The 54,096-nt window shown below is 47.7% G+C and carries 74 protein-coding genes (2 of these 74 cut by a window edge); 45 read left to right on the top strand and 29 right to left on the bottom strand.

Features of this window, described 5'->3' with window-relative positions:
- The 21 genes from ACTJJS_RS05180 to ACTJJS_RS05080 form a co-directional block, all read right to left on the bottom strand.
- Positions 1 to 208 carry the start of a hypothetical protein gene (locus ACTJJS_RS05180; protein ID WP_440662734.1) on the bottom strand. 215 nt of this gene lie to the left of the window's left edge, so the window shows 208 of its 423 coding nt (coding positions 1-208); the start codon lies at positions 206 to 208; the stop codon falls past the left edge of the window.
- 2 nt (positions 209 to 210) lie between these two features.
- Positions 211 to 1,734, bottom strand: coding sequence for a DUF2586 family protein (locus ACTJJS_RS05175; RefSeq protein ID WP_440662733.1), 1,524 nt, complete (start codon positions 1,732 to 1,734; stop codon positions 211 to 213).
- A 5-nt stretch (positions 1,735 to 1,739) separates the two neighbouring features.
- Positions 1,740 to 1,982: a hypothetical protein gene (locus ACTJJS_RS05170; protein WP_440662732.1), complete on the bottom strand. Its 243-nt coding sequence runs from the start codon at positions 1,980 to 1,982 to the stop codon at positions 1,740 to 1,742.
- Positions 1,983 to 1,992: 10 nt separating this feature from the next.
- Positions 1,993 to 2,421, bottom strand: a complete 429-nt coding sequence (locus tag ACTJJS_RS05165; protein WP_440662731.1) for a hypothetical protein — start codon at positions 2,419 to 2,421, stop codon at positions 1,993 to 1,995.
- 33 nt (positions 2,422 to 2,454) lie between these two features.
- Complete coding sequence (locus ACTJJS_RS05160; protein WP_440662730.1) at positions 2,455 to 3,468, bottom strand: hypothetical protein; 1,014 nt, start codon at positions 3,466 to 3,468, stop codon at positions 2,455 to 2,457.
- Between the two features lie 32 nt (positions 3,469 to 3,500).
- Entirely contained in the window at positions 3,501 to 4,724 is a 1,224-nt protein-coding gene (locus ACTJJS_RS05155) for an ATP-dependent Clp protease proteolytic subunit (RefSeq protein ID WP_440662729.1), read from the bottom strand.
- A gap of 268 nt (positions 4,725 to 4,992) precedes the next feature.
- Entirely contained in the window at positions 4,993 to 5,832 is an 840-nt protein-coding gene (locus tag ACTJJS_RS05150) for a hypothetical protein (protein ID WP_440662728.1), read from the bottom strand.
- 65 nt (positions 5,833 to 5,897) lie between these two features.
- Positions 5,898 to 6,572: a hypothetical protein gene (locus ACTJJS_RS05145; RefSeq protein WP_440662727.1), complete on the bottom strand. Its 675-nt coding sequence runs from the start codon at positions 6,570 to 6,572 to the stop codon at positions 5,898 to 5,900.
- The gene (locus ACTJJS_RS05140) at positions 6,569 to 7,414 is read right to left on the bottom strand and encodes a hypothetical protein (RefSeq protein ID WP_440662726.1); all 846 of its coding nucleotides are present in this window, start codon (positions 7,412 to 7,414) and stop codon (positions 6,569 to 6,571) included. The genes ACTJJS_RS05145 and ACTJJS_RS05140 overlap by 4 nt, the downstream gene beginning before the upstream one ends.
- 84 nt (positions 7,415 to 7,498) lie before the next feature.
- Positions 7,499 to 8,035 (bottom strand): hypothetical protein, encoded by a 537-nt coding sequence (locus ACTJJS_RS05135; protein WP_440662725.1) that lies wholly within the window; start codon positions 8,033 to 8,035, stop codon positions 7,499 to 7,501.
- 5 nt (positions 8,036 to 8,040) lie between these two features.
- Positions 8,041 to 8,499, bottom strand: a complete 459-nt coding sequence (locus ACTJJS_RS05130; RefSeq protein ID WP_440662724.1) for a phage virion morphogenesis protein — start codon at positions 8,497 to 8,499, stop codon at positions 8,041 to 8,043.
- Positions 8,500 to 8,522: 23 nt separating this feature from the next.
- Positions 8,523 to 9,260 carry a phage head morphogenesis protein gene (locus ACTJJS_RS05125; protein ID WP_440662723.1) on the bottom strand — a complete coding sequence of 246 codons (738 nt, stop codon included), beginning with the start codon at positions 9,258 to 9,260 and terminating at the stop codon, positions 8,523 to 8,525.
- On the bottom strand, positions 9,257 to 10,675 hold the full coding sequence (locus ACTJJS_RS05120; RefSeq protein WP_440662722.1) for a phage portal protein family protein: 1,419 nt from the start codon (positions 10,673 to 10,675) through the stop codon (positions 9,257 to 9,259). The genes ACTJJS_RS05125 and ACTJJS_RS05120 overlap by 4 nt, the downstream gene beginning before the upstream one ends.
- Entirely contained in the window at positions 10,672 to 10,878 is a 207-nt protein-coding gene (locus tag ACTJJS_RS05115) for a hypothetical protein (protein ID WP_440662721.1), read from the bottom strand. The genes ACTJJS_RS05120 and ACTJJS_RS05115 overlap by 4 nt, the downstream gene beginning before the upstream one ends.
- Positions 10,879 to 10,880: 2 nt before the next feature.
- Positions 10,881 to 11,762, bottom strand: coding sequence for a phage protein Gp36 family protein (locus ACTJJS_RS05110; protein WP_440662720.1), 882 nt, complete (start codon positions 11,760 to 11,762; stop codon positions 10,881 to 10,883).
- Positions 11,762 to 11,974 (bottom strand): hypothetical protein, encoded by a 213-nt coding sequence (locus ACTJJS_RS05105; RefSeq protein ID WP_440662719.1) that lies wholly within the window; start codon positions 11,972 to 11,974, stop codon positions 11,762 to 11,764. Before ACTJJS_RS05105 ends, ACTJJS_RS05110 begins: the two co-directional genes overlap by 1 nt.
- 1 nt (position 11,975) lies before the next feature.
- The gene (locus tag ACTJJS_RS05100) at positions 11,976 to 13,409 is read right to left on the bottom strand and encodes a PBSX family phage terminase large subunit (RefSeq protein ID WP_440662718.1); all 1,434 of its coding nucleotides are present in this window, start codon (positions 13,407 to 13,409) and stop codon (positions 11,976 to 11,978) included.
- Positions 13,406 to 13,927, bottom strand: coding sequence for a terminase small subunit (locus ACTJJS_RS05095; protein WP_440662717.1), 522 nt, complete (start codon positions 13,925 to 13,927; stop codon positions 13,406 to 13,408). The genes ACTJJS_RS05100 and ACTJJS_RS05095 overlap by 4 nt, the downstream gene beginning before the upstream one ends.
- 148 nt (positions 13,928 to 14,075) lie before the next feature.
- Complete coding sequence (locus ACTJJS_RS05090) at positions 14,076 to 14,513, bottom strand: hypothetical protein (RefSeq protein WP_440662716.1); 438 nt, start codon at positions 14,511 to 14,513, stop codon at positions 14,076 to 14,078.
- Positions 14,514 to 14,522: 9 nt separating this feature from the next.
- On the bottom strand, positions 14,523 to 15,362 hold the full coding sequence (locus tag ACTJJS_RS05085; protein ID WP_440662715.1) for a hypothetical protein: 840 nt from the start codon (positions 15,360 to 15,362) through the stop codon (positions 14,523 to 14,525).
- A gap of 475 nt (positions 15,363 to 15,837) precedes the next feature.
- Positions 15,838 to 16,233 carry a hypothetical protein gene (locus ACTJJS_RS05080; RefSeq protein ID WP_440662714.1) on the bottom strand — a complete coding sequence of 132 codons (396 nt, stop codon included), beginning with the start codon at positions 16,231 to 16,233 and terminating at the stop codon, positions 15,838 to 15,840.
- Between the two features lie 179 nt (positions 16,234 to 16,412).
- Here ACTJJS_RS05080 and ACTJJS_RS05075 point away from each other — a divergent pair, with 179 nt between their 5' ends.
- From ACTJJS_RS05075 to ACTJJS_RS04955, 25 genes are all read left to right on the top strand, one after another.
- On the top strand, positions 16,413 to 16,646 hold the full coding sequence (locus ACTJJS_RS05075; protein ID WP_440662713.1) for a hypothetical protein: 234 nt from the start codon (positions 16,413 to 16,415) through the stop codon (positions 16,644 to 16,646).
- 23 nt (positions 16,647 to 16,669) lie between these two features.
- Positions 16,670 to 17,035, top strand: a complete 366-nt coding sequence (locus ACTJJS_RS05070) for a hypothetical protein (protein WP_440662712.1) — start codon at positions 16,670 to 16,672, stop codon at positions 17,033 to 17,035.
- A gap of 10 nt (positions 17,036 to 17,045) precedes the next feature.
- On the top strand, positions 17,046 to 17,291 hold the full coding sequence (locus ACTJJS_RS05065; RefSeq protein WP_440662711.1) for a hypothetical protein: 246 nt from the start codon (positions 17,046 to 17,048) through the stop codon (positions 17,289 to 17,291).
- Between the two features lie 43 nt (positions 17,292 to 17,334).
- Complete coding sequence (locus ACTJJS_RS05060; protein ID WP_440662710.1) at positions 17,335 to 17,703, top strand: hypothetical protein; 369 nt, start codon at positions 17,335 to 17,337, stop codon at positions 17,701 to 17,703.
- Between the two features lie 74 nt (positions 17,704 to 17,777).
- On the top strand, positions 17,778 to 18,086 hold the full coding sequence (locus tag ACTJJS_RS05055) for a hypothetical protein (RefSeq protein WP_440662709.1): 309 nt from the start codon (positions 17,778 to 17,780) through the stop codon (positions 18,084 to 18,086).
- Between the two features lie 2 nt (positions 18,087 to 18,088).
- Entirely contained in the window at positions 18,089 to 18,253 is a 165-nt protein-coding gene (locus ACTJJS_RS05050) for a hypothetical protein (protein WP_440662708.1), read from the top strand.
- Between the two features lie 4 nt (positions 18,254 to 18,257).
- On the top strand, positions 18,258 to 18,500 hold the full coding sequence (locus ACTJJS_RS05045) for a hypothetical protein (protein ID WP_440662707.1): 243 nt from the start codon (positions 18,258 to 18,260) through the stop codon (positions 18,498 to 18,500).
- An 84-nt stretch (positions 18,501 to 18,584) separates the two neighbouring features.
- Complete coding sequence (locus tag ACTJJS_RS05040; RefSeq protein ID WP_440662706.1) at positions 18,585 to 18,773, top strand: hypothetical protein; 189 nt, start codon at positions 18,585 to 18,587, stop codon at positions 18,771 to 18,773.
- 78 nt (positions 18,774 to 18,851) lie between these two features.
- Positions 18,852 to 19,238 carry a hypothetical protein gene (locus ACTJJS_RS05035; RefSeq protein ID WP_440662705.1) on the top strand — a complete coding sequence of 129 codons (387 nt, stop codon included), beginning with the start codon at positions 18,852 to 18,854 and terminating at the stop codon, positions 19,236 to 19,238.
- Positions 19,239 to 19,313: 75 nt separating this feature from the next.
- Positions 19,314 to 19,502 carry a hypothetical protein gene (locus ACTJJS_RS05030; RefSeq protein WP_440662704.1) on the top strand — a complete coding sequence of 63 codons (189 nt, stop codon included), beginning with the start codon at positions 19,314 to 19,316 and terminating at the stop codon, positions 19,500 to 19,502.
- Positions 19,503 to 19,510: 8 nt separating this feature from the next.
- Positions 19,511 to 19,783 carry a hypothetical protein gene (locus ACTJJS_RS05025; protein WP_440662703.1) on the top strand — a complete coding sequence of 91 codons (273 nt, stop codon included), beginning with the start codon at positions 19,511 to 19,513 and terminating at the stop codon, positions 19,781 to 19,783.
- A gap of 513 nt (positions 19,784 to 20,296) precedes the next feature.
- Positions 20,297 to 20,710: an HNH endonuclease signature motif containing protein gene (locus ACTJJS_RS05020; RefSeq protein ID WP_440662702.1), complete on the top strand. Its 414-nt coding sequence runs from the start codon at positions 20,297 to 20,299 to the stop codon at positions 20,708 to 20,710.
- Positions 20,711 to 21,098: 388 nt separating this feature from the next.
- Positions 21,099 to 21,554 (top strand): hypothetical protein, encoded by a 456-nt coding sequence (locus ACTJJS_RS05015; RefSeq protein ID WP_440662701.1) that lies wholly within the window; start codon positions 21,099 to 21,101, stop codon positions 21,552 to 21,554.
- A 3-nt stretch (positions 21,555 to 21,557) separates the two neighbouring features.
- On the top strand, positions 21,558 to 22,670 hold the full coding sequence (locus ACTJJS_RS05010) for a PD-(D/E)XK nuclease-like domain-containing protein (protein ID WP_440662700.1): 1,113 nt from the start codon (positions 21,558 to 21,560) through the stop codon (positions 22,668 to 22,670).
- A gap of 10 nt (positions 22,671 to 22,680) precedes the next feature.
- Positions 22,681 to 23,265: a 3'-5' exonuclease gene (locus tag ACTJJS_RS05005; RefSeq protein WP_440662699.1), complete on the top strand. Its 585-nt coding sequence runs from the start codon at positions 22,681 to 22,683 to the stop codon at positions 23,263 to 23,265.
- A 20-nt stretch (positions 23,266 to 23,285) separates the two neighbouring features.
- Positions 23,286 to 23,591, top strand: coding sequence for a hypothetical protein (locus ACTJJS_RS05000; protein WP_440662698.1), 306 nt, complete (start codon positions 23,286 to 23,288; stop codon positions 23,589 to 23,591).
- Positions 23,592 to 23,640: 49 nt separating this feature from the next.
- Positions 23,641 to 23,988, top strand: a complete 348-nt coding sequence (locus ACTJJS_RS04995) for a hypothetical protein (protein ID WP_440662697.1) — start codon at positions 23,641 to 23,643, stop codon at positions 23,986 to 23,988.
- A 4-nt stretch (positions 23,989 to 23,992) separates the two neighbouring features.
- Complete coding sequence (locus tag ACTJJS_RS04990; protein WP_440662696.1) at positions 23,993 to 24,898, top strand: hypothetical protein; 906 nt, start codon at positions 23,993 to 23,995, stop codon at positions 24,896 to 24,898.
- Entirely contained in the window at positions 24,888 to 25,628 is a 741-nt protein-coding gene (locus ACTJJS_RS04985) for a hypothetical protein (RefSeq protein ID WP_440662695.1), read from the top strand. The genes ACTJJS_RS04990 and ACTJJS_RS04985 overlap by 11 nt, the downstream gene beginning before the upstream one ends.
- The gene (locus ACTJJS_RS04980; RefSeq protein WP_440662694.1) at positions 25,625 to 25,975 is read left to right on the top strand and encodes a helix-turn-helix transcriptional regulator; all 351 of its coding nucleotides are present in this window, start codon (positions 25,625 to 25,627) and stop codon (positions 25,973 to 25,975) included. Before ACTJJS_RS04985 ends, ACTJJS_RS04980 begins: the two co-directional genes overlap by 4 nt.
- 43 nt (positions 25,976 to 26,018) lie before the next feature.
- Complete coding sequence (locus ACTJJS_RS04975; protein ID WP_440662693.1) at positions 26,019 to 26,741, top strand: hypothetical protein; 723 nt, start codon at positions 26,019 to 26,021, stop codon at positions 26,739 to 26,741.
- A gap of 19 nt (positions 26,742 to 26,760) precedes the next feature.
- Complete coding sequence (locus ACTJJS_RS04970; RefSeq protein ID WP_440662692.1) at positions 26,761 to 27,111, top strand: hypothetical protein; 351 nt, start codon at positions 26,761 to 26,763, stop codon at positions 27,109 to 27,111.
- Positions 27,101 to 27,802: a hypothetical protein gene (locus tag ACTJJS_RS04965; protein ID WP_440662691.1), complete on the top strand. Its 702-nt coding sequence runs from the start codon at positions 27,101 to 27,103 to the stop codon at positions 27,800 to 27,802. The genes ACTJJS_RS04970 and ACTJJS_RS04965 overlap by 11 nt, the downstream gene beginning before the upstream one ends.
- On the top strand, positions 27,787 to 28,077 hold the full coding sequence (locus ACTJJS_RS04960) for a hypothetical protein (RefSeq protein ID WP_440662690.1): 291 nt from the start codon (positions 27,787 to 27,789) through the stop codon (positions 28,075 to 28,077). Before ACTJJS_RS04965 ends, ACTJJS_RS04960 begins: the two co-directional genes overlap by 16 nt.
- Positions 27,989 to 28,360: a DUF1064 domain-containing protein gene (locus ACTJJS_RS04955; RefSeq protein ID WP_440662689.1), complete on the top strand. Its 372-nt coding sequence runs from the start codon at positions 27,989 to 27,991 to the stop codon at positions 28,358 to 28,360. The genes ACTJJS_RS04960 and ACTJJS_RS04955 overlap by 89 nt, the downstream gene beginning before the upstream one ends.
- Positions 28,361 to 28,454: 94 nt before the next feature.
- On the opposite strand, the gene ACTJJS_RS04950 is transcribed toward ACTJJS_RS04955, so the two are convergent.
- Positions 28,455 to 28,694, bottom strand: coding sequence for a hypothetical protein (locus ACTJJS_RS04950; RefSeq protein WP_440662688.1), 240 nt, complete (start codon positions 28,692 to 28,694; stop codon positions 28,455 to 28,457).
- Positions 28,695 to 28,833: 139 nt separating this feature from the next.
- Here ACTJJS_RS04950 and ACTJJS_RS04945 point away from each other — a divergent pair, with 139 nt between their 5' ends.
- The 10 genes from ACTJJS_RS04945 to ACTJJS_RS04900 all read left to right on the top strand — a co-directional run bounded on the left by ACTJJS_RS04945 (position 28,834) and on the right by ACTJJS_RS04900 (position 33,322).
- Entirely contained in the window at positions 28,834 to 29,073 is a 240-nt protein-coding gene (locus tag ACTJJS_RS04945; RefSeq protein ID WP_440662687.1) for a hypothetical protein, read from the top strand.
- Between the two features lie 458 nt (positions 29,074 to 29,531).
- Positions 29,532 to 29,732 carry a DUF7167 family protein gene (locus ACTJJS_RS04940; protein ID WP_440662686.1) on the top strand — a complete coding sequence of 67 codons (201 nt, stop codon included), beginning with the start codon at positions 29,532 to 29,534 and terminating at the stop codon, positions 29,730 to 29,732.
- Positions 29,725 to 30,141: a hypothetical protein gene (locus tag ACTJJS_RS04935; RefSeq protein WP_440662685.1), complete on the top strand. Its 417-nt coding sequence runs from the start codon at positions 29,725 to 29,727 to the stop codon at positions 30,139 to 30,141. Before ACTJJS_RS04940 ends, ACTJJS_RS04935 begins: the two co-directional genes overlap by 8 nt.
- Before the next feature lie 173 nt (positions 30,142 to 30,314).
- Entirely contained in the window at positions 30,315 to 30,566 is a 252-nt protein-coding gene (locus ACTJJS_RS04930; protein WP_440662684.1) for a hypothetical protein, read from the top strand.
- The gene (locus tag ACTJJS_RS04925; RefSeq protein WP_440662683.1) at positions 30,563 to 30,916 is read left to right on the top strand and encodes a DUF551 domain-containing protein; all 354 of its coding nucleotides are present in this window, start codon (positions 30,563 to 30,565) and stop codon (positions 30,914 to 30,916) included. The genes ACTJJS_RS04930 and ACTJJS_RS04925 overlap by 4 nt, the downstream gene beginning before the upstream one ends.
- Positions 30,917 to 30,983: 67 nt before the next feature.
- Positions 30,984 to 31,625, top strand: a complete 642-nt coding sequence (locus ACTJJS_RS04920; RefSeq protein WP_440662682.1) for a hypothetical protein — start codon at positions 30,984 to 30,986, stop codon at positions 31,623 to 31,625.
- Complete coding sequence (locus ACTJJS_RS04915; RefSeq protein WP_440662680.1) at positions 31,591 to 32,325, top strand: RNA ligase family protein; 735 nt, start codon at positions 31,591 to 31,593, stop codon at positions 32,323 to 32,325. The genes ACTJJS_RS04920 and ACTJJS_RS04915 overlap by 35 nt, the downstream gene beginning before the upstream one ends.
- A gap of 11 nt (positions 32,326 to 32,336) precedes the next feature.
- Positions 32,337 to 32,549, top strand: a complete 213-nt coding sequence (locus ACTJJS_RS04910; protein WP_440662679.1) for a hypothetical protein — start codon at positions 32,337 to 32,339, stop codon at positions 32,547 to 32,549.
- 14 nt (positions 32,550 to 32,563) lie between these two features.
- Positions 32,564 to 33,016, top strand: coding sequence for a hypothetical protein (locus tag ACTJJS_RS04905; RefSeq protein ID WP_440662678.1), 453 nt, complete (start codon positions 32,564 to 32,566; stop codon positions 33,014 to 33,016).
- A 24-nt stretch (positions 33,017 to 33,040) separates the two neighbouring features.
- A complete protein-coding gene (locus ACTJJS_RS04900) occupies positions 33,041 to 33,322 on the top strand; it encodes an excisionase family DNA-binding protein (RefSeq protein WP_440662677.1) in 282 nt (93 codons plus the stop codon).
- On the opposite strand, the gene ACTJJS_RS04895 is transcribed toward ACTJJS_RS04900, so the two are convergent.
- Positions 33,317 to 34,522, bottom strand: coding sequence for a tyrosine-type recombinase/integrase (locus tag ACTJJS_RS04895; RefSeq protein ID WP_440662676.1), 1,206 nt, complete (start codon positions 34,520 to 34,522; stop codon positions 33,317 to 33,319). The two genes, ACTJJS_RS04900 and ACTJJS_RS04895, sit on opposite strands and share 6 nt — an antisense overlap.
- Positions 34,523 to 34,801: 279 nt before the next feature.
- Here ACTJJS_RS04895 and ACTJJS_RS04890 point away from each other — a divergent pair, with 279 nt between their 5' ends.
- Positions 34,802 to 35,401 carry an RBBP9/YdeN family alpha/beta hydrolase gene (locus ACTJJS_RS04890; RefSeq protein WP_440662674.1) on the top strand — a complete coding sequence of 200 codons (600 nt, stop codon included), beginning with the start codon at positions 34,802 to 34,804 and terminating at the stop codon, positions 35,399 to 35,401.
- Positions 35,402 to 35,555: 154 nt separating this feature from the next.
- Positions 35,556 to 37,394, top strand: coding sequence for an alkaline phosphatase (locus ACTJJS_RS04885; protein WP_440662672.1), 1,839 nt, complete (start codon positions 35,556 to 35,558; stop codon positions 37,392 to 37,394).
- A gap of 66 nt (positions 37,395 to 37,460) precedes the next feature.
- Here ACTJJS_RS04885 and ACTJJS_RS04880 read toward each other — a convergent pair whose 3' ends face one another.
- Together ACTJJS_RS04880 and ACTJJS_RS04875 are read right to left on the bottom strand one after the other, a co-directional pair.
- Positions 37,461 to 38,096 carry an NUDIX hydrolase gene (locus ACTJJS_RS04880; protein WP_440662671.1) on the bottom strand — a complete coding sequence of 212 codons (636 nt, stop codon included), beginning with the start codon at positions 38,094 to 38,096 and terminating at the stop codon, positions 37,461 to 37,463.
- Between the two features lie 66 nt (positions 38,097 to 38,162).
- Positions 38,163 to 38,816, bottom strand: a complete 654-nt coding sequence (locus ACTJJS_RS04875) for an HAD family hydrolase (protein WP_440662669.1) — start codon at positions 38,814 to 38,816, stop codon at positions 38,163 to 38,165.
- A 76-nt stretch (positions 38,817 to 38,892) separates the two neighbouring features.
- On the opposite strand from ACTJJS_RS04875, the gene ACTJJS_RS04870 reads away from it, so the two are divergent.
- The 3 genes from ACTJJS_RS04870 (at position 38,893) to ACTJJS_RS04860 (ending at position 41,656) form a co-directional block, all read left to right on the top strand.
- Positions 38,893 to 39,888, top strand: coding sequence for a YncE family protein (locus tag ACTJJS_RS04870; RefSeq protein WP_440662667.1), 996 nt, complete (start codon positions 38,893 to 38,895; stop codon positions 39,886 to 39,888).
- Positions 39,889 to 39,989: 101 nt separating this feature from the next.
- Complete coding sequence (locus ACTJJS_RS04865) at positions 39,990 to 40,790, top strand: alpha/beta fold hydrolase (RefSeq protein WP_440662665.1); 801 nt, start codon at positions 39,990 to 39,992, stop codon at positions 40,788 to 40,790.
- A 26-nt stretch (positions 40,791 to 40,816) separates the two neighbouring features.
- The gene (locus ACTJJS_RS04860) at positions 40,817 to 41,656 is read left to right on the top strand and encodes a hypothetical protein (RefSeq protein ID WP_440662664.1); all 840 of its coding nucleotides are present in this window, start codon (positions 40,817 to 40,819) and stop codon (positions 41,654 to 41,656) included.
- Between the two features lie 4 nt (positions 41,657 to 41,660).
- Here ACTJJS_RS04860 and ACTJJS_RS04855 read toward each other — a convergent pair whose 3' ends face one another.
- The 4 genes from ACTJJS_RS04855 to ACTJJS_RS04840 are packed head-to-tail and all read right to left on the bottom strand — an operon-like array spanning position 41,661 to position 46,748.
- Positions 41,661 to 42,764 (bottom strand): sensor histidine kinase, encoded by a 1,104-nt coding sequence (locus ACTJJS_RS04855; RefSeq protein WP_168868995.1) that lies wholly within the window; start codon positions 42,762 to 42,764, stop codon positions 41,661 to 41,663.
- Positions 42,754 to 43,341: a chemotaxis protein CheB gene (locus ACTJJS_RS04850; protein ID WP_440662662.1), complete on the bottom strand. Its 588-nt coding sequence runs from the start codon at positions 43,339 to 43,341 to the stop codon at positions 42,754 to 42,756. The genes ACTJJS_RS04855 and ACTJJS_RS04850 overlap by 11 nt, the downstream gene beginning before the upstream one ends.
- Positions 43,342 to 43,344: 3 nt before the next feature.
- Complete coding sequence (locus ACTJJS_RS04845) at positions 43,345 to 44,166, bottom strand: CheR family methyltransferase (RefSeq protein WP_168868996.1); 822 nt, start codon at positions 44,164 to 44,166, stop codon at positions 43,345 to 43,347.
- 23 nt (positions 44,167 to 44,189) lie between these two features.
- Positions 44,190 to 46,748, bottom strand: a complete 2,559-nt coding sequence (locus tag ACTJJS_RS04840; RefSeq protein ID WP_440662661.1) for a response regulator — start codon at positions 46,746 to 46,748, stop codon at positions 44,190 to 44,192.
- A gap of 134 nt (positions 46,749 to 46,882) precedes the next feature.
- On the opposite strand from ACTJJS_RS04840, the gene ACTJJS_RS04835 reads away from it, so the two are divergent.
- The 5 genes in view from ACTJJS_RS04835 to ACTJJS_RS04815 are tightly spaced (at most 12 nt apart) and all read left to right on the top strand, a layout consistent with a single transcriptional unit that may run on beyond the window.
- Entirely contained in the window at positions 46,883 to 47,254 is a 372-nt protein-coding gene (locus ACTJJS_RS04835) for a response regulator transcription factor (RefSeq protein ID WP_168868998.1), read from the top strand.
- A gap of 2 nt (positions 47,255 to 47,256) precedes the next feature.
- Entirely contained in the window at positions 47,257 to 48,474 is a 1,218-nt protein-coding gene (locus tag ACTJJS_RS04830; RefSeq protein WP_440662660.1) for a HEAT repeat domain-containing protein, read from the top strand.
- Entirely contained in the window at positions 48,474 to 49,901 is a 1,428-nt protein-coding gene (locus ACTJJS_RS04825) for a glycosyltransferase family 2 protein (RefSeq protein ID WP_440662659.1), read from the top strand. The genes ACTJJS_RS04830 and ACTJJS_RS04825 overlap by 1 nt, the downstream gene beginning before the upstream one ends.
- A 12-nt stretch (positions 49,902 to 49,913) precedes the next feature.
- The gene (locus tag ACTJJS_RS04820) at positions 49,914 to 51,419 is read left to right on the top strand and encodes a glycosyltransferase family 2 protein (RefSeq protein ID WP_440662657.1); all 1,506 of its coding nucleotides are present in this window, start codon (positions 49,914 to 49,916) and stop codon (positions 51,417 to 51,419) included.
- Between the two features lie 6 nt (positions 51,420 to 51,425).
- Positions 51,426 to 54,096, top strand: the 5' portion of a protein-coding gene (locus ACTJJS_RS04815) for a tetratricopeptide repeat protein (protein ID WP_440662655.1). 188 nt of this gene lie beyond the right edge of the window; 2,671 of the gene's 2,859 nt are visible here — the first part of the coding sequence; it begins with the start codon at positions 51,426 to 51,428; the stop codon falls past the right edge of the window.

Genomic DNA, 54,096 nt, shown 5'->3' with positions numbered 1-54,096 from the left:
CATCCTGGTAGATGTCGATACTACCCTCCGGTTCAATCTGGCCATAGCCACGTGATACCGGCTGATTGCCGTAACCGTAGTTATTCGTTTTGGTTTGCTTATTCTTGTAGCTGATTTTGGTGATACCAATTACCGGCACTCCGAAAAGAACCAGTTTGATATCAGCCCAGCTATAATTGACTCCGTTTATAAGTGCTACTGCCGCCATGGTTAAGAAATTGAAACGTTAAATCCGATGTTGACCTGAATATTCCGAGCCACACCAATTGGAACCAGGTTAATAGTGATCACGAGAAGTCCGGTTTGCAGGATATTCTGTGTGGGGCTAATTACCACCTGTTCTGCGCTTAATTCACCATCGCGGACCATCTGTGCGAGATTCCGCTCAGCCTCTGTTTCCAGGTAAGTAATTACCGTATCTGTCAGAGTACCATCAGCATTCAGGGTGATCGGGCTATTCAATACCGGCACAAGGGAAGTATAAACACCTCTGGTGGATTTTTGGATGGTCCTGTTGTCGCTGATGTATGCATAGTCAGATGTCGTGGCGATAGCCGTGCTGTTTTCGTTGAAATAAGAGCCGGCAGTACCCACGAACTTTCGGAGGAAGATGTACCGCTTGCCCTGAAGTGCCGAAAGCAGATTATCCGTTACAGATGCATCGCTGAACAGCTTACCGTTGGCAAAGGCCAGCGTGTCACACTCCGTTCCATTGCTGATATTGAACTTCTGTACCCAGGCAATACTCTCTGAAACCTTCGCAGCGGCAACTGCACCCAAAGCAGCGCCCAGCGTTGTTATGCTTTTTCCGTATGCTGCGTACAATTGCGCCCCAAGGGCGGCGCCGTCCTGTGATATAATGGCGCTGCAGAGATTCGCAGACAGCAGAGATAAATCCGCCAATGTGGATATGTCGGTAACACCGGAAAGGTCGCCAGCGTATAAAGCGATAATTTCCTTATGCTGGCTCACCAACGTACTACATACCCCATGAATAGCGGTAATGTCGGCAGCGCTGAAAGCAGCGCCGTCTTTATATACTCCAACCTGTCTGATCAATCCGTTGGCATAGTTTTGCAACGTGATGATTTCAGCAAATGTGTAAGATCCCGGCACCGCAAAGAACCCTACAAAAAGGTTGCCCTGTGGCTGTATCCGGAAGTACTCTGCTATGTGATAGTGCCATACTGCCTGCAACGATGCCACCCCGCCGGTGAACTGCGTAATTGTACCCGCGATTGTGCCGACGATGGTAACGGAAAGAGGGGTGCCTGAATTGAGGAATACCCCAAGCCCTACACGCGCTTTGATAGTTACAGTATCGGTGGCAGCGGTGGCTGTATAGCCATGATTTGCAGTGCCTGCATTGATAGCTGCCGCGATAGCAGTAGCCACATCCGCTGCTGCTGTTTCAGCTGCAGTCTTCACGTAGGTGCCCAGTGTTACCACTTTGCCACCTGGCTCAGTTACGGCGAATGTTGCTGTATTACCGTTTGTGCCTACCGTTGTGACCTTATAGGTTGCGGTAGCCTGTGTTTCGTCGTTATAATTGGCCAAAATACCGGCCGCTTCAGCATCGGATACGCTGAAAAACTGCTTTATCCGATTGTTGGTGCTGAATCCGGAAGGCAAGGTAGCCGTATAGAACACCAGGCCGGAAATATAATCCTGACCCGGTAAGGGGCGACCCAGGCCACCCTGTCCTAAAACGAACCGTACATTATTGAGCGCCATGTAGATTATTTTTTGTTCTTCGGTTTCTTACTGCCGTCTTCCAAGTCGGCAGTGGCTTCCTCCGATGTTTCAGATTCAGTATTGCTGGATTCTGCTTCTTCCGGTTTCTTACTGCCGTCTTCCAAGTCGGCAGTGAGAACTTTTGAATACCCGGCACACGGAGCTGTGACAAAATTTCCAATTCCATCCATGTATACCGCTTCTACATCGGGGTTATTGACGATATAGTGTTTGAGTTGTTCATTCATACCAAAAGATTTATTGAACCACCCTGCTGGCCTCTACCCATTTAGCTCCATCGAATTTGAAGCGAACAACTGCCCGTCCTGCAGTGGATAATATCGCCGCCCCAGCACTGATAAAGTTTGTGCCGATGAACTTAATCTTAGTACCAGATGCTCCGGAGGCAATTACGGTAATACCATCATCGGCGTAGGATGACCCAACACTGGTAATTTGTAATCCCAGGCTGTCTAACAGCACCACGCGATAGGTGGTATTGTAAGCTCCCGGAATAATCTTCGCCGTATCAGCAGCGGCAGCATCTGTAAAATTTTTATATGCATATGTCAGCGCTCGGCCAGTATTGTCACTATTTGGCGTAGTTCCATACCGAGGCGAAGTAGACTGAGCATAGCCGCCTACGGTGATAAAGGCCATGGCTATCAGGATAAAGACTGTTTTCACGTCACTGTGTTTTAATTGTTATAAAAACAAGGGTTACGGCTGGAAATTGGCTTGTGTCAGAGTAGTATAAAGGAATACCTGATCACTAAATCCGTATTCAACATCATACTTCATCAGACCTTTGATGAAGAACAACTCGGCGTTGTTCTGCAGGCGCATCAGCTGCAGTTGGTTGTCTTCTGTGCTGTTCATACCTACATAAAGGTTTGAATCAGTGTCAGGGAGACCTTCTGTGAACACGATAGTGTTGTCAGGCATACCGGCCAAGGGCACAACTTCGTATCCTTTGTAAAGGTTGATACCGCGATCGGTGGTGTTGACACCCTTGAATGTCTGAGATGTGGTAAGGAATGTCTGATAAACCTGCTCGGTATTGATTGAAACGAAGAATTTCAGACGTTCGTAACGTTTGGGGTTCGCCAGCAGAGCCTTTTTGTTTGAAGCCGTTAATGACAGCAGGCCGTCGAAGGCGTCAGCGATATTGGTATTCCCGCCACCGGTTGTGCCGGCAACAAGTACACCTGGGTTTGCAACTTTCTTAACGGTGGCATCTGCAAGGAATTTTACCAGGAAGCCGTCCCAGAATTGCAACTGGTATCTCGGGTCTGTTGGATCAACTGCTCCGGCATATGCCTTAGATCCCATCCAAACACCGTTTTCCAGTTGTTCAACAGAACGGTTCAGGGCCATTTGCAACATGTAGTTTTCGGCAGTTACCGGCAGCTCACGAGCCAAAAGAGTAGGGCTTAACTGTTCTGCGAGCCAGTGAGTTTCAAAATCTCTGGGGTTAAATTCGGTATACAGCATAACATCCTGTGGTATCAGCGTACGGCCGTCGATGGTGAATTGGCCGGCGCTTTGTGGCACCGCTTGCCTCGGCTGCAATGGATTCGAAAAGTCTACACGGCCGATAGTATGCTGCTTTTTAATACCATCCTGAACATACACTGCGCCCTTACGGATGGAATCCATGCCGTATGTTGCCGGAATCCAGAAATAACTGGCGAATGTACCGGCGTACTGGGTATCGTTAATAACTAAAGACATCTTTAGGGTATTTTATGGTTAATGCTTATTGTTTAAACCTGGCGGCCTTCTTTTCTGAGAGATGCCTTAAGAGATGCCGCATAAGAAGCAGCAGTAGTTTTGGTTTCCTTTTCGCCCAGCTTATTCTCTACAGGGATTGTGGCAGCCTGCCGGTTTAATGGCAGATTTTCAAGCAATGCCTTGGTGCCGTCCAGGTCTTCAATGCCTTTGGCAATCCATGGCTTAATTGCAGCATCTTCATTTTTAATCTTTCCGATAGCCACAAAACCCATAACCATGTTTTTAGCCTCGGTCGCCTTCGCAGACGCCTCTGCCTCTTCTTTTTCTTTTTTCATAGCTGCCAGTTCGTCCTTCATTTTCTTCAGTTCGTCCTTTTCTTTCTTGAGGCCGTCTTCCAACTCGGCGATTTTGGCTTCTTTTTCTTCCACCGATTTTTTACTGGCGTTTTCGACGTCGGTGAGTTTCTTGTTGAGTGACACCACTTCGGCTTCAGCGTTATATGCCTTGTCCTGGATGCCCTTAATGGCGGCCACGATAGCATCTTCAGGAACGCCTTCAATCAGCCCAAGGGCCATTGTAGTTTTGAGCATATTTGTAGTTTTTGTTATTTGATTTTTGAATGATTGCGGCTTGAATAGATATTGGTTGATCACAGCATTAGCTTCCTTCCATAACATTTTTTGATCGGAAGCCACCCCGGATAGGCGCTTGCGGTTATAATCCGCACTCTGCTCAATCACGTCGCATAGCTTCAGATTGAAGGCTTCCGAAGCATCCATAAAGGTTTCACGGTTCATCATCGCCTCACACTCGAATTGTCCCATACCACTTCGGTTGCAGATCATGGTCACCAGTGATTTGCGCATTTGCTCTAATGATTCGCTTTGGTCTTTGGGATCTTTGGAGTTAAAAGGGTTATGGTACATCAGGATACTGTAATCTGCCATGTAGCGCGTGCGGCCAGATTGGAAAACCACTGCTGCCATGCTCGCGGCAATACCTACACAGTATGTGTCAATCTTGGTTTTGCTTTTTAGTATGGCATTGTAGATGGAATATCCTTCGTATACACTTCCGCCGGGCGAATTTATCCATACCTGGATTCTCTTTTTGCCCATGCCGTCAAGGGTTAACAGCTCCTGTTGAAACAGGTCGCCCCTGATACCTTCGCCAATCTCATCATCAAAACCGATATGGCGATTTATGAGCATGATTGGCTCATCACTTTCAGCGTTCACTGTGTACAAAAATGGCATGATGTGAAATTAAAAAGGCCCCTCTACAGGAGCCTTAAAGTGATTCACATTTTATTATTGTTATTCTTAGAGATGGCACGTATTCGTTCAATCTCAGTCGCCGGCATGCCGTCAAAAAACGTTCGGATGATATGATTCAACACTTTGCCGCGTCGCATATCATTCGCTCTTCCGAAATCTTCGATTAGCGAATGGTATTTAGGCGTTGGATGTGCCTGCACCTTCCTTCCTGCTGTAGTGTTTTTCTTATTATCCATTTATGATGCGATTAAACTAACCGCTGAACCCACAACACTGCACGGTAGGGGTTCAACATACTAAAAGGTTGTCCTAATCCTTTTGAGCTTGTAGGTAGCGGGGTCCCTGCAGGATTAAATGTACCGCCGCCTAAAAAATTCGAAGTGCCCGTACCCGAACCAACTCGTTCGTATGTATGAGTATGTGCAGGCATTTCTGCCTCAATCAATGCTTTCATATTTTGTCCACCTACACTGTTAAATGGTGTTGTAAATTCGGCTTGCGCTGCATCCCACCCAAATGTAGTGCGTCCGCGCATGTCTATAGCACCACCCTGGCCGTTACAGTCGTGCCAGCCGACTGTATACGGATGTATACCGGCACCACTTACGTCAAAATAGTCGCTGTAGTTCCCAGATGGCCATTTCCATATCTTGATATCTCCGACGCCGCCCTGTATACGTCTGGTGATGTCAATGAAATCGTTATAGTTGGCTGCTCCAGAGCCGCTCAACCCCGGCTGAATGACACATTTTCGTATCTGGTGTACGTTGCGGTTAACGCCGTCCGTGAACTGCACCGGGTCAGCAATCACGTCGGAATAGAATGAAAGGCCGGTGGTGACGGTAGGCGGATTGGGTACTATACCAACAGCGACGTTGGGCCCGCTGATGGTAAAAGATGCAGCATCTACCAGGTAAACCTCTCCATTATAAAAAACAGAGCCGGCAGAGATGTTGTAGGTAGTCCCACTGCCGCTGTTTACGCAGCCGTTAAGTACATAAACCTTACTGGGATTGTACGCAGCACCGGCCAGGCATTGCCCAAGGGCGGCGATAGCCTCCTGATATGCCAACTGTAGATGTACCAACGATCCGGCTTTTAACGGCAACCCCACTGTGGTGCTTACTGCCGATGTATCTAATTTCCTCATAGTTAGTATGTTACAATGTCATAGAGAATACCGGCTATTATGTACTGATCGGCATAATTCCGGATTATTTTTTGGCAATTCATAGGATCGGGGTCAAGCGAAGCAAACAACGCTGCCGGCACATGAATCGTCATATTTGAAAATGGACTGAATACATAATAATTGATGATAAACTGTGACGAGTTGTTGGCAAAGACCACCGAGGACGTCCCCACCGTGCCACCGGATATAAAAACACCGTATGGCTTAGCGGCCACTGTGATGTATATATCGCTCACACCGGGTGGCTGCCGGAATACGCTGCCGAAATACTTATTGATGGCAAACTCAAAAATCAATTTGACACCGGTATACTGTACACGCTCAAATACACCAATAAAATTCTGCTGTACTACCATCCATGAGGACTGCACAGTAGGGGCATCTGTATTGCCGTTAATCAGGCTTTCGTAAACCTTTTGTTTGTACAGCACCCTGGCGTATTTATTGTAGCTCGTGCCGATTACCCAGGCTATCGCCGCGGTGCCGGTACGGTAATCCCCCATCCACAAATCCCGTAACCATTGTATCGGCTTAACCAGGGCCTTGAGCCAGGCAATAAACCGCTGATTCCGTTTGTCTGGCGGTGTTGCCTGTACTGCTATCTGATTAAAATCTACGTCGTATATGCTCATCATTCAGGTATAAACTGTAAAGTGTCGGCCGGCGTGTTACCGGCAGTTGTTTCAGGAATCATATACCCGCTGACGGTAGGCCACAAACGGGATATCACCTGATTGTTCAGAACCATATTGGGAACACCTCCGAATGAGGTGTTGTATGCCCGCGCTGCGACGTTCTGAAGCAGCACATCGGTAACCCCGACTACGTTACGAATGGCAAATTCCAGGCTACTGATACGCATCTGGCCGTTGAATGGCAGCTGTGCAAGGAAGGTGTTAATGGCCTGTATGACATTGGCACTGATAACATCGCTATACTGGCCATTATAAAATACCTGCCCCTGTATATACAGCAGGTCCGGGTCGGTGCTGATCACGTTATAGGATACACCCGCAGCGCCGATAGTATCAACATAGCTCTGTACAGCACTTAGCTGCGCCGGACTTAATGCCTGCGGCGGTTCGCCCTTAGCCACCTTGACAATCACGTTGTTTGCGATATTGGTCGTGACGCTGCACCTGGTGATTATCCTAAGTGAGGGGTCTACTACCGGGTAAGTAGGCGCCAGGTTAACCAACTGAACGATCTGCGGCACGTCGGCATTATACTGGAACTTGAAAACGCGGTCTTGTATCCAGGCAGCACTTGCCGGCGCTCCTTTTGATACTGTCGTCTCAATAGCGGCGGAAAAGATGTCCATCAGTTGTTCCAGCATGCCGATCGCCACACTGGTAATATAGGCCCACAGTCGGTAAATAGCCCGCTTACTGGTAGAGGTCAATGCCGGCGATAAAACAGGGTCGGCCGCCACCTGATCAAGTATCTGCTGTTGTATTTGTGATATCTGTCTTGCCATTATCTGCCTGCGTTTTTCAGGTTATCTAATATTGCGGCCCGGCCGTAGCGATCAATGTAGAAATCGCGGGGGAATTGCGTGTTGTTATCCACCCCCGGGAATATTGTCCACTACATTCACCTGCACCTGCAAACCGGTTGGCGGGTCTTTCGTAATGAACTTACCACTATCCGGGTCAAGGGGTGATCCCTTGGTATCAATAAAGTTGACTGCGAAATCAATTGTATAGTGGTAAATGTTGTCATGCTCATAGTCCTGTGCTTCCAGTATTTTGGTCATCGGACCGCAGCCGGTTGGGTGAAACAGCTGCAATTTCTCCAGGACAGCGTCCCGGAGATCAAAAACAATCAGGTCCTGTTCGAAAGTTCCATCCTGTGCATCATAACACTCATGTGCAATGTGAACACGGAAAATGAGATCTGCTGAAGAGATGCCGAGGGCCAAGGTATCCCATGTCGAACCGTCTACCGTTTCCAAAAACACTGCCGGCTTTGGGAAATTGTAATACTCACCACCCTTTTCATAGTCAATCTGATTATTCCAAATCCGTACAATCTGAAAATCAGGGATGGTTTTCAGGAGATTCAGAATATCGAGTATCGGTTGTTTTATCCCGGCCATGCCACCTATTTAAAGTTTTCTAATACGTATTGATTCAAAATCTGTTTGGCGATCTTATTGGTTTCTTTATTCCACCCTATGTATTGCCGCTTGGGCATTTTACCCCCGTTGCCCATTCTGCCGCCTTCGTTGTGAATGGTAGCATACGGCCGATTTACAACGAACTGTATCCTTTGGGCGGTTACCGATTTCATACTGTTATTCACCGCGCGGCGCAAGGCTCCTTTGCCTATAAGTATTTTACGCTTACGGCGGCTGAGGCCTTTCCGTTTCGGATATTTATACTCCGGCGTCCCTCTTATACGGCGCTTTACTTCTTTCCATGGCTTTTCGCCCCAACCCTGTTTATCGAATGACTTCAGAAAATAGTTCTTATGGGCAATACCGATCTTCCTGGCCAGCTTTAACCCATTCTTTTTGAAGTTATTCATTACTACATCGAAGTTGAACTTCTGTCTTTCCATTATGCTGTAGCGGGTTTATTTTGTCACATTATTGGCAAATCGAAATTTCTTCGGGCATAGGCGGCATCTCTTTTAGGCACTTCGGTGAAGTAGGGATGCTCTTTGGTAAATACTTCGCCGGTAGCACCGACGTTGTTTTGAAAATATCCCGGCATCTTACTATCTACCTCAGCCATCAAGCTGGACACTTTGGCCTTACTGGTGATCTTAGCATCTTTATCTTCCTGAATCAACGTACACCGGCAATTCCAGTGGTTAGTTGGTGATTTTGTACGCCATGCCGGATGGTTTACCGGCAAGCAAAGCCCATCTAAAGCGCGGCAGATGTCAGAGGTTACAGAATCCATTACAGCAGAATATCGCAGGTTAGGGTATATATCCGCGTCAAACTCTATCTGTTTCCAACGCTTTGCGTTCTGAGCCTGCGCCATGATCGTATCCCGTTCCGCTTCAGCCCAAACTTGGTACTTCTCGTATACCGGCAGTGCTTTATCCGCAAACTCCTTGTAACTCTTCGTTCCACGTTTCGCCGCCTGTAACTCCCGGGTCATCTGGTATGTCTTGGCGCCAGTAAAGGCCTGAATATTTATACTCAGGTCTTCGAAAAACTCCTTTTCACCTGCCATGCTACCAAACCCCTCGATAAGTGTTTTTTTGAAATCCTTTACCGTGGACTGGTAGTACTTAACCGGTAGCTTCCGCGCGGTTATCTCGCCCGAATACACGCCTTTCAGCATTTTATTTACCGCCGCCGGCTTCATCTGCCATATAGTTTAGTGATTTGATTCTGTATGTTCTGGACACTTTGGGTGATTTCAACATCATCCTCGTCATCGTCAGCATCCACATCCTCTTCTTCGACCTCTTTTGTATCGCCTCCTTTTACAGATTCTACTTTTGGGGCGGCTGGATTTACTTTAATGCCTGTGCGGTCTGTAAAATAATCCCAGTCAGGACTGCCTCCCGCTTGACTAATGGTTTGGAATATTTTAGCTGTTGCTTGATTGCTTTCGTCCTCCCGGCGCCTAAATGCTTCCTTCTCTTCATCATTTTTAAACTCAAAATGAAGAGTGTCTGGGATACGAAATCCAAGTTTTCGCATTCTCGGTAGCAACTGCTTGTTTACTAGAGATTCAAGAAAGTGTCCGTCTTTAGTCTGTTTTGATAGAATAGCAATTGTAATAGGGTTGTCCTCCTTGGCGCCACCTGCTCCCAATTTCCCAGGCGTACTACTCATAGCATCTTCATGCCCAAGAACAAGCTTTGTGACAGTCTTGACACAGCGCTGTTCAAGGTTGTCATAAGATTCCCATCCGGTGCCCCCCAACTTACTTTCGAGGAACTGTATTTCATCCATAGGGTCTATGATCGCATAGCCGGCAGATCCCATACTCTGAAGTGCCTGCTCCATCTCGGCCCGCTCTGTTTCGGTGGTTTTTGAAGTTTTGCCTAGCCTGTAAGGCATCGCGTACAATTCCACAAAATCTGCGTTATAACCTAATGTATTGCGTAGTAGTATTTCATAAAGACCAATCTTATAGAATAGTCCATAACCGCAATTGTTGACGCCCGTTTCGCTTTTGGTTCTCATCCATATATGCCAATCACTATATGGTTCTTCCATGAAGTTGATCCCATCAAGAGAATATACAAGCTGTGTAACCTGCAGGCGATCAGGCGACACGTTCCAACGACGCACAAGCGAAAGATCAGGGAAAGCATCATCCTTTATATCACCCAGTGATACAAGGGAGTAACCAAAGAACAGTGTGTCAATTCCATATCCCAAATAATCGGAAAACCAATCCTGTTCTTCGAAGTACTGCGTCATTACCTCGCTCTCGATACCTTTTTTATCACACAGTTTGTAATCACGGAGCAATGATAGATCCGCCCTGCGCTCCATAAGTGAGCCTACATGCCCATTCAGGATAGTATCAATAAACAGCCGCTGCATCCTGACCCTATGTGGATACCATGCGAGTTCCGCTTCCGTAACTGCCTCTCTCCACATTTGTATGTCATGGCGGAGGCGTTGCAATTGTACCGGCGCAATAATCTTACTCAGGTTTCGAATCGCCCCGCTGCTTTTGGGGTCAGCGATAGTGGCCGGCCTAGTGGGCTGACCACCTAAGCCAAATTGAACAGCGTTTTGTATATTCCCGAAAAAGCTCATTTGACTTCATTTGACGGTTTCACATACCGGCCAATGATATAGAGGCCGGCGAGGGCATTCAGTATAAGACCAGCGGCAACACCGAAGCTCCCAAATTTATCTATGGCCAACCCCCACGAAAGAATATCAACCATGGCCAATCCCACGACTAACATTAATATCAAAAGGAAGGAAATCAATTCTATTACTTGTTCTTTGTTCATCCTCAATAGCTGTTTATGTTTTTAATTGGGCCGCCCCACCGGATGCGGCCACCTTGGTGGGGTTGTTTTGCCGGCATAGCAGGCGTCACATCGCCTTTAGCGCACTTCTTCAACCAATCGATAGCGTCATCATACCGCTTAACTCGTAGCTCCGGGATATTCCGGGGGGCGATACGGCTATGTACATGGTACAACGCAATGTCCACCATGTAGGTAACCAGCTGCTGGCTACGGGTATCACCGGCTGTCCATACTGCGGTATTGGTTACCGGCGTGCCGGCAGGTATGGAGTAATGAACTCCGATACCCCAGAATTTTTGGCCCTCATTTACGTTGTCCGGGAAGATATTAGGATAGGGCAGGTTTTGATAATCCCGGTATTGTAACGCACCTTCTTGGCTCAAATCTATCGTAGCTACCCGGCAGGTATACACGACATCTTTGTAAAAAACCTTATCCCCTACAGCATATTGCTGGTAGAGGTTGAATGGAGGTTGTGGATAAGCGGCATAAAACATACTACCGGCATCGCCAAGCAACTCCCACTTTGAGGGGTCGAATACTCCGGTAGTAGCACTAATACACCTATAGGCCTTGCCGGCATTGGTGACACAGTCGTTAATGACATAGGCGGTTGCCGGCGCATATAGTGGATAATCCAGTACAACCCGGCTACCGGCTTTGTAGGTAGCCAATGTTGGGCTGTAAGGCTGGATGTTTTGCAGCTCGGCCGATAGATCGTACTTCTGAACCAGGTAACTGCTCGCCTCTTCAATAGCAGTACTTACCGCGCTATCCAGGATGGATGGGTCTGACCCGATTACCTGGCTCAGGTTTGCATCTTGTATCTGCTTTTTGAAATCTGCGTTGGTTAGGTAGTTCATTAGTAAAGTAGCTTACGGTCAACACTGTCAAGGGTAGACTGCAGGTCTATCCTTTTTTGCCTAATATTATCTCGCTTTTCAGTCGCATAATATAATTCACTTTGCAGCCGCCCCACTTCCGCGTCGGCTAAACATTCCTCTTTCTTCATCTCTCCGATCTTATCACAAATAGTATAGTATGCTGCTTTTGATATTCTGATTTTATCGTTCATATCAGTAACTGTTTTTGCTTATGTTCTTTCCGGTTGTCGGCTTCGTCACCACCCCACCTTTCTGGTATCGGGTAAACTCAGCAGCGAAGGCATAACACATAAAGTAGTCGTTCGCATCACTGGTGTGCCCGTATTTCTCGTAAGAGATACCCGTCTGCGGGTGCTTCTCTTTTATCTTGGCCTTTGTGCCATCCGCCGCTTCTTTCAGGTACATATAGTCCGAAATAGTCTTTGTACAGTTGTTACCTATTGTGAATAACAGACCATCGTACCTGAAAGCAAAGACGGTGTTTATGAAGTTGCCGCGCATTACAACCGCCGGCGCAACATTTGCTACCCGCAAAGCTGGCCGGTATTGGCTAAGCGCCCGCATGATGATCACATAGTCGTTTTGTCCCTTTTCCGACCGGGTATCCTCTTTCTTTCCATTGGGATCACCGTAGATGAACAGCCCCGCAGCATGACCTGGATACCGGCGAATAAATTCACGACAGACGTTCTCTGTGCGGTTATTCGGCGTTTCGAGGCAAATCTCATCGATCTGCCGGGCGTGCTTACCGTCTATCTGCCATATACAGCAGGTCATATACGGATTGACGTTAAAGTCAAAACTGATATGAAGAGCCTGTAACGGGTCATACGCCGTATTACCGGTATCCCTGGCACGGTCAAAGAGCTTGTAAAAATTCCCCCCTGTCTGCTTCCTGGTCCATAACCCTTTCGCATATACAGAATAGAGGTAGGGGTTTGTCTGTTTATACCCCTCGATCTGGGCCTTTACCTGGTCTGGCAACCACCGGTTGTCCTGATAGACAGAGTGATGAACCGTAACGGCGAATTTCACCTGCCGGCCCTCAACCTCGATGGCGGTATTAGTCCGGTATGATAGCTCATTGTGGCCCTCAAAAAACCGCTTCCAAAACCAGTTCTCTGTAAAGTCTCCCTCTATCTCCGGGTTTATGGTAAAGATCTCCTGTAAGCAATCCGCCCTATCCGACCGTATGGTGAGGCTGATAGTAGCAAAATCTTCTTCAGGTGGCACATCCTCTTCATACCAGACCCCGGTAGGGTCTTTTATGGATTTAAGGCTTGCCGGGTCGTCACCCCCGCGGGCGATGAATCGGTTGCCGTTTTTACAGATAATCGCCAGGGGGCTTGTCCTAAATGTAAAGAGCTGCTGTAGTCCGAGTGTTATGATCGTCTGCTTTATGTTCTCATAACTACTTTCCTGTATAGTGTTGTACTTTTTACGGTACAGTATGAATTTGAAGTATTTATGCGTCAGGCAATTGTATACCAGTTTCTTTGCTATGAAGTCCGATTTACTGCTACCCCGACTGCCGTAAAGGATGATAAACCGATCCCGGCACTTCACCAGGCGCAGAAACTTCTGGTTGATGATGCTCCGCCACTTGGCCCAAACAACACGGATCATAATTCGTCATCTTCGTTCAATTCCGGATCATCATCATCCTGGCTCTCCACTGTAATGACCGTCTGCTCTACTTCCTTCTTATCCACAAGACCCAAGTCGCGGGATATGAGGTTTTGTTGGAACAACCCTACCGCGGCGCCTTCGAACTTCTGGTTATAGATCATATCCTCTATACACGTAATCACTTCCAAAAAATCTGCTGCTATTTGATCACCGTGCTCCTTTTTCGTTGAGCACGATTTCCGAAACTCATTCCACCAGTGGCGAGACGCACCGACATACAAACAAAACCCCGCCACGGTATACGGGCGAGGCAATTCACGAAGAACACGTGTGGCAAAGCCACCTACGTAGTCTTCCTTCAGTATGGGGGTACTATCACAGTAGTCAAAATATTCTGTGGCTGCTTCAGATAGGAGTTCTGGGGAGGCAAACAGCTTTTCGCGGCCGTGTTTAGACCGCAATTTCCAAAGTTGGTTGTTTTGCTGAAATACTTTTCTCTTCTTCGATTCCCCCATCACAAAGTCATTTCACACCAAAGATATGAAATTCTCAATATTTTCAAAATATTCTGAAACTATAGCCTATACTGTACTTATAGTAATTTCAGAAATATATAAACAAAAGAAAAGCCGGCATTGGGCCGGCTTATAATACGCAGGACAGTTAATACGCTCCTTCCAAGAACAAATAGGCCGACTTGCTATAATCATTTTTGAAAATCTCTTTTGCCCCTGTACCGTCAACATTAATCGAAAATACTTTGACGGCCCCATACTGATCAATAGGAGCTACGCTGTAAATAATACGTTTCCCGTCTGGAGTCAATTTTGAATTGATATACTTGAATCCTGCCGGCACGGTAAACGGTGAAATTTTACTTTTCAAATTGCCATCCAAATCCAAAAGCCAGAGAGATGGATTAACATTATTTGCGGGATTAGTATCTCCTGTATAAAGCAAAATAGTATTTTGCTGTACCAGGCCGGGCGTCGTAGTAGGATTCGGATCCGCCTTTGCTTCTTTTTTACAGCTCATTTGAGTAATAATGACAGCAATGTTGAATGCCAACAGTATGAATGTTCCTAAAAGTAGTTTTTTCATAGTTTAAATTTAATATATATTAATAGATATCTTGCTTATGTGGCTTGGATTACAAATTACAGAAAGCCGTAACTCTGAAGTTACCCTTTTGCCCTTATACTCCGCTGGCTTCCAATTGGGCATAACTTTTAATGTCTGCAAAATTTTTTTATCAATCTCACCTTCCGGATATTGCCCTAAAACATCAAAATGTTTTGCAACTCCATTGCTATCTATCTCAAATTTAGTATGCAATACTCCATTGTGATTATCGGGTATTGATGCATTTGATCTTAAATATTCAATCAACGAATCTATCCCGCCAGGAAATTTTGGCTTGACCTCAGGGGAAGTGTATACCACCTCTTTATGCTGTTCGGCTGTTGGAGAATTAGAAGTTATGGGTTTGGGTGCTGCTTTTGCAAGACTATCCGCCTTGGCTAGATTATTTGGCACTCTACTGTATATCGGCTCCATACTGCCCAAAAATGTTGGCGATTGGACCACAATAGCACTATTAAATTTGGTAAATGATATGACTACTGTTTTTACCTTTTCGTAAGTTATCTCAACACTATATTCCCCGAATGGCATTGTGCTGTTTTCCTCATTCATAAATGTTTGACGCACAAAGCCACCTTTAATGGTATCATAACGAACATGAGCCATCTTAAAATATCTGTCGCCGTATTCCGGGGTATAGAAAGAGAAGTAATTGTCATTGAAGCATATTGCTGCTACCTTATTAACTGTCCTATCATTTGGCCCTTTAAGTTCAAGGTATTTTTTTGCAGTAAGGCAGCGTAACTGAGCCACCATCGGAGACGCAAATAGGTGGAAGGCTAAACAGAATAACAATATGCTTTTCATAGTGGATATAAACAATTGTAAATGAAGATTTTCGGTTTGTTAAGCGATATTCGATAACAACCGCTTAACAATTGTATATTAAAAGGAACCTCCTGGGTTACGGGAAACCGTACTAATTTTATCTTTTATTCACCGACACAACCCGTACGAAAATGAATTTTTGCGAATATTCCGCAGTGCGCATATACATGGCGCACCGGAAATATAATTTCAGTTTGCCGACCAACCACTACTTCAACCCTTATTTATTAACCGAAAAATCACACAGTCATGTAACCCTGTATCCACGATTACGCCAACAATGATATGTCTCCCTCACTTTTATCCTGTAACCTTAAATCACTGTATGAAATGAAGCGTACGAAAAAGCACAAACCAATTGAGACTATCCCACCGACCAAAACAAAATTGCCAAGATCAAACAAACACCTACAACCAACAGTAGCAATCAAAAAAGAAGAGAATGGGCGTGTGCCTACTTTCCAGGAAGCCAAGAGTCTAAACCTTCTAGCTTTCTCTTACCTCTTGCGGCAATTGCACGCTTAACATCCTCAAACGTTACACCCGTTTCTTCTGCCTTCCACTCTGCGTAATCTTCAAGGAGTGCCAACATTAAAGCTGTAATCGGGTTCATTGGGTCTCCCGGCGCTGGCCTTCCAGCGTCGGCTCCCAATTCCCTCTGAAACTTCAAATGGAACATATCAATGTGGCGCTGTTTCACTTCCTCCTTTCCGTTCAACAATGCTGATAGGTGCTGCCTCGAAAGTTGCATTCTTTCAGCAATCTCCCCCATGGATATCTTTTTCCCCTCCTTATATGTGTTCCGTTTTACGATTTCAACTAACTGCGACAGGGTTTCTTGCAAGTTCATTTAATAAATGGCGTTAATTTTAGACAACGTCGAAAATTTCATATTTTCCTACATTTGTCTTGTTATCTTACATAATCCGACATATATTTGTATTGTCAACGGCGGCAAAGCTACGGCAAAGCAACCGAAAAACGACGAGTGAAGATACTTAAAAAGAACAATACGTATAACTACGGTTTATGAAGTTGATAGGGCCTAAAAAAGAAAAAGAGATCAGGGCAGTTTTGAGGGGGGAAAATGTGAAAGGCATCTGCTCTGATCTTTATGCAAGAGGTGAGATAACGTCCCCGCGAGAGCAAACGGTATGGGAAGTGCTGAGGGGAGATAGCCATAAAATAGACACGTTAGAAGCCGTTGTGAAAGAGGCCAGGAGGCGCAAGGCAGAGAGAACCGCAAGAATCGCAAACATTTAATCACACCACTTTAATCCAACACCATGAAACAGACTTTCAACAGCCTGCAGGCGGAGCTTTGCCCACAAGTGTGGCTTTTTACCGAAGAGGAGGGAATCGTAATAGCGGTACTGACCCTGTGTGGTGGCCGTCCGGAGGATGCACCATATTATATGGAGAAAGGATCTGAAGAGTGGATGGAAAGAGAAGTGGTTGATCAGCTGCGCGCCGGTGGTAGGTACTACCCTGCTGACATGGATGATCCCCGCGTGAAGCTGTCCGACTTCGCCATCGACCTGGATGCACTGGAAGATGCCGACGACCTGAACATGCCGGAACTGGCAGCCGCTGTACGCGAGGTGCTGGCCGAAGAAACCAAATCTGATTACTCACCTGCTCAAAGAGCATAAATCTAACATAATGGTCACATGCGCTTTTAACAAAAACTATGATTCCGTCTACGTTTATGGCGCTTCCAGTATTGAGGAAGCACGAGAGGCTGCGACAAAGTTTTTCCGTGAGGATTGTGATGATGAGGCGTTGACACTTGGATTCTCCTGCTTTCAAACATGGGGGTATAACGAGCCGCAACCCGATGACTGGAGAGATTATCATGTCTTCTATGTGGAAGAGGAGCCTATGCCGGCAGCTTATTATCGGTACTAACACTTTTACTAACCTGCCGTAAGGGCTTAAAACCATCACAGTTATGAATTATCAATTTAAAGGCACCCCTGCACCGTGGATAGCGGTAGCGCCGACAGAACACAAAATCTCTTCCCGCGGGAACGACATCACCATGATGTCTGTTCAAACCGAGAAAACCAGGCATGAACTTAATGCCGGAGGCGCAACCTACCGGGATGATCCTCACAATGTATCGAACGTGATCATTTGCGACAAGTTTATTGAGGATCTGTCTTTTGATGAGCTGGTAGCCAATTGCCACTTATTGGCAGCAGCCCCCGACTTATTAAATGCCTGCCTGATGGCACTGATGGCCTGCGAAGAGGATATGAATCCGGAAGTAGTATTTATAATGACAGCAGCTATCCATAAAGCACTCAATATAAAATAAAAATGCCCGACGTGGCGCGCCGGGCGGGAATAGCGTCAAGTAAATCAGTAAAACAACTATTCAAATACGAAGGTATGAAAACGAATCCGAACATTCAAATCGTGGGCTTCTCCACCTCAGAGGACGGGGACCTGTTCATTGCCTGGGACCTGCGAGGTGTCCCGCAGCCGGTAGAAGACCTGCAAGCCGGAGAAGTTCAAGAGGCTATGATGCAGGCCGGCATAATCGAGGACTACCACCCGGACATGGTACTGGTTCTCCTGCGGGGATGGTGGGGGCACAGCAAAGAATGGGTAGGATTTATCGACTACCTGCGCCGCCGGCTCCGGGATGACAAAAACTTCTGCGCGAAACTTCTTTCCACCAAATATCAAAACGCTTAACCATGAAAGCATCAATACAGCTTCGTTTCTGGTATACCATAAGCATCATCAACGCCACGGCATGGGTTGGCATGGCAATATACCACCAGGAGATCAACTACGCCTTTTTTGCTTTTCTCCTGCCGGCAGCAGTACGCAGCCTGTTCTTCTTAACCTTCAAAAAATAGCACGATGACACTCCTTCAAATAAGCCAGCTGCTGGCAAAAGCAGCGGACCAGATGTACAAAGCACATCAATTCAACGAAGCCGCCCTTTCGGCTCATCCGAATGACTTCGAAACAGCAGAGGCATATGCATCTCATTTAGATTATAATGTCTTCATGTGCCAGCAGTCGAAGGAACAGGCCGACAAGCTTATGGCACAGGCCAATGCCGCAAACCTGTCTCTCACTGTTAAAGCCTTGGCAGCATGATCTGGCTATTCTTCATCTTGGCCATGCTTGCCGTGTCCGGATACTGTGTACGCTTAATTACCAAATACCTTATAAAAGCTGGCGATGCAAAACAATCTGACCGACTTCCTACACACCTTCCCTGCTCAAGTTGTGACGATAGTAATTGTCACTGTGGTCTGGGCGATTTTGATGCCGAAAGAAAATATTGACGGTGAGGACCGGTATAAAGACCGGACCAGCTACCGGAAAATCGGAAGGGGTGTTCATAATGAAGCGATAAAAGGGCAATAGGTAACGTATCGGCGGGTTGTATCCACCTCCTGCCCTTCTTTTAAAACTCGATTTATTAACCTTTAACTATATACGATAATGGCACAAGACGGCAACATAGAGATCAAAGGAATGGTACTAAAACCATTTGATTACGAAAGGGCTATTACCGGAGCGCGGGTTGTAACAAGATCCGGGAAACGGGTTACCAATCTGATGCATTTCGACGATGCTATCGGATATGTACTTGCCGGAACCGTTGATGGCTTACTATTAATTTGGTATGCCAACGGCAATCGCTTCGAAGAATCCGAACCGTCACAATATGACCTTTTCATGGCCCATGAGAATAAGACCATGTACTGCAGCGTATACTTGGAAGTAGGTCATTTCATCACTGGTAATACGCTTTACGAAACACCAGAACAAGCTGAATCCGACTTAGTTGACGGTTCATGGGTTGGCGAAGTCACATTCCAAATATAACACAACCTTTTTCATAACGTGGAACACATGACACGCGGCCGGTATCCACCGGCGGCATTTAAAAAACCTTCAATCATGCAGAAAATAGAATTTGAACACAAAAACCGGTTTGTTTCAGCTGAACTTATCCGAATGGACGAAAAAACAATAGTTGTAAAGCTGATCGATCCATACCAAGGCAAAAATGATTACTGGGAGCCGGGAGAAGAAAAAGTCTTTTACAGAAACAACTGCAAGAAAATACGGATCACCGGCGGCATTTAAGCAAAAATATGCAGGACGAAAAAACTTTGATTGAGCTGGGTTTTAGGAAAAACTACTTCGGTGAATGGTTCTTCCGTGGCAAACACAGAATATTTACCGCGAAAGTGATTGACTACAATCCTCCAGTAACATATGTACGGATATCAATAGTATCAGAAGAGATTGATATGCGACCATTGTCAAACAGAAGGGGTAGACATTTTCAAACATCATTAAAAGACTGCTGTTCCGAAGGATCTGTAGCAAGAGCCATCGAAGAATATGATACCGGCGGCATTTAAACTGAAGCTCTTTGATAAACATATTCCTTGTAAATGCACCGGTACGTCTGTTTTCCGGTAGGTGACCGCTGAGATCAACAGGCTCAAAGCGGGAAAAGCGACAAGGCGCGATCCGACAGCTTCGGCTGAAGTTCGGAAAGGTAGAGGTGAGATTCCTCTACCACTTGACCGGGAAGGGTATTCCCTTCTGTATCCACAGAAAGGTAGGCTGTTCGATCCAGTCCCCGGTAGCGATCAATCTGAATGCCCAGCGTTTCCACAATGGGGAGCAAGCCGGATGCTTAATACCGGCAACATGTGGGGTCTTTGGTGTTTGGAACACCCGAAGTTGAGGACGCTCAACCGCTGTCAAGAAGTGTGTTCGAATCACAGCCCTGCACAAGGTTACAGGAGAAAAGTACCCATTTGAAGCCCAGTAAGATGTTCGGCGGCCGCCACTGGGCACACGGAAAAGAGCTTGTCGGGTGGCTACCCGAGCGCGCCGGCGACTACCGGCACTTTTAAACAATTATCATGAAGCGGTTTTGGGAAAAGATTGAAAAAAAGAAAGTGGGATGCTGGAAATGGAAAGCCAGCACACGAGGCAAAACCGGTTATGGCGCCTTCAAATATAAAGGGAAAGTGATTGATGCTCACAGGTTCTCTTATATCCTGCATAAAGGATATATACCAGAAGGATTTCTGGTCTGCCATATATGCGATAACAGGCTGTGCGTAAACCCTTCACATCTCATTTTAGGAACATCTATGGATAACTATAATGACGGCGTCTCACGTGGCAAAATAAAGATTAACACCAATGAACACCTTCGTAAACACCCTAGCGGTGGCGCATATAAAAGAGGGTGCAGGTGTAATGAGTGTAAAAATATTCATCGTCACAGTATGAAAGAATGGCGATTAAAAAAGAAGCTAAAATCAGTTTGAATTGTGAACAATGAACGGATTTAACTTCTTACTACAGCTTTAAGCCGGGGCTGTTGTCCAGAACACGGGGTAAGGGGTAACCAAAACGAAAAACATGAAGTAGTAACGAATGGGCCTAATCCTGATTACGCACGCAAGACAGATAAATAAATGCCCCGTTTAGGCCCGCGGGAAATGAATACAGCAGCCGGGTGGCTGGTTCTCGTCACCCGGTTTTAAAAAACACAACATGCACACTATTTACAGAAATCTTAGAACATGGGGTGGTGCTATCCGCTGGGCGATCTACACCGGAATCATGGTTGCCGCCTACCTGGTGTTCAAAAAATAAAAAGCCCGCTGCGGGAACAGCAGGCAGAAATACAAATCAAAAATCAAATACAAAGTTATGGCAAAAAATCAAACTGAAACAAACGAAACAGCTGTAGCCCTTAAACCGGCAAGCCCTATCAGCCTCCAAGTTGTCGATATGTCGAAGGCAAACCTGCCAGATCTGGACAATGCAGAAGTCGTACCGTTTGATCTGATGGCGGATTATTGGGAACCAGAGAACGTAGGAGAAGCCAAAAATGTTTACTACGATTCAATCAAGACATCTGTGTTTCCGGATTTTAATGATCCAAGCATTCCGGTAGAGGTAGACTGTGCCTTTTTCTATGAAAAGTCAAATGGCACCCTAAAACCATGGCGTAATGCAAGCAAAAGGTTGGTTTCTCTGCTTGAAGCATTGAACCTGGCGCCGGGATCAGTTATAAGACTGGAATACCTCGGCAAAAAGAAAAACAAAAAGAACTCATTGCAAAGCGCTCAATGGTCTGTTAAGCCTCTAATCATCAAACAATAAGATATGGACTTCAACAAATTTCCTGATCTCGATAATGTGGAGGTGATTGACGAAGAACTTAATCCCCTGGCTTACAGTCCGGGGGATTACCCCACCATCCTTGACATGCTTCACAGTCCCCAGTTCAATTCGGACACCGTAGTTCCCATTGACTTGGTAGCACTCAGTAAGAATGGTATTCTGGTAAAAGACCCAATGGAAAAGTACCTCGCCAACAAAAGCAACTCATCTTCTGCCCTCAAGGAGGTTTTGAAGACGCCAAGGCACTACTATTTCTATATGAACCAGCGGCCGGCAAATAAGGCGAAAAAGCATTTTGACCTCGGCGAAATATGCCATCTGGCTTTTCTGGAACCCGAAATATTTGACCAATATGTTATTGAGCCTAAGGCCTCGATGGCTTCAAAAGAGGGTGTTACAATACTTATACGCTTCTACGAAAAGCTAAACTGCTGTGAAAATGCTGACTTATCCGGATGGAACATAAACCAGATGAAAGACCATCTGAGTGAGCTGCAGGCTACCTGCAAATACAAAGTAGTTGACGAGGAAAGCCAAGTTATAATTGACATTGTCCATGAGAACTATAAACGATATGGCGGCGGTATTATCTCCCGCATATTGAAAGGCGCCACATCAGAGACCAGCTTCTACTACAAAGATCCTGAAACCGGTCTGAAAGCGAAGATAAGGCCAGACTACTTCAATATTGAGGAAAACATTGGCGTAAACGCCATTATCAGCTACAAAACCACCTCAGCGCAAGACATTGGCAAATTCTTCTACGATACTGCAAAGTACAAGTATGAGCTATCAGAAGGCATGTACCTGGAAGGCGCCAGCCATGTTACGGATCGGAAGTTCAATGTGACAATCATGATCATGCTGCAGGTAGTTGAGCCATATATGGTTGCAGTTTTCTGGTGGGATGCTGAAGACCTACAAAATGGGAAATACAAATTCCGGCATGCAATGTCCACCGTAAAAGAATGCACCGAAAAAGGTATATGGCCCGGCTTTGAGGCCTCGGCAGAGAGTGGGCATAGCGGGATCATTGAAATGAAACAACCGGATTGGGCAACCAAAGCGCTTCATCCAGTAGACATTGACGAATAAAACGGCATAGATGAAAAAACTATTCTTTGATCTGGAAACGACCGGCACCAGGCACTGGAAAAATGGGATTCATCAGATTTCCGGCTGTATTGAGATTGACGAAAAAATTGTCGAAGATTTCAACTTTAAGGTGCGCCCCAATCCCGCAGCCATAATTGATCCGGAAGCACTAAAGATAGCAGGCGTTAGCGTTGATGTGGTATCAGGATATCCTACCATGCAAGAGGTCTACCAGCAATTTGTGACCATGCTGGCCAATTATGTCGATAAATATGACAAGACGGATAAGTTTTTCCTGATAGGATATAACAATGCGGCCTTTGACAATGCTTTCTTGCGCGCCTGGTTCGTACAAAATGGCGACAATTACTTTGGCTCATGGTTTTGGGCGAACGGTATCGATGTAATGGTGATGGCTTCAGAATACCTTCTGGACCGCCGGCAGAAAATGTCCGACTTCAAACTCAAAACGGTTGCTATGGAGATGGGCATCGCGGTTGATGAAGCAAGGCTGCATGACGCCAGCTACGACATATACCTGACCTGGTCCATTTATCACATTATTAACCACTACCGTAAAAAGCCAGCAGCTTGATCGGACAAACAACAAATCACATGTCAGAAAAACTCGACACTTATAGCAAAATACTACTTGCTACACAGACAATTAACTATCTGGCCTCCAACATGAACACCGTAATTACACAGGTAAGGTCAATACCAGGTATGTCCCAAATACAAATAGATGGAGCCGCTGCAACTGAAGAGGTGCTTATTGCAGCCCTTGGCCAGATGACCACGGTAATGGAGGCCCTAGGTGATTATGTAAACAACGTGGATATGGTATGCGCCATTGACGAAAGAATAACAAATGCAGCGTTTCAGATATTAATTCACGGGAAGGACAACGTCGAAGAATAACCATCGCATCTACCCAGTGCCTGATTGATTCACCGAAAAATTTTAGGGTATGACATATTACAACACAACACACTTGACAGGCCGACAACTGGCCAACCAAATAAAGGCCGCGAGAGGGCAGCAGACCATAATCGCTGAGTACTTCCGGAAGCACCCTAAAAAGAAGATAACCGCTTCGGAGCTAACAAAACATCTTAAAGCCAGGGCATTACTCAGCAAGCGCACGCCAATCACCTCCATCAGGAGGGCACTGAGTGACCTAAAATCTAAGGGTGCCATCCAGATGCTGGCGCAAACCAGAATAGGACCATACAAACAACCGGAGCATCTTTTCCAGAAAACTACCGGCGCCGGGTATGCGGAGATACACCCGATACAACAACCAACTTTATTTTGAGGTCATGGCCAGAGACAGAATGATTAGAAAGAAATTTTGGGACGATAGGAAGTTATCGAAGGTTAGCCGGGATGCCAGATTACTTTTTATCGGTCTTTGGAATCTGGCAGATGATTTAGGCGTCCTGGTTTGTGATCATCTTTTTATCAAGTCAAAGGTTTTCCCTTACGATCAAATACAACTCCAACAATTCGGCACCTGGTTAAACGAGCTGCTTGCTCATGGATTTATTAGTCAGTTCTCACACAAAAACGAGGATTTCTACTATCTGCCAAACTTCGGTAAGCACCAAACCATTAACCGGCCGAATTATAAGGACTTGTTAATCAACAGGGAAGAACTAAAAACAATATTCACTGAATGTTCAGTGAATGATCACGGAATCAGTAATGATGAATCACTGCCTAAAAGAGAATATAAAGAAGAATATAAAGAAGAAGAGAAGGTTAAAGGGGAATCGCCCCCCGGTTTCATGTCCGGAGAGCTTATGGATGGTTCAGTAAAAACCGAATCCTTCCCACACCCTCCCCCGGTTGCGCCGCCCCCCTCCCGCGCCGCCCCCCCGCTCGAAGACGTGAAACGGTTTTTCCGCGGCGCCGGCGGCACCGAAGAAATGGCCGAGAAGTTCTACAACAAGTGGGACAGCACCGGTTGGCTCAACAACGGAAGTAAAATAGTGCGATGGGCAGGGCTGGCAAACACATTTATCACTAACTACAGAGAAATTGAGGAGAGAGATGGACGAAAAGCAACTACAACAGGCAACCAATCACCTGCAGGTGGAACCGGCGGGAGCAAAGGAGCCTTTACCAGCAAAAGCGGAGGTTTCGCAATCCTTGCAGGACGGCTTAGGAACAACCTTCAGCAGTTTCCTCCCGGAGGAACAGCGGATACTACAGATGAAGTATAATACCAAACGCTTTGGCAACTACACGGACACCGAGCTACATACCATCATCGAAGCCCTTATCCTGAAAACTGCAGTAATCACCGGGTGGCAATTGGCCGAAGATGACGCATACGTCACCATACTGACAGACCAGCTACGTAAAAAGGCTATTGATGACTACCAGAACATAAATCCCGATGAGTTCGAGTATGCGATGCGCACCTATGGGACAAGGATCAAGGATTGGGGAAAAGCGTTGAATCTGGCCCTGATCGATGACGCCATATGTGAGTACCTGGGTAAGCGGCAGCACCTCTCTGAACTGGAAGCACAAAAAAGGGCAAACGAGGCCGAAATTACGGCTCTGCCTCCCGGCGAAACAGATTGGTCGGATGAGTGGGAGAAGATCAAGGATTCAGCCCGAAAAGGGGCATTTCACAGCGAGTTCATTACAACCTGTATCTACGATTGGCTCAAACGCAATAAAATGATCACCCTTTCCGGCTCCGAAAGATGGCAGCTCCTGGAAGACTGCCGGCAGGCATACGCTCTTGAAATGAGAGAAGCCCTCCACGCCTCCCCTGCTGCCAATCCGGAAGGCCGCCGCCTGTATGAACTGCTCGTGAAAGAAGGGGACGAATGGCGGCAGGAAGAAAAGCTATGGTCAGCTGTCGTAGACTACAGTAAGCGGGAAACTGTGAGAATCGAAGCGTTAAACGCTATTGCAAACGAACAAAATCCGGAATCGTGAAACAGATTTTCGCCAACAACATGAAGTACATCCGGAAGCTATCCGGATTAAACCAGACAGATTTCGCCGCTTACCTGAATGTAAACCGGCCCAACATCGGATCATACGAACAAGGGGTTTGCTACCCGCCTGCTCTTGTAGTTCTGAGAATATGCCGAAACTTTTCGGTATCGATAGAAGATTTATTCATGAAAAAATTAGAAGAACAATGCAAAAGACCTGCACCAAATGCAAAAGCACCAAGTCCACCGGAGAATTTGTTAAAGATCCAAGCCATCCGGGAGGCCGCAAATCTTATTGCAAGCAATGCGCAAATGCTGCTGTCAGGGAGCGAACCAGAAGGATGAAGGAGGAACGAGAAAAATATTTATAAACAAAAAAATAAAGAAAGTGGAAAACAATATACAGATTCTACCTACTCTCGACATGGCCGTATTACAGGAAAAGGCCAATGAATATGCCATGAAAGGAGCAATCGAAAAAATTAAGGAATACTATACTGGATACGATTCTCCTTTTAAGAAAGAAATCAGCCGCGTATTGGAAGCCCAGCAAGTAGGCGTATGTTTTGAGCTTCCAGACATCATCGCCAGGATCAATGAAGGGCTGACAAATGAGATCGACAAAATAGCCAATCAGGCTATAGCTCAAACATTCGTGCCAATGGTTTCCAAATTTCTCACCCGCGCTGACAAGGAAGTGAAATTTTCCGACATCCTCAGGTTCTTTATTGAGTATGTTGATGACAAAGAATCCTATCCCTATGACTATAATGCTTCTGTGAACGAAGATTCCAAATATGGATGGCTGAACGTTGAGCTTTCTGGCCCCGGAAAGAATGTCAAATTCACGCTACACGAAAGCAGGCGTAACAAAGAATCCAAAACGTATTCAGCATTGAGCCTACCACACACATACGGGTCGCAGTCAAGATACGAAACAATGACTCTTTCGGACAATGGCAGTGAATTGAAAATTCCATTCACTCCCAATGTCCTCCGCGACGAATTTACCGGATACATGGCTCGGCTAGTATTGAGCCAATCGGAAATAGTTATCGACACTACCGAATTTGACGACAGCATGTTCCCTGAAAGATGCCACTGTCACTAACAAATAAAAACGGTGAAGTATGGAATCTTACCTGGAATACCGGCGCCGCATTAAAAACGATGGCAAGCCGGAAAAGGAAAAGAAAGTGAGGAAGATAAAACCATTCAGTGACAAGCGGGCAGCTATCAACCGGGAGTATTCGAAACTCACAAAGCCCCTATGGGAAGGGAAAGAATGTGAAATCAAGGCTCCCGGATGCAAGGGAAGTGCCACCGGGATGCACCATAAACGTGGAAAAGCCACATCCCATAGGCTCCTGAATACCGAAGAAATGATACCTGCATGCACACATTGCAACCTGATATGGGTTGAAGAAAACAGCAAAGCAGCTGAATTATTAGGGTTCAAACTACCAAGAAATGGAAAATAAAACAACAAAAGAGCGTCCAATTCTCTTCTCCGGTGATATGGTTCGCGCAATACTTGACGGCAGGAAGACGCAGACCCGGCGGGTCATTAAACCGCAGCCAATAATTGATGAAGAAAGCGGCTATGTGTATTCCGGTGATCACAAACACATGTTTAAAAAATGTTTTCTTCATTCTCCTTGGCAAAATGGATATGCACTATTGTGTCCATACGGACAGCCTGGAAACATCCTTTATGTGAAAGAAACATGGATAAAAGGACACATGATCGACGAGAATGAAATCAGAATAGGCTCCGATCAGTATTTCTATAAAGCTGGACCCGACATACCAGATTGGCACAGGCCTGACCTGGAAGACGATCATCCAAATTTTTTGACACCACCTTGGAAGTCTCCACGCTTCATGCCGAAAGTGGCCGCTCGGATCTGGCTACAAGTTACGGAAATACGTGTAGAACGGGTGCAGGATATCAGCGATAAAGACGCGCGGGCAGAGGGAGTTAAACCTATGGAAGCGCTTCGCCCACACCTTTTCCGCGGCCCTCATCATTTCGCATTCGGCCGGCTGTGGCGCGATATAAATGGCACCAATAGCTGTGATAAAAACGATTGGGTGTGGGTGATCTCCTTTCGTATCCTGTCCACCACCGGCCGCCCGGCGAAATTCCCGGCGCTATGCGAGGCACTGTAAAGCTCAGTATAGGCGGGGTGCTGGCCGGCTATGAGGAGTACCGCGACGATGAACACCGCGACCGCATCCTGCTTTACTGGACCAGCACCCACCACCTGCAGGACAAAACACACACTATTACAATCGTACCTGATGAAGAAGAGGTCGAAAGGGCATATTACGCTGAAAGAGCTAAAGGCGTCTACCGTGGCAGGTTTAAACGAGGAGGTAATCAGGGAGCTGGAACAGCCGGCGAACCTGTCAAAGAAGTCAAAGTTCGGCAACCAGCGGACTGAGGTAGACGGCATCTGGTTCGATTCAGCGAAGGAGGCGGCCAGGTATAGTACCCTACGACTGATGGAGCGAGCCGGTTTAATTCGTGGTCTGCGTCTGCAGGTGTCTTTTGAACTGAACGCCGGCGGCAGCCACTCCCTGAAGTACATCGCCGACTTTGTCTACATCGATTGTGAATCCGGCCAGCAGGTCGTGGAGGATGCAAAGGGATTCCGGACCCGGGATTATCTGAAGAAAAAGCGCCTCATGAAGAAGGTGCATAACATTGAAATAAAAGAAGTATGAAATGGAACTGAATAAAATATACAACATCGACTGCGTGCATGATATGCACCAGCCGGTAGAAGATACCCAACGATGAGTATTAGGAATGATTTATTCAAAAGCCGTACCCATTTAAAAAAAGTGTATTAGTAATCACAATATAAAGGCCACCTCTTAATTCTTTATTCTCTGGGAAGTTGGGTAAAAAAGCAAAGTATACACGCTTAGTTATGTCTGGCTGCTCAGGGAACGTAAAAGCAATTTTATTTATAACATCATCTGGGCTATAATCCTTGTGATAATCATACAAGTAGTCGACAATTGATTTGGTTAAAATTGATTTTAGTTGGTACATAGTGAGGTGTTTTGCTATGCAAAGATCTAATAATCAATCATATAAAACAAATCAAAACATGAGACAAAAGCTGAATAGTAAGTAGAATTTAAAAGTTTAAACCGGCCCGGAAGGGCAACCAAATAAAATGAATAACAACATGAAAATACCCAGTATCATCGAGCAGCACCCAGAAGTGTCTGACTGGCAAGCCGAATACAACAAGGCAGCCCGCGCCGCAACTGATCCTATAGCCACACTGGATAAAGTAGAAGAGTGGGTTACCAGCTCTTTAGGTGCCGGACATAGAGAATCGTGGCGGAGAATAAGGGAGCACCTGGAACAGTACTGTCCGGAATGCAAACCGGATAACCAGGTATTTACACAATCGGCCGGGTAGACACCCAGCTGATGATAACACAAAAAACCCGTTAGAACCTTGCTATTGCTGAAGGTATGCCACCAATCCAAGATAAGTTTATGGGAAACCGTAATAAACGATATCATCAACGACAAAGGCTTTGTATGATCGGCCTGCCTTCCCAATCATACTTCGCCAGTGGGATTCAACTATCGTCAAGGGGACATCTGAAAGGCTGTATGCTCTTTTCACTTTCTGGTGAACTGGACGCCAAAAAGAGCAAACAAAGAATGTCAGTTCATAGGTATAGTGAGGTAACTGTCCACCGGGCCCACCGATGGTTATTTCCGGAAGTCGCTCAGCTGATATAAGGATATACGTAGCCATACCCAAATTTAAAACGCGTATTACGCAATAATCTACGGGAAACCGTAAACTAACCCGCCGCCGGTCGGTTACCGGCACCTTTAAACCACCGGCAGGGAGGCCGGAGAAAAATGAAAACGATTATAATAAAAATGTTCCTTGGTATTGGATTTGGTTCCGTTCACAACGATGAGCAGGAGCTACAAGTAGAAGATGATGCTACGAAAGAACAGATTGAAGAAGAAGTAAACGAAATCGTTAACGACTGGGCACAAAACTATATAGACCTAGGATATTCCTGGGTGGCACAGGAGGGCCAAACCAATGAATAACAATGAAGAGCTGATCCTACAGATAGCGGAGGAAATGGCATGGGACTGTCATAATGATCGGGATTCTGATTCTTACACAAAATTATGTACACAGATCGTCCCCGCCGCCCGCATCGCCGTTAAGTACATGGCAGAACAATTCAAATCTGCATGGATAATTGCAGGCATTGCATACGTCGGATGGGAAGATGATTGTCATGCTGAAATGGTTAATCGCGGTCTTATCCCGGAAGCCGGCAACACAGATAAGAAAATCAATACTATGGCCGACACTATAGCTGAAGTTGCAGCCATACAGGCCTATGACGAGGAAATGTACAGGAAGACGGGCAAAACGTATTTACAGCGCATTAAAGATGAACAGGAATCCGGCAAGGAGGCGGCAGGCGATGAAAGTAAGAATAGTTAATTGCAGATATTCAACATCGTGGTATTATGGTAGGAATGGGGAAATAATTACAGTTGAAGATGATGGATACAATGATTTATTATTAAAAATAAATGATGAAAATCATAGTCATAATAATTGGTATATTCTCAAATCAGACTGCGAAGTAATACCGGAACAGGAGTCCGGGATGGATGAGCAAAGGGCCTTGGAAAAATAGAACGATAAAAAATGATCAAGCAAAAAAGATCGCACGTTCATGGGCATCAGCTATTATATGGATGACTCAGGTTGATTCATTCAATAGCGGTGATTTGACAGCAAAAGATGAGCAGATGATTGTTGATGAGATGAAGAATATTTCTGCAAAACTTGGCCGAGGATTACCGGTACGCACACTTTTACCTGATATTATAAAATCAATATTAAACAACGAAAAGCGATGACAACACTTGAACAGAAACAGCAGGCGGCTGAAGCTATCTACGGAGTTCACTCGGATATGATACGACGAAAAACTGACTTCATCGCCGGGGCGGAGTGGGCCGAAGCGCAGCAAAGGTGGATACCTGTAACGGAGCATCTACCGGAAAGAGGACAGGGATGTTTATTTGTGGTATACCATCCGGGTGACACTCGACATGGGAAGGTATACGCCGGGCCATATACAAGTGACCCAAATTCACCATACATAGAGGAAAGGTACGTTTTTTCTACTCCTGGTTTCGGATTGTCTGCCTCTCACTGGCAACCATCACCCCAACCACCAGTGCAGGAGGGCGGACAAAATGCATAAATGTTATTGTAACAATGTTGATTTCGGCACCTACGCAAATCAGATTTGGGTTCATGCGCCCGCCCATATGCCAAAAGAAAACGGGTATTGCATTGACCGGTGTATCGCAGAAGAGATAATGGCACTTTGGATGCTGGGGATTAAAACCACGGGGTGCTGCTGCGGGCATAACACAGACGCCGCATTTATAGGGGTTGACTTTGGAGACATACAAAGGATGAAGGAAATGGGATACGTCCCAATTCATAACCCCCACCGACCCGGCGACGAAGATTCATTTTTACCAATGGGCGCAAAACACGCGGAGACTATTCTCTTAAAATACCTTGGGATGGATACGACCCCTTTGGAGCAAAGGGATAACGAACCTCAAGACATCAGGAGAGAGAGCCTAACACTACACATCCAAAACCACCAACTCCGGGAGCAGATAGCCCGACAAGAGGAACAAATTAAAACCCTGCTGGTTCAGGTAGCAGAAAATGGGACGAAAGAGGCAATAGCATTTGGTAAATGGCTGGAACATACTGATAATGGTACAATCCACTTTAACCCCCATACGAAAAAGGAATCGCCATCCATAGGCTTTTCCCCATACGATTGCTTTACTGAGTGCCTTATGGATGTCAAATCTTTATACAATAAATACAAACAAATAGAAGGAGGAAGAGAAAATGAAGAAGGAGAACAATCAAACAAACCCCAATAAGCCGCTTGGAGGGAGGGCTTACGGATCTATCCCCCATTTGCCAGGAAGCCGACTTGGTCCCGGAGACCACCATATCAGCGAAGGACAAGCTCTAATTGCCACTGTTAAAAAGAGAGATAAGCATGACCAGATCTATGTTCAGGAGAAACTGGACGGTAGTAACGTGGCTATTGCCAAAGTGAATGGGCAAATACTGGCACTGACGCGAGCCGGGTATCTGGCCAGCACCTCTCCCTTTGAACAGCACCATCACTTCTCACGTTTCGTTTCAAGCGATGAGCGCATATGGGCGTCTATTTTAAAAAATGGAGAACGTATTTGCGGAGAATGGATTGCCCAGGCGCACGGCACCCGTTATGGCCTGTCTCACCACCCCATGGCACAATTCGTTGCTTTCGATCTATTCCGAAATGGGAAAAGGCTGATGTATAATGATTTCATCAGCCGGGTATCATATAATATTCCCACACCATCGACCTACCGGAAGGATGATTTCGGCGCCGTATCAATCGCCGAAGCGCAAAGGTTCTTTGGACCTACCGGACATCATGGCGCGTTAGATGAAATTGAAGGCTACATCTGGCGAGTGGAACGCCACGGTGAAGTGGACTTCCTTACTAAATACGTCCGGCCTGACAAGATAGATGGTAAGTACCTACCGGAGAACAATGGTACCGGTCAACCAATTTGGAACAATTAAAACAGTGCAGAATGAAGAAGGAGAAAGAACAACCGGTAATCCACCAGTTCGGTGATTACTTCGCCGCTAAGAAGGCTGCAAGTGAATATTTCCTGGAAAAGCGCAACCACGACTGCGGCACTGTGATAGACGAGAAGCGAGAGACAAAGGAGGGATTATTTATATCATTCCGGTCCGCGCAGGATGAAACATTCCGGGAGAGATACCAGGTATTAATAAAATAGCAAAACTCTGTGTGATGAAGGAAGAACGTGCAGAACTGAAAGCAGAACTCAACCAACTTTTAGATCAGCGGCACCGGATAACAAACCGCATCGAGCAGATACGCAAACAGCTCGACTTCAAGGCGACAGAACTAACCGTAAGCCAACATGCGGTTGATCGATACCGGGAGCGCATAATGGATATCCCTCCCACCGCCGCCAGGAAGATCCTAAATGATCCCCAACTATTGGAGAAACACAAGCGATACGGAGAGGGCACCTATGTCCTATCAAATTATCCTAATGTCCTGTGTGTAGTCTCAAACTGGACTGTGGTCACCTGTTACAACCGGTACGCGCCGGAAGAGAAACTCAAATCTCTTGGCCGGTACATGGACTACTACATTGACAAACTATGCCACCGTGTGGATAATCCGGGCATCCCGATCAAAAAGTTCAAACAGTTTAGAAAAGACTATTATAAATAACCCCGTGAGGGAGAAAATGTGGAAATGATGGAAACAATTCAAATTACAGGAATATCGATGCAAGAATTGCAGGCGATGTTGAAGGAGTCAACCATATCAGCTGTAAAACAGGTTCTTGAAGAGCAGAAAAAGCCATCTGAATGGGAAGATATTTCAATTCAAAAGGCAGCTGAAGAGATGAACTGCAGCACTCGAACTATCAAGCGACGAATGAAAGAGCTGAACATCAAGGGGTATAAAGTAGGTAAAACAATCCTTATCCAGCGGAAGGATTTGAAAAAGTTTAAAACAGCAGCGGGGCTATGACCCCGCTGGCTTTTTGAAAGCCGGGTCATTTAATATTTCTTCAGCGTTCATTTCAAGCTCTATTTTTATATACCGGAAGAAGCTTTCCTCAGATTCATGACCAGTTATTGGCATGATCTCCCTGGGCTGCCTCCGAAGGTCTTTATACATCCATGTGGCAAAGAATCGACGCATTGTATGCGGGGTAAACAGCTCCCATCGGTTGTACTGTACTTCTTTTTTTATGCCCCCTTCCGTATAGACTATCAACTTAGTGCCAATTATTCCGGCCTCCTTGCAGATATTGGGAAGATATCTTGCGAGGTGCTGCCGGCAACTAACAGGGATCTTACCGTCATACTTGGTATATATCTCCTTCGCAATCCAGTGGCATGGGATAACGACCCTCTTTCCTCCCTTTTGGGTAAACACCTCAAATACATCACCGCAAAGCTTGTAATCATTTATCTTCTGCAAATCCCTCACACGGAGAGCTAAAAAGCACCCATATACGAAAAAGTCACGCGCCCGCTCCATGCCCGGCATCTCGAACTTATGATTATATATTGCCAAAATTTCATCATATGTTGGCGCAAGCGCGTCGCTGGTCTCCTGGGCGACCGTAAAATCCCTGTTATCCTGCACGTCATTCTGATGATACCCTTTGCGCTTGGCGTACCTTAGAAATATTTGCAAGTTATTTATAATATCATATATGGAATTTTGTGCATAATCCTTTTGAACTAACCATGATATTAAATTCTTCACGGAATCGATGGTCATGGAATAGCTAAGCCTAAAGTTGCTTTCTGGGTCAGCTGCACATTCCTGCCAACGCTGGCACATCCTTTCATACTGTGCAATGCTTTGGGATGAATACCTGGCCTTGGACTTTTTCTTCAGCAGCTTGCCGTCTCTCATGTCCTTTATCATCTCGGCATGGTCCTTGGCCAAATCCCTCTCCCCCTTTTTAGCTTTCCCAGGTTTTAGCTTCGTATTAAGATATCTTTCGAAGTCAGCCTTTATAATATCATCACCCATCAAGACAAACTTTGCAATATAGTCATTTGCAAGTTTCTTAATGTTTTGTAACTTGGCTGCGGAATTAGGGCTATCATCTTGCGCTTTAATTGAAGTGGGATATCTTAGGCGGCCATCTGAACAATGATAACTGATAAATAGGTATTTATTGGCAACAATGGTAGTACACTCTCCCTTCATTTTATGTCAAAATTTATGTCGAAAGTTAGTCTTTTTATGTCAGTTTTTGTCCAAACAACAGCAATTTATTTTCACATAAGAAACAATAAAACTCAATATAGTGGCCACATTTAGGACACAGTTTAACTTTTTATGGACCTGAGTGCCATAACGTGGAATTTTAGCGATAAAGGTCGAATTCTTTCGACCTTTTTTCTTTTGGGGAAGGTATAACCGGGGTGGCTATACGTATACTTTTTTTGCGCACGTTTTCCCATTTGCCGGATATTTCCGGAAATCATGCAAAAGCACTATCTTCAGCGACCAACTTCAACACTTCACAACCGTTTTGTCATGGAAATAAAAGTATTGACTGCGCCGGGGCTTGGCAGCTCTGGTCCTTTGCACTGGCAGACACTCTGGGAGCAGTCCATACCGGGCACCCGGCGGATAGAGCAGCATTCATGGGACCGGCCTGTTTGCAGTGACTGGGTGGCGGCCATTGAAGCTGCCGTGGCAGAAGCTGGTCCGCAGGTGGTCATTGCAGCGCACAGCCTTGCCTGTATAGCGCTGGCGCACTGGGCGGCGCAAACGCGGTTGCATATCACCGGCGCTCTGCTGGTAGCTCCCGCCGATGCGGAAAGGCCGGAATTTCCGCCGGAAGCCACCGGCTTCACGCCTGTTCCTTTACTGGAGCTGCCCTTCCGCAGCATTGTAGTGGCCAGCACCAATGATGAATATTGCAGCATTACCCGTGCTTCTTTCCTGGCTTCACAGTGGGGCAGCCGGTTTGTCAATGCCGGTCCCAAAGGGCATATCAACGCCAGTTCCGGCCTCGGTGAATGGCTGGAAGGACAGCGGCTGCTGAAAGAACTGGTACAAAACTGGCCTACCCTATAGCCCGTTTTTTTATCTGCAACTCCTAAATCGATTTTCTACAGGGAATCAAGGAGGACAATTAACATAAACATAAAACAGGGAGCCCTACATGAACCCATCCAGCAACTACCTTTGCCCCTTCGTTTTCATAGTTAAGCCGTTAAAATTCAGACAATTGAAAAAAATCATTCTCTTATGCACCGCGTGGTTGTCGGTTAACACCTACGCCCAAACGAAAACCTACACCCTGGCCAACGCCCATTCCCATAACGATTACGAACGTAAAACACCTTTCTACCAGGCAGCCGCCCTGCAGTTTGGTTATATAGAAGCAGACATCCATCTGAAAGACGGTGAGCTGTATGTGGCCCATGACACCCGGGACATCCGGCCCAACCGGACTTTCAAAGCATTATACCTGGAGCCGGTGCTCCGGCAGTTTGCCCTCAACGACGGCAAAGCCTATGTTGACGGCACCCCGCTGCGGCTGCTGGTAGACCTCAAAACTGCCGGCGTGCCTACGTTACAGGCTTTGCAAACATTACTGCTGCCTTACCGCCAGTACTTTGATCCGTCCGTAAATCCCAATGCGGTGCAGGTGATTCTTTCCGGAAACATTCCGCCGGTAAGCGCCTGGTCAGATTTCGACAAACTCTTTTTCTTTGACGGCCGTCCCGACAGCACCTACCCTGCTGCCGTAAAACAGCGCGTGGCGCTCGTCAGCACCGACTTCCACCTGTACAGCAAATGGAATGGCAAAGGCACTTTCCTGCCGGCAGAACTGGAAAAAGTAAAAGCGGTGATCTCCCAGGTCCACCAGCAGGGCTTTCCTTTCCGTTTCTGGGGCGCCCCTTCCGCCAAAACATGTTATTACAAACTGATGGACCTGGGCGCTGATGTAATTGGCACCGACTATCCCGAAGAACTGGCAGACGTACTTAAAAACACGGCCCACACCAGCACCGGCAATCTGCCCGTACATCCGGTGTATACGCCGACATACGCCTCCGACGCCACCCGTGTGAAATCCAAAAACGTTATCCTGTTCATAGGTGACGGTACCGGTCTGGCCGAGATGTTTGCCGGCTACACCGCCAACAAGGGCGATCTGAACCTGTTCCGCATGCGGCAGCTGGGCTTGTCCAAAACAGCTTCCACCGATAACTATCATACAGATTCCGCCGCAGGCGCCACCGCTCTGAGCTCCGGTTCCAAAACCAACAACCGGGAAATAGGGATGGACAATACCTACCATGCCATCCCGGTATTGCCAGAGATACTGGCCGCCAAAGGTATTCCCAGCGGCGTTATTGTGACCGAAGAAATTACCGGCGCCACGCCGGCAGGCTTCTATGGGCACACCGCTGACCGTGACAACACACAGGTGCTTCATCAGCAATTGATCAGCAGCAAGCTGCAGCTGGCCGTTGGCGGCGGCAAAGAAGATTTTGCCCGCGATGTAAAGGGAGACCTGCGCCAAACACTTGCCCAGTCCGGCATCCGTTTCTATGACGATCTCAATGCCTGGGACGCCACCACGCAAGGCCGTACCCTCGTTATCCTTTCTGACAAAACCGTTACCTCCATGCGCGATGGCCGTGGCCCCTATCTTAAAGACGCCCTTAAAAAAGCCTTGCAGCAGCTCAACGCTTCCGGCAAAGGTTTCTTCCTGATGGTGGAAGGCTCCCGCATAGACCATGGCGGCCATCATAACGATCTCGACTACCTCGTGCGGGAAATGCTGGACTTCGACGATACCATCGGTGAAGCGCTGCGTTTTGCTGATAAGGACAAACAGACCACCATCATTGTTACCGCAGACCATGAAACCGGCGGCCTGGCCCTGATGGACGGCAGCATCGCCAATGGTACGCTGCGCGGGCATTTCGCTACCAACGACCATACCGGCATACCTGTGATGGTTTTTGCGTATGGCCCTAACAGCCAGGAGTTTCAGGGGGTGTATGAGAACAATGAAATTTTCAGGAAGATATTAAAAGCGATGAAACCATAACCGATCCTCTGAATAACAAAAAACAGCAGCCACCGACGTGTTGTCGGTGGCTGTTCCTTTTTATCGCTATAGCTTGTAATAAAATGCGCCACGCTTAGAACTCAGTTTTTCCTTGTCCGGTTGTTTCACCAGCAGGCCGGTGGAGAGCATTTTACGGCTGAAGTTCCGTTTATCGAAAGCGTGCCCGTGTACTGTTTCGTACAGGAGTTGCAGTTGCGGGATGGTGAATTTCGGCGGCAGCAGCCTGAACAACAGCGGAACGGCAGACGACTGACAACGGATATATTGCAATGCCGCTTCCAGTATATGCCGCTGGGCCGCCGGCAGCGATGGCAGCTCGTGAAACGAGTGCCATTGCGGGTGACCGTTATGCAGCGGAAACAGCTTCTCCCTGCGGATATACATCAGTGAAAAAAATGCGACAGCTGCTTTGCGTTCTCCGGCAGTACGTTTGGAAGGACCAAAAACACCCAGTTGTTCCCGGTGTATTTTTTCATGGCCGGTCAGTGTTTGCTGGATACGGGCGGCAGTCTGATCGAAATTTTCGGAAGACTGAAGGCTATCGCCGGGCAGGCCCCACCTGCTTTTCAGGGGTTCGTCGCCATGCTTCACCAGTAACAGTTTCAGGTCCTGACCATCGAAACCGAAGATAATGTTTACCACCGTCACCAGCATAGAAGACCACCCGGTATGATGTTTCATAACAGTTTAACAGTTGACAGCAGCAATTTATGTCACCGGGATGATATTAAAAAAATATTTAGTGGGTTATGCCGTCAGCAGCTGCTGTAGCACGGGATCATTATAATCAGACACGAAAGCCCGTATATTGGAATAGCCGGCAAATTCTTCCCGTGTATGCATGGTCGTTAATGCGATAGCTTCCATCCCTGCGTTCAGTGCAGCTTCCACCCCTTTAGGCGCGTCTTCAAAAACGATGCAATCTGCCGGTGCAGCCTGTAGAGCCGTCGCACATTTCAGGAATACTTCCGGATTGGGTTTGCTGGTTGTTACATCTTCCGCGCTGACGATAGCTTTGAAAAAATCGTGCAGCTGCAGGTTGTCCAGCACATAGCTGATGTTGAAACGGTTGGCGGCCGAACCGATGGCCATGGGAATACCTTTGGCGGCCGCTTCGCGGAGAAATACGGGCAAACCGGTTATCAGTTCCAGGTGCGGACGGAAAGCCTCCTGGTACAGCACTTCTTTCTGATGGGCGATGTCCAGCATTTCCTGCATGGTAAAACGCTCTTTTCCGAAAATGCGCATCAGCAGTTCTTCATTTTTACCATACATATGGCCTCTTACTTCTTCCCTGGTCATATTGGCGCCCAGTTTGTTTAACATGCTGTGCCAGCCGTCCAGGTGAAATTCCATGTCGTTGATCATGGTCCCGTTGAGATCGAAAATAAACGCTTTCATGGCCGCAAAGATAATATATCCGCCTACAGTTTCTCTCCAGAATTAAGATGGAGTTTTGGAGACAAAAGCTCCTATTATGAAAAAACTATTGTTGCCGGTTTTGCTGTTCACTGTTATATCAACGTCCGCGCAAACATCCACCTGGCATGTATCTGCCACCTATCCCGTAAAAGGCGACGGGAAATGGGATTATATCGCTGTCAGTCCGGTGACGCAACAGTTGTACGTTGCACACGGTACCGAGGTCAATATCCTGGACAAGGCTACCGGCGCTGAGGCCGGCGTGATCCCGCACACTACCGGCGTACACGGCATCGCCTTTGCCGTTCCGTTTGGAAAAGGATTCACCAGCAACGGCAAACTGAATACCGTTACGGTCTTTGACCTGCACAACAACCAGGTGCAGGGAGAAATACCTGTTGGCGGTAATCCCGACGCCATCCTGTTTGAGCCGTTTTCCGATAAAGTCATTACCTGTAACGGCGCCAGCAAAGACCTGAGCATCATCAATCCGAATACGCAGAAAGTGGTAGCCACCGTGCTTTTACAGGCGAGGCCGGAAACAGCTGTTTCCGACGGGAAAGGCCGGCTGTTTGTGAACCTGGAAGACAAAAGCCGTATTGCCGTAGTAAACATGGCTACTTTCAAAGTGGAAAAAGAGTGGCCGCTGGGCAAAGGGGAAGCACCTACCGGGCTGGCCATTGACACCGTGCATCACCGGCTTTTCGCCGGTTGCGACAACAAGCTGATGATCGTGCTGGACGAGCATGACGGCCGGACCATCGCTACGCTGCCTATCGGTGATGGTTGTGACGGCGTAGCTTTTGACGCTGCCGGACAACTGGTGTTTGCCTCCAACGGAGAAGGCAACTTGTCCGTATACCACCAGGAGACAGCCGACAAGTATAAGCTGGTGGCCCACGTTCCCACCGCCAAAGGCGCCAAAACGCTGACCGTTGACCCGCTGACGCACACTGTATTTTTGCCCGTGGCCGATCGCCAGGCTGCCGGCGCCGACGGTAAAGCCGCCATCGCCCCCGGCACCTTCCGGGTACTGGCCATAAGTAAATAGTTCCGAACGGAACTATTTACTTATATTTGAAAACGTTACAGACCATTGTTATGAAAGCTGCTGCCGAAAGGTATCGCAACAGTTAAAGCGCTATTTGAAACATGGACCTCAGCAAGAAACATAATATCCATTTTGCCGGTAACCCTCAAGCCGGTAAAACACTTGTCTTCGGACACGGCTTTGGCATCGACCAACAGTCTTTTTCCCAAATCGTTCCCGCTTTTGAACAGGACTACCGTATTGTACTGTACGATAATGCAGGCGGTGGGAAATCAGACCTTTCTTCGTATAGCTATGAGCGTTATGAAACACTGGAAGGTTATGTGACAGATCTGACGGACATCATGGCCTTTGCGCAGGGCAGCCATACCACTTTTATCGGTCACTCAGTGAGTGGCATGGTAGGCATGATGGCCGCCAACAGACAACCGCATCTTTTCGATAAACTGGTATTGATAGGTTCCAGTCCGCGTTACCTCGACGACCAGGATACTTCCTATACCGGCGGTTTTGACGAAGCTGCGCTGAAGGCATTGTTTGAGGCGATGCAAACCAACTACGAAGCGTGGGTGATCGGCTTTTCGCCGATGGCCATGCGCAACGAAGACCGGCCGGAACTGGCCAGGCAGTTTGCCAGCTCCCTGCAGGCGTTGAGGCCGGACATCGCATTGGCCGTAGCAAGGGCTATCTTCCTGCTGGACCACCGGCCGGAGCTGCCTAAAGTATCAAAACCCACCTTGATAATACAGACAGCCAACGACATCGTGGTACCCGCAGTCGTCAGTGAATACATGGAACGGCATATCCCCGGCAGCAAAAGAATTAAAATAAACGCACAAGGCCATTTTCCGCAGATCAGCGCACCCAACGAAGTGATCGCTGCACTGCAGTCATTTGTATAGTTTATTCAGTATTTAATCTTTATACCGTGATCAAATGGGAGAGTAAAGCACTCGATTTTATCAACCAGACGAGCCGCTGGGACAAGGAAAAACATATATCCTCCTTTCTGGCGTTCAGTATTTCCCTGGTCAAAAACCTGCTGCAGGCAGATGTGGCGCTGCAACTGGAGTTTGAGCATGAACATTCCGCCAAGATAAAAAACGCTTCGCCGCATTTCCACAACGGGGCGGTGGTAAACCCAGACCCGGTACGGCAGCTGCTTTACCGCAATGCCTTCAAAACCATTTACTGGCCGGAGATTCCGTCAGACAATCCCCTGAAGGAGCAATTACAGGACCTTCATTGCGCCGTGATTATCCCGATCAATATAGAACCGCACAATAGCCTGCTACTGTTGGGATGGTCTGACCCGCAGACATTTGACCAGGGATTCCAGGACTGTATAGAAACCATCCGGCTGCGGCTAAGGGAGATACTCAGTCAAACACAGGAGCGGCTGTACTTTCAGGGCATTGCCGTCAGGTTTGCCGCTATCCTGCACAGCCTTCCCCACGCGGTAGTGTTTATCAACAATGACGGATACGCAGGCTGGGTAAACCAGAAGGCCGCAGATATCCTCGGGCTTGCGGGGCCCGGCGAACAGTTGCCCGCCATTCTCTCGGATGCCATGACATTGCTGCGTAACAAAGCGATGAATACAGAAGATATTTACAACACCGCCATACAGCTGTTTGCTTCACCGGAAAATACTATTGCCGACTGGGAATGGAAGCTGGAAGGCGATCCGCCCAGGACCTACCGGGTATCGTGCCTGCCGATAGCCTCTCAGCGTATCAGCGGCCGCCTTTGGATTTTTGAAGAGTGACCGGTCATATTTTTCGCCACAGGAAATAAAAAATGCTGCCTTGTCCGGGTTCCGACTTGGCCCATACCTTGCCACCCTGCTCTTCCACCAACATTTTAAAAATATTAAGGCCGATACCAGAGCCTTCTTCCTTACCATTGTAATCCAACCGCTCAAACAGGCGGAACACGCGCTCTGTGTCGCGCTGCTGCATGCCCGGACCGTTGTCCTTTACATAAAACTCGTAAAAATCGCCTTTGTCTGTGGCCCCTACGGCAATCAGCCCGTTGGCCTTATCGTTGTATTTGATGGCGTTGGAGATCAGATTCTGGAATATCCGTTGCAGTTTCAACCTGGGAGCTGTGATCACAGGCAATGTTCCGTCTGCCACAATGCAGATATTGGGCGGCGGGAACAGTAACTTTGAAATATCGGTGATCAGCAGGTTTATGTCTACCGTTTCTGTTGTTTCAGCGGTATCATTTTGCCGGGCATAGTCCAGTATAGCGGAGATCATTTCCGTGAGATGATTAGTGGCACTAAGCACCGTGCCCATCTGTTCCTTCATTTCCGGCGACTGCTGTACACAATCTTCTTCGCTGATCATGGACAGCAGGCTGATAGCGCCTGCCAGCGGCGATTTCAGATCATGTGCCACCATGTAGGTAAATCGTTCCAGTTGTTTGTTGATCTTGTCTTTCTCTGCCAATGCGTTTTTCAGTTCCTGCCGGGAGAAATATAGTTTTTCAAACACGTTGACCTTTGCGCGGGTGACGTTTACGTCGAGTGGTTTGGACAGGTAGTCTACCGCGCCGGCGGTAAACCCACGAATAACGTTTTGTTCTTCCTTATTGATAGCCGTGACGAATATGATGGAGATATCTCGGGTTTTGGGGTTGAGCTGTAGCAGGCGGGCCACTTCAAAGCCGTCCATTTCCGGCATTTGCACGTCCAGTAGTATGAGGCCGATATCGTTGTTGCGGAGCACTGTTTTCAGCGCTTCGTTACCCGACGTGGCGAGGTGAAAGCAACGGTTGTCCCCTTCCAGCATTCGTTGCAGGGAGATGAGGTTTTCCATTTTATCATCTACCAATAAAAGGGAAAAACTATTCGGGGAATCACTGGTCATGTTCTGCGCTCATTTTCAGTTCCGTTAAAAAATGTACCATATCCGTAAGACTCATTGCCTGTGCTTCCGGGCAAAGTTCGAGGGCTGCCAGCGGCATGGTGTCAAACAAGGCAGAGGCGGGGTCCTGTACAAAGCCCGTGCCTCCTGCCGCTATGATCCGTTGCATACCGGCTGCGCCGTCTTTACTGGCGCCGCTCAACAGGATGGCCAATGCCCGTGGTCCGTAAACTTCCGCCACGCTGGCGAAGCTTACATCGATGGAAGGCCGGCTGTAATGCAGCGGCTCAGCATAATCCAATGCAAAAGTACCTTCGTCTTCTATCAACAGGTGGTAATTCTGTGGTGCGAGGTATATCCGGCGGGACAATACCGGTTGTTTATCTTCCGGCTCAATGATGGGCGCCTTAAGCGACAGCAGCCGGTCCAGATCACTGGGCACATTTTTCAGCCGGTGTACAATGATCATCATCGTGCAATCGATGGATGCCGGTAATTGCTCCAACAGTTCAGCCAGCACCGGCAGGCTGCCGGCAGAGCCGCCAATGGCTATCATGTCGTATGGAGATGTTACCTGCAAGATTTAGCTTTTACGTCTGAAAATTTTATGGACAGCGCTTAACGTTTCAAACCGGCTGCTTTCTCCGGAAAACATCATCGATTCTTTTAGTCCCAGCGTCAGATACCCCAGGGGCGCCAGGCTGTCATAAAATAACCGCAGCACACGGTCCTGTAACTGTTTATTAAAATAGATGAACACATTCCGGCAACAGATCAACTGAAACTCATTAAACACCTGATCTGTGACAAGGTTGTGTTGAAAGAAAACAATATTGCGGCGCAGGGCCGGATCGATCAAAGCATATTCCTCGTTTGCCGTATAATAGCCGGAAAAATCTTCCAGTCCGCCTGACTGCAGATAGTTCTGGGTATAATCTTTCATGTATTTCAGGGGGATGAGGGCCATTTCCGCCTTGTGGAGACTGACGGCATTAAGATCTGTGGCGTAAATGCGGCAGCGGTCCAGCAGACCGGCTTCCTGTAAAAGGATGATCATGGAAAACACTTCTTCACCCGTAGCGCAGCCGGCATGCCATATTTTAATGGTAGGATAAGTGGCCAGTCGCGGCAGCACCATTTCCCGGAGTGTTTTATAGAACAGCGGGTCCCGGAACATTTCCGTTACATTAACGGTGATGAACTGCGTCATGCGCTCAAAGAAAGCTGCATCCTGCTGCAACTTGTCTGACAGCTCTGTCACCTCTTCAATATAGGCATGTCCCATAAAGCGCTGGAAGCGGCGCTTCAGGGAAGCGCGCGCGTAATCGCTGAAGTCGTAGCCATATTGGCAGTGAATGACGTCCACCAGCGTTTCCAGTTCCTCATTACTGATTTCTTTTATCATAGGTATCGGTGTTGTTTATCAGTTCAGGATAACCATACATGCAGCAATGACAATAGTTTGATACCGTCAACCGGTTTAGCAATGTAGTCTGACGCCCCCGCGTCGAGGCAATGCTGCCGGTCGCCCGGCATGGCTTTGGCCGTGATCGCGATGACCGGCAATTGTACCAGTCTCCGGTCGTTCCTGATATGCCGGATAGCCTCGAAGCCGTCCATTTCCGGCATCATCATATCCATCAGGACCAGGTCCACGCTATGATGACGGTCTAATACAGAGAGCGCCTCTCTTCCGTCTGCGGCCGTCAGTACGCAAACGCCCTGTTCTTCCAGCAGTGCGCTCATGGAAAATACATTGCGCATATCGTCATCTACCAGCAGCACCCGTTTTCCGGCGAGTATATTCTTAGCGGCGGGACCATGGGGACGGGACACTTCCTCCATCTGCGTGCTGTTATTGAGTAATCGTTCCAGCTCATCGGTCAGGCGATCTGTCGGAAATGGGGTTTTACGTATAATAGCAGCCACCTGTTTTCTGATCTGTTGTTCTTCGGAAGCTGAGATATCCTGGTCGATATATACAATAACAGGCGTAGAGGGCGTAGTGTTCATTTGTTGTAAGGTAATGAGGGCCGCCTTACCTGCTTCAGGGTGGCAGCCCATGTCCAAAATGATGCAGCCGTATTTTCCGGCGGCCATCAAATTCGCTGCCACGGCCATATTGGCCGCTACGTCATAATAAACGTTCGGTTTCCTTCCGATAAATATTTCTGTTCCGATGACCAATATTTTTTGCCCGCCGGGGAACAGGTGACGGCCGTCATCATTTTGTTCAGCCGGAAGTTGTACTGTTGCATCGTATAAACTCCGTATCATATCATTCCGGAGCGGCTGCTCCGCGTTCAGCGGCAGTATTACAGTAAACGTGCTGCCTTGCGGACTGCTGGCTTCGAGATGAATGGCCCCTTTCAGTAACAACATCAGTTCCCTGCTAATGGACAGCCCCAGGCCCGTACCACCGTATTTCCGGGTAGTGGCCCCATCGCCCTGATGAAAAGCATCAAAGATCAGCTGTTGTTTCTCAGGCGGGATGCCCGGTCCGGTGTCTGTAACGCTGATACAGAGCGCATTTTCAGGCAGCAGGTACCAGGAGAGGCTGATATGTCCACCGACTGGCGTAAACTTAAAAGCATTAGACAACAGATTACGTAACACCTGTTCCAACCGTAGCCTGTCGGTAGTAATGACCGCCGGTACGTTGACAGTAACTTCGGTGGTGTATTGTATTTGTTTTTCCTGGGCCACCACTCCAAACAAATTGTTCAGGTCCTCGATAATAGCTGCAATACGCACCGGCTCGGGCGTGAGCTCCACTTTACCGGCTTCTATTTTGGAGAGATCAAGAATATCATTGATCAGCCGCAGCAGGTCTGAACCTGACTTATGCATGATCGCTGCATATTCCACCTGTCGGGGAAACAGGTTACCTTCCTTGTTTTCCTCCAGCATTTTAGCCAGTATCAGCACGCTGTTAAGCGGAGTACGCAGTTCATGCGACATATTGGCCAGAAATTCGGATTTATAACGACTGTTGGCTTCCAGTTCCACAGCTTTGAGAGAAAGGGCCTGACGGGCAGTTTCGAGTTCGGTATTTTTCATGACCATTTCAGCATTGACCTGCCTCAGTTCCTCTTCCTGCACACGCAGCTCTTCTTCAGACGCCTGCAGGAATTCGGACTGCCGGCTCAGCCCTTCGTTGGACTGGCGCAGTTCTTTCTGCTGACAGTACAGCGCTTGTTTCTGTTCCTGTACCTCCCGCAGGAGGACCAGCACTTTTTCCCGCTCGCGTGCAGCATGCAGCGCCACGGCCACATCACCGGACACCAGTTCGAGCAGCTGTAACTGAAGCGGGGTAACCTGTTTGGCGGTAACGAGTTCAAGTACCCCGATCAACTCATCTCCCATTAACAGCGGAACGAATACCAGCATATTGGGAGATATCCGGGCGCCCGCGGCCACCTTACTCCGGTAGTTGACAGGCAGCTGGCTGATGATCCGTATATCCCTGCCGGTAGCCGCATCGCCGGTAAGCCCTTCACCCGGCGCCAACTGCACCGGTATGTTCGCCGGCAGATGAATACTGCTGCACAAGCGAAGCAACACTTCATCCTTTTCATACTGGTACAGTGCACCTGCCGTGAAACCAGCGCTCTCTGTGAATGACAGCAAACATTTATATGCCAGGCTTTCCGGCTTATGAATGCCAAGCAGGTTTTCTTTCATATCGTTCAGCCTACTGAGCAGCCAGTTACGGTCATTGTATTCCCTGTTGAGCGTCACTACTTCTTCCAGTTTGCTGTTGATTTTTTTCCGGACCAGCTGTCCATAATAAAACTCTTTATAAAAAAAATACATCAGCACACAACCAATACATATGATAATAGCAGTATTCAACGGAAGCATTAATCCGGTCATGCGTGAACGTTGCGGGAAAGGCCACCAGGAAAGAATGCCGCCCAGCAGCATGAGCAGGGTAACAGCAGCCAGGCCGAGGTACAATCTTTTTGCAGGAGATAGTTTCATCATACCTGAATAACAACGTGCTGTCCCGTTAGGTTGTAGCAACGCACATACGACAACAAATCATTAACATATATCCATGAAACAATGTATGGTTTACTTTGTTAGAATGGTTGTTAACGCCCGAAAGGAGGCCGTCTATGAAGAAGATTTTATTAATAGAAGATGACGAGATCATGCCCAAAATCGTGGCTCGTATCCTCCCTTCCACCGAGTACAGGCTTGAACATGCGTCCAATGGAAAAGAAGCCCTGCAGAAACTGGAAGAGAACAGTTACGCCTATGATCTGATTATTACAGACATCATGATGCCATATGCCAACGGCTTTGAGATTCTAAGTAAGATAAAGCACAGGGACCATCCCATCCCGGTCATTATCATTTCCAACGCAGGCAATGAAGATATGATCATGGAAGGGTTCAAGCTGGGTGCAGATGACTTTTTAAAAAAGCCTATACTCCCTGCTGAACTGCTGATCAGGGTCAAAAAATTATTAATGAAGAATAGTTAGTCATGTCACAGATTGACAACCCCAAACTTTCCGCTTTTGTGGAAACAGCTTCCTCATACCTGGAAACAGCTTCCACATCTGTGAAAACAGCTGTCCGGTTTATGGAAACCACCTTCCTGAACGCCCCGCTCACCATCCAGATAGCGATGGTGTTCATCATCATTGCCATTGTTACCACAATGCTGGCCTATATCTCTATACTGCGCAACCGTTACCGGGGATACCGGACTGACAGGAAGCTGGCGCGTTTGTGCCCGCGTATTGACAACCTGCTGATAGATGAAGTGCTGAGCCATCCGTCGGTACAGCAGCATATTCCACCAGATGAAATACAACTCAACATCGCCCCTTTTGAACAACTGCCACTACACCGCAGATGGGCACGGCAGGCCCTCACCAGCCGCATTATCCACTTTCGCCGCAACGTGCGGGGCAATATCGCGCAACTGTTGCGCAACCTGTACATGCAGCTGGACCTGGACAACGACACCATTAAAAAACTGAAGTCACGGCACTGGGATAAAAAGGTACAGGCCCTTACCGAGCTCACCAGTCTTGATATGTTCATCTCTGACGTCACCATTCTGCCGATGACCAATGACCGCAACCGGGAGCTGCGTGCGGCCGCGCGGCACGCCTATATTAAGCTGAGCAAAAACGAACCGTTCAAGTTCTTCGACATAGCGAAGGAGCCGCTGCTGATGTGGGACCAGGTAGAGCTGTTCCGCACCATTACCAGCACAGAAAATATTGCCATTCCCAATTTCGCACGATGGATCACCTATTCCGGCAACAAGAGTGTGATCTCTTTCTGCCTGAAGCTGGTGGTGCATTACAACCAACATAACGCCGTCCCCGCAATTCTCCGGCTGCTGGACACTAAAGACCACTATCTGCGCGCAGACGCCATCAACTGTCTGGGCAAGTTGCGCGCCCGTATCGCAGAAGACAAGCTGGTAGGGCTATACAGCCATCAGCCCATTCCCTGCCAGATAGAAATACTCAAAGCGCTGGGCCGTATCGGCAGCGGGGAACATGTTGAATTTCTGAAAACAGAATTCCTGCATGCCACGGATTTTGATTTGCGCAAACACGCCGCCAAGTCGCTGGTGAAAAACCAATGGGTGAGCGATCAGCCCGGTGACGAGCTGGTTTCTTCCGTTACCCCGGAAAACCTGCGGATACTAAGACATTGTATGAACCCCTTAATCAAGTACTGATGCAAAGCATTGCAGACGTTATCAGCCATGTTTACCAAAGCACCATCTTCCTGTACGGGCTGGTACTGTTGCTGGTATATGCCATGCTGGCGTTGTTTTCCATGCTGGCCGTACGGCAGTATGCCCGCAAAAACAACGACTACCAGCTGGACGTGCTGGCCGGTTCCGGTATCGTTCCCGGCATCACTGTACTGGCGCCGGCATACAATGAAGGCCCCACCATTATCGATAACGTCCGTTCGTTGCTGACGCTGAATTATCCCCGCTTCGAGATCGTCGTCATCAACGACGGCAGCACAGATGATACGCTGGAGCAGCTTATCCGGGAGTTCAGCTTGCAGGAAGTTGATTTTGCCTATCATATAAAACTGAAAACACAGCCGGTCAAACGGGTGTATAAGTCCGCCGACCCGGCCTATTCCACCCTTGTGGTGCTGGACAAGGTGAACGGCAAAAGCAAGGCCGATGCTTCCAACGCCGGCATCAACGCCGCCTCTTTCGATTATTTCCTTTGCACGGACGTAGACTGTGTATTGGATAAAAACACACTTTTAGAGCTGATACGCCCGGTATTGCAGGAAGAGAAAAAACGTGTGATTGCCACCGGCGCCACGCTACGTATCGGTAACTCCTGCGAGTTCGACGAAGGCGTGATGGTACGCATGCGGCCACCGCGACAGCTGCTGCCGCGGTTCCAGGAAGTGGAATATATCCGCTCCTTTGTGCTGGGCAAAATGGGCTGGAGTTATATCAACTGTGTGCCCAATGTTTCAGGCGGGCTGGGACTGTTTGACAAAGAAGTAGCCATACGCTGCGGCGGTTATGACCATACCTCCTTCGGTGAAGACATGGAACTGATGAGCCGTATGTGCCGTTACGCCTATGACTATAACATTGATTACGCCATCCGCTATATTCCCAAAACCCTGTGCTGGACAGAGGCACCGAACACCCTGACCATATTCAAGCGGCAACGGATACGCTGGGCCAGAGGATTGGCGCAGCTGATACATGCCCACTTCCATATGTTCTTAAATCCGAAGTATGGCAAAATCGGCATGATCATCTTCCCCTATAACTTTTTCTTTGAGCTGCTGGGCCCGGTAGTGGAAATGACAGGGCTTATCATCTATTTGCTGATGGCCCTGCTGGGATATATACATTGGTACAATGCACTATGGCTGTTGTTGTTTGTATACACCTATTCCATTATGATCACTACCATTGCCATCCTGTGGGACCAGCTCACCTTCCGTTACTATAAGACCTGGAAGGAAGTGGTGTTTCTGTGTATGACCGCTTTCCTCGAGTTTGTTATATATCATCCCGTTATTGTGTTTTTCTCCCTACGGGGCTACTATTATTTCCTTACCGGCAAACAGGTATCGTGGGGAAATATGCAACGGCAGGGCTTTGGTAAAAAATAATTCAACGTGATCATGGAATCGCTCAAAGTATTGTTCAGCACAATGGTATTTATATACGGCGCCTTCATTTTATTGATGTATGGCGTGCTGGCCGTGCTCTCCTACCGGTCGATACAGCTGTTCCGGAAACACAGCAGTTTCACCGATTTTAACCAGTTGCTGGAATCGCCGCTGGCGCCGGGCATTTCGGTGATTGCGCCTGCTTTCAACGAAGGCCTGACCATTATCTCCAACGTACGGTCCTTACTAACGCTGAACTATACACGCTTTGAAGTGATTATTATCAATGACGGCAGTACAGACGACACGCTGGAGAAACTGATACGGGAGTACGAACTAACCGAAATTGAATTTGCGTATCACGAGAGAATCAAAACACAGGCCGTGCGGCGCTTTTTCAAGTCGGTCAATATTGCCTATGATAAATTGCTGGTCATTGATAAAATAAATGGCAAAAGCAAGGCCGATGCCTCCAACGCCGGTATTAACGCCGCCTCCTTTAATTATTTTCTGTGTACCGATGTAGATTCTGTTTTAGAGAAAGATACCTTGTTACGCATGGTAAAACCTTTTATGACAGAAGAGCTGCGACAGATCAAAGAAGTAGGCGACCCCTGTCCCGAGTGCGGACATGTGCATGTAAAAGAAGACAGTAAACGGGTAATTGCCACCGGCGCTACATTGCGTATTGCCAACTCCTGCGAAGTAGAAGCAGGCGAGATCCTTCGGGTGCGGCCGCCTGTAAACCCGCTGCCCCGCTTCCAGGAAATGGAGTATGTGCGGTCCTATGTGCTGGGAAAAGTAGGCTGGAGCATGATGAACAGCGTGCCCAATGTGTCCGGAGGCCTTGGCCTGTTTGACAAGGAAATAGCCATCAAGGCGGGCGGTTATGACAGCAAATCGTTTGCAGAAGATATGGACATCGTTACCCGAATGTCGGCCTATATGATGGACAACCATCAGCAGTATGCCATCCGGTATATTCCTACTACCCAGTGCTGGACAGAGGGACCGCCGAACATGGCTGTCTTTGGCCGGCAGCGCACCCGCTGGGGCCGCGGCCTTTCAGAGATCATGAACATGCACAGCCAGCTGATCTTCAACCCCCGTTATAAAAAGCTGGGCATGCTTGTATTGCCCTACAATCTCTTTTTTGAGTTTCTGGCCCCCATCATTGAGTGTGTGGGACTGATCGTATATCTCTACCTGATTTTCACCCACCAGGTATATTGGGTATATGCCACCATCCTGTTGGTGTTCGCCTATCTGTATTCGGTGATGATCACGACACTGGCTATCTGCTGGGACCAACTGACTTACCGTTATTACCGCAGCTGGCGGGAGGTAATGGGCTTAGCTCTGATGGCTTATCTGGAGCCCTTTATCTATCATCCGCTTATTATGTTTTTTGCCCTGCGCGGGTACTGGTTTTTTCTTACCGGCAAAAAAACGCCCTGGGGCAATATGCAACGGCAAGGCTTCGGTCAGCCAACAGCATCCCTTCCAAAATTTAAATGATGTATTATGACTGTCTTGAAATCCCTGATGTCTATGATGTTACTGTGCACGGCGCTGCAGCTGTCCGCACAGATCTTTCAGCATAAGGCCACACCGGAAGAGCTGTATAAGCAGGCCGTCCGGGAAGCCCGGCAACAGCATTACGATAAAGCCATTGAGCTGTCGCAGCAGGCGCTGTCCAGGCAGCCCGACTTTATTGACCAGCAGTTGCTTTTGGGAAAACTGTACCTGCAAACCAAACAGTATGACAACGCGCGCAAATATATCCAACAGGTGCTGACGAAGAATCCCCGGTACCGCGATGCGTACAGCTATGCCATCAACATTGAACTGTCCACCGGGCAATATGATGAAGCATTGCGCTACACCGAACAGGCATTAACCTATTTCCCTGGCAGCAAGGAACTGATGCTGAAAAAGCTCAGCATCCTGGACGCACAGCATAAAGTGATGCAGGCTGATAACTACGCCGGATTGATGTTTACCAAATACCCAACAGATACGGTTATACGAAAAGCTTACATAGAACACCACCTCATCAGTGGCCGCTATTATAAACAGACCGGTAATACCAATATGGCACGTAAAAGTTTTGACAGAGCGCTGGAAGCAGACCCGCTGAATGATGAAGCCAAAGAAGGCGGCCTGGCCGCTGATTTGAAGGGCAGCCGGTATGCCAGCGCGCTGGAGCAGGTCAACAGTGAATTATCTGTTAACCCCAACTCCTATAATCTGCTGATGCGCAAACTGGGCATCCTGCAAGACATGCACGCCTATACAGAAGCATTGTCTGTATTACAGGAAATCATCCGCAAATATCCCGGCGACAGCAAGGCCCGTTCCATGGAGAGTTCGCTGCGCATGGAAGCCGCACAGTACTATACTAACGCCGATCCCTACTCGTTGTACCAGTCGGTATATGAGCGGAGCCACAGTCGTGATGCGCTGGACAAACTGATCGGGCACAGCATGGCTCGTGGATCGCGGCAGGAAGCTATGGACTGGATCAACCAGGGGCTTCGCAGCAGTCCCAACGACCACCGTTTGCTGACGTTAAAAACCGATATGCTGGAAGAAGACAAAAAATACAGCGCCGCCGCGGAGCTGGCCACCAGGTTGTACCAGCAGTCGCCTAATCCGCAGCTGAAAGAACGGCTGGTGGGGCTGCAGCTGAACAGTGGCCGTGACTACCTGGCCGATCAGCAGTACGAGCAGGCGCACACAGCATTGGAGGCCGCCCGGAAACTGAGCCCCAATAATACCGCCGTGCTTGACCTGCTGGCCAATACCTACCTGTCGCAAAAAGACAGCAGCGCAGCTTTGGACATTCTCAGCCAGGCGTTAGCCTATGAACCGGACAACGAGCGGCTGAAGCTGAAGAAATCCAGTCTGCTGGCAGGCAGCGGCAGGCATGAAGAAGCCGCTACCCTGATGGCCGATCTGGCCACGCGCAATCCTGACGATCCTCGTTACAAAGCCAACCTGGCGGACATCCGCATGACCAATGCCAGGGCGCTGATGCAGTCAGAGGACTACGATCCGGCCAAACAACAGCTGGAACAGGTGCTAGCCCTGGAACCGACCAATAAGGACGCGCTGAACTATATGATCAACCTGCAAAGCGCCACCGGTCATCTGAACCGCGCGTTGGTGTATGCCAACAAGGCATTGGAGGCTTATCCTGATGACCGTGACCTGCTATTGAAAAAATCGTCCTTGTTGTATGACATGAAAGATTATGCCGGTTCTTCCGCCATCACACAAAAGCTGATGGACAAATACCCTTATACCGTTAAGTACAAAAATGCCTTTATGACCAGCCAGATGGCTGCCGGAAGGGCCTATCAGCAGCGCCAGCGGCATGACAGCGCACTCATAGCCTATAACAGCGTACTGGCGCTCAATCCGAAAGATACGCTGGCATTATTGTATTGCATTAATATCAACAATGAACAGCAGGATTATGATATTGCGCTGGCTTATGCCGGAGAGGCGCTGCATTATTATCCCCGTCATGAAACGTTTCTGCTGAAACGGGCCAATACGCTCGAAAATAAAAAAGACTATGTAGCCGCCGCGCTGGCGATGGATTCCGTAGTACAGCTGGACCCCAGCACGCCCAACAGGGATTACCTGTACATGCTCGAAAGCAAGACCCTGAAAAATCAGTTTGCCTTGTACTATCTGAATTCGTCCTATGATTTTTCCAGTAACAAGTACAATATCGCCACTGTAGAATACCGGCGTTATTTCAAAAGAGGGTCCTACGCTTTCCGGGTGAACTATGCCGGAAGGCAGACCGGCAACGGGATACAGGGAGAAGCAGAATTGTACTATACGCACCGGCCATCGTTGTATTCCTACGGACTGCTGGCTTATTCCAATTACGATGTGTTTCCGAAAGTGCGGGCAGCCTATTCTATTTTCAAGACTTTTCACAACCAGATAGAAGTAGAGCTGGGAGCACGTTACCTGAACCTTGACAGTTCCAACAGTTTCACCGGGGTGACCTCTGTAGCGCGGCCTTTCGGCGATTTCTGGGTGAATTTGCGGGCGTATTTTATCAGCGAGTCTTCCGACTTTTATACCGCCTTTAATCTGACCACGCGGTATTATATGAACAACCACCAGGATTTTGTGACGTTGATAGCGGGTATTGGTACTTCTCCTGATGACC

The organism is Chitinophaga sp. 22308 (assembly GCF_052045305.1).
Taxonomy (GTDB): Bacteria; Bacteroidota; Bacteroidia; order Chitinophagales; family Chitinophagaceae; genus Chitinophaga; species Chitinophaga varians_A.
This window is presented reverse-complemented; position numbering and strand designations above follow the sequence as displayed.

Bases quoted from the DNA above. Each gene is read 5' to 3' on its own strand.
- ACTJJS_RS04915 (WP_440662680.1), top strand. From the start codon at position 31,591: ATGAAGAAGGAGAACAATCAAACAAACCCCAATAAGCCGCTTGGAGGG.
- ACTJJS_RS05050 (WP_440662708.1), top strand. From the start codon at position 18,089: ATGAAAGCATCAATACAGCTTCGTTTCTGGTATACCATAAGCATCATC.
- ACTJJS_RS05010 (WP_440662700.1), top strand. From the start codon at position 21,558: ATGGACTTCAACAAATTTCCTGATCTCGATAATGTGGAGGTGATTGAC.
- ACTJJS_RS04910 (WP_440662679.1), top strand. From the start codon at position 32,337: ATGAAGAAGGAGAAAGAACAACCGGTAATCCACCAGTTCGGTGATTAC.
- ACTJJS_RS05135 (WP_440662725.1), bottom strand. From the start codon at position 8,035: ATGGCCGGGATAAAACAACCGATACTCGATATTCTGAATCTCCTGAAA.
- ACTJJS_RS04920 (WP_440662682.1), top strand. From the start codon at position 30,984: ATGCCAAAAGAAAACGGGTATTGCATTGACCGGTGTATCGCAGAAGAG.
- ACTJJS_RS04895 (WP_440662676.1), bottom strand. From the start codon at position 34,522: ATGAAGGGAGAGTGTACTACCATTGTTGCCAATAAATACCTATTTATC.
- ACTJJS_RS04875 (WP_440662669.1), bottom strand. From the start codon at position 38,816: ATGAAAGCGTTTATTTTCGATCTCAACGGGACCATGATCAACGACATG.
- ACTJJS_RS05160 (WP_440662730.1), bottom strand. From the start codon at position 3,468: ATGTCTTTAGTTATTAACGATACCCAGTACGCCGGTACATTCGCCAGT.
- ACTJJS_RS05120 (WP_440662722.1), bottom strand. From the start codon at position 10,675: ATGAGCTTTTTCGGGAATATACAAAACGCTGTTCAATTTGGCTTAGGT.
- ACTJJS_RS04960 (WP_440662690.1), top strand. From the start codon at position 27,787: ATGCGAGGCACTGTAAAGCTCAGTATAGGCGGGGTGCTGGCCGGCTAT.
- ACTJJS_RS05005 (WP_440662699.1), top strand. From the start codon at position 22,681: ATGAAAAAACTATTCTTTGATCTGGAAACGACCGGCACCAGGCACTGG.
- ACTJJS_RS04840 (WP_440662661.1), bottom strand. From the start codon at position 46,748: ATGATGAAACTATCTCCTGCAAAAAGATTGTACCTCGGCCTGGCTGCT.
- ACTJJS_RS05095 (WP_440662717.1), bottom strand. From the start codon at position 13,927: ATGGGGGAATCGAAGAAGAGAAAAGTATTTCAGCAAAACAACCAACTT.
- ACTJJS_RS05155 (WP_440662729.1), bottom strand. From the start codon at position 4,724: ATGCCATTTTTGTACACAGTGAACGCTGAAAGTGATGAGCCAATCATG.
- ACTJJS_RS04925 (WP_440662683.1), top strand. From the start codon at position 30,563: ATGACAACACTTGAACAGAAACAGCAGGCGGCTGAAGCTATCTACGGA.
- ACTJJS_RS05140 (WP_440662726.1), bottom strand. From the start codon at position 7,414: ATGGCAAGACAGATATCACAAATACAACAGCAGATACTTGATCAGGTG.
- ACTJJS_RS05030 (WP_440662704.1), top strand. From the start codon at position 19,314: ATGCAGAAAATAGAATTTGAACACAAAAACCGGTTTGTTTCAGCTGAA.
- ACTJJS_RS04845 (WP_168868996.1), bottom strand. From the start codon at position 44,166: ATGATAAAAGAAATCAGTAATGAGGAACTGGAAACGCTGGTGGACGTC.
- ACTJJS_RS05035 (WP_440662705.1), top strand. From the start codon at position 18,852: ATGGCACAAGACGGCAACATAGAGATCAAAGGAATGGTACTAAAACCA.
- ACTJJS_RS04985 (WP_440662695.1), top strand. From the start codon at position 24,888: ATGAAGTATAATACCAAACGCTTTGGCAACTACACGGACACCGAGCTA.
- ACTJJS_RS05080 (WP_440662714.1), bottom strand. From the start codon at position 16,233: ATGAACTTGCAAGAAACCCTGTCGCAGTTAGTTGAAATCGTAAAACGG.
- ACTJJS_RS05145 (WP_440662727.1), bottom strand. From the start codon at position 6,572: ATGATGAGCATATACGACGTAGATTTTAATCAGATAGCAGTACAGGCA.
- ACTJJS_RS05170 (WP_440662732.1), bottom strand. From the start codon at position 1,982: ATGAATGAACAACTCAAACACTATATCGTCAATAACCCCGATGTAGAA.
- ACTJJS_RS04945 (WP_440662687.1), top strand. From the start codon at position 28,834: ATGAAAATACCCAGTATCATCGAGCAGCACCCAGAAGTGTCTGACTGG.
- ACTJJS_RS04820 (WP_440662657.1), top strand. From the start codon at position 49,914: ATGGAATCGCTCAAAGTATTGTTCAGCACAATGGTATTTATATACGGC.
- ACTJJS_RS05045 (WP_440662707.1), top strand. From the start codon at position 18,258: ATGACACTCCTTCAAATAAGCCAGCTGCTGGCAAAAGCAGCGGACCAG.
- ACTJJS_RS04950 (WP_440662688.1), bottom strand. From the start codon at position 28,694: ATGTACCAACTAAAATCAATTTTAACCAAATCAATTGTCGACTACTTG.
- ACTJJS_RS04935 (WP_440662685.1), top strand. From the start codon at position 29,725: ATGAATAACAATGAAGAGCTGATCCTACAGATAGCGGAGGAAATGGCA.
- ACTJJS_RS04880 (WP_440662671.1), bottom strand. From the start codon at position 38,096: ATGAAACATCATACCGGGTGGTCTTCTATGCTGGTGACGGTGGTAAAC.
- ACTJJS_RS04930 (WP_440662684.1), top strand. From the start codon at position 30,315: ATGAGCAAAGGGCCTTGGAAAAATAGAACGATAAAAAATGATCAAGCA.
- ACTJJS_RS04830 (WP_440662660.1), top strand. From the start codon at position 47,257: ATGTCACAGATTGACAACCCCAAACTTTCCGCTTTTGTGGAAACAGCT.
- ACTJJS_RS05175 (WP_440662733.1), bottom strand. From the start codon at position 1,734: ATGGCGCTCAATAATGTACGGTTCGTTTTAGGACAGGGTGGCCTGGGT.
- ACTJJS_RS05130 (WP_440662724.1), bottom strand. From the start codon at position 8,499: ATGGAAAGACAGAAGTTCAACTTCGATGTAGTAATGAATAACTTCAAA.
- ACTJJS_RS05040 (WP_440662706.1), top strand. From the start codon at position 18,585: ATGCAAAACAATCTGACCGACTTCCTACACACCTTCCCTGCTCAAGTT.
- ACTJJS_RS05055 (WP_440662709.1), top strand. From the start codon at position 17,778: ATGAAAACGAATCCGAACATTCAAATCGTGGGCTTCTCCACCTCAGAG.
- ACTJJS_RS05020 (WP_440662702.1), top strand. From the start codon at position 20,297: ATGAAGCGGTTTTGGGAAAAGATTGAAAAAAAGAAAGTGGGATGCTGG.
- ACTJJS_RS04940 (WP_440662686.1), top strand. From the start codon at position 29,532: ATGAAAACGATTATAATAAAAATGTTCCTTGGTATTGGATTTGGTTCC.
- ACTJJS_RS04865 (WP_440662665.1), top strand. From the start codon at position 39,990: ATGGACCTCAGCAAGAAACATAATATCCATTTTGCCGGTAACCCTCAA.
- ACTJJS_RS04900 (WP_440662677.1), top strand. From the start codon at position 33,041: ATGATGGAAACAATTCAAATTACAGGAATATCGATGCAAGAATTGCAG.
- ACTJJS_RS04870 (WP_440662667.1), top strand. From the start codon at position 38,893: ATGAAAAAACTATTGTTGCCGGTTTTGCTGTTCACTGTTATATCAACG.
- ACTJJS_RS05115 (WP_440662721.1), bottom strand. From the start codon at position 10,878: ATGAACAAAGAACAAGTAATAGAATTGATTTCCTTCCTTTTGATATTA.
- ACTJJS_RS04995 (WP_440662697.1), top strand. From the start codon at position 23,641: ATGACATATTACAACACAACACACTTGACAGGCCGACAACTGGCCAAC.
- ACTJJS_RS05075 (WP_440662713.1), top strand. From the start codon at position 16,413: ATGAAGTTGATAGGGCCTAAAAAAGAAAAAGAGATCAGGGCAGTTTTG.
- ACTJJS_RS04905 (WP_440662678.1), top strand. From the start codon at position 32,564: ATGAAGGAAGAACGTGCAGAACTGAAAGCAGAACTCAACCAACTTTTA.
- ACTJJS_RS05000 (WP_440662698.1), top strand. From the start codon at position 23,286: ATGTCAGAAAAACTCGACACTTATAGCAAAATACTACTTGCTACACAG.
- ACTJJS_RS04890 (WP_440662674.1), top strand. From the start codon at position 34,802: ATGCAAAAGCACTATCTTCAGCGACCAACTTCAACACTTCACAACCGT.
- ACTJJS_RS05110 (WP_440662720.1), bottom strand. From the start codon at position 11,762: ATGAACTACCTAACCAACGCAGATTTCAAAAAGCAGATACAAGATGCA.
- ACTJJS_RS05090 (WP_440662716.1), bottom strand. From the start codon at position 14,513: ATGAAAAAACTACTTTTAGGAACATTCATACTGTTGGCATTCAACATT.
- ACTJJS_RS05070 (WP_440662712.1), top strand. From the start codon at position 16,670: ATGAAACAGACTTTCAACAGCCTGCAGGCGGAGCTTTGCCCACAAGTG.
- ACTJJS_RS05025 (WP_440662703.1), top strand. From the start codon at position 19,511: ATGCAGGACGAAAAAACTTTGATTGAGCTGGGTTTTAGGAAAAACTAC.
- ACTJJS_RS05015 (WP_440662701.1), top strand. From the start codon at position 21,099: ATGGCAAAAAATCAAACTGAAACAAACGAAACAGCTGTAGCCCTTAAA.
- ACTJJS_RS04835 (WP_168868998.1), top strand. From the start codon at position 46,883: ATGAAGAAGATTTTATTAATAGAAGATGACGAGATCATGCCCAAAATC.
- ACTJJS_RS05100 (WP_440662718.1), bottom strand. From the start codon at position 13,409: ATGATCCGTGTTGTTTGGGCCAAGTGGCGGAGCATCATCAACCAGAAG.
- ACTJJS_RS05060 (WP_440662710.1), top strand. From the start codon at position 17,335: ATGAATTATCAATTTAAAGGCACCCCTGCACCGTGGATAGCGGTAGCG.
- ACTJJS_RS04990 (WP_440662696.1), top strand. From the start codon at position 23,993: ATGGCCAGAGACAGAATGATTAGAAAGAAATTTTGGGACGATAGGAAG.
- ACTJJS_RS05105 (WP_440662719.1), bottom strand. From the start codon at position 11,974: ATGAACGATAAAATCAGAATATCAAAAGCAGCATACTATACTATTTGT.
- ACTJJS_RS05125 (WP_440662723.1), bottom strand. From the start codon at position 9,260: ATGAAGCCGGCGGCGGTAAATAAAATGCTGAAAGGCGTGTATTCGGGC.
- ACTJJS_RS05085 (WP_440662715.1), bottom strand. From the start codon at position 15,362: ATGAAAAGCATATTGTTATTCTGTTTAGCCTTCCACCTATTTGCGTCT.
- ACTJJS_RS04970 (WP_440662692.1), top strand. From the start codon at position 26,761: ATGGAATCTTACCTGGAATACCGGCGCCGCATTAAAAACGATGGCAAG.
- ACTJJS_RS04965 (WP_440662691.1), top strand. From the start codon at position 27,101: ATGGAAAATAAAACAACAAAAGAGCGTCCAATTCTCTTCTCCGGTGAT.
- ACTJJS_RS04855 (WP_168868995.1), bottom strand. From the start codon at position 42,764: ATGACCAGTGATTCCCCGAATAGTTTTTCCCTTTTATTGGTAGATGAT.
- ACTJJS_RS05065 (WP_440662711.1), top strand. From the start codon at position 17,046: ATGGTCACATGCGCTTTTAACAAAAACTATGATTCCGTCTACGTTTAT.
- ACTJJS_RS04825 (WP_440662659.1), top strand. From the start codon at position 48,474: ATGCAAAGCATTGCAGACGTTATCAGCCATGTTTACCAAAGCACCATC.